At 37.7% G+C, this 57,671-nt stretch carries 48 protein-coding genes and 1 pseudogene (2 of these 49 only partly in view); 6 read left to right on the top strand and 43 right to left on the bottom strand.

Annotated elements, in window-relative coordinates; all coding sequences use genetic code 11:
• The 8 genes from sprA to GSB9_02324 all read right to left on the bottom strand — a co-directional run.
• Positions 1-3,635: the start of a cell surface protein SprA gene (sprA, locus tag GSB9_02331; GenBank protein UKM65760.1), read on the bottom strand. The gene continues 3,697 nt to the left of window position 1, outside the view; the window shows 3,635 of its 7,332 coding nt (coding positions 1-3,635); its start codon is at positions 3,633-3,635; its stop codon lies beyond the left edge, outside the window.
• A gap of 5 nt (positions 3,636-3,640) precedes the next feature.
• Positions 3,641-4,222, bottom strand: a complete 582-nt coding sequence (gene ruvA / locus GSB9_02330) for a Holliday junction branch migration protein RuvA (protein ID UKM65759.1) — start codon at positions 4,220-4,222, stop codon at positions 3,641-3,643.
• Between the two features lie 51 nt (positions 4,223-4,273).
• On the bottom strand, positions 4,274-6,574 hold the full coding sequence (locus GSB9_02329) for an NADP-dependent malic enzyme (GenBank protein UKM65758.1): 2,301 nt from the start codon (positions 6,572-6,574) through the stop codon (positions 4,274-4,276).
• A gap of 192 nt (positions 6,575-6,766) precedes the next feature.
• Positions 6,767-8,350, bottom strand: coding sequence for a sucrose phosphorylase (gene gtfA / locus GSB9_02328; GenBank protein ID UKM65757.1), 1,584 nt, complete (start codon positions 8,348-8,350; stop codon positions 6,767-6,769).
• Complete coding sequence (locus tag GSB9_02327; protein UKM65756.1) at positions 8,347-9,285, bottom strand: carbohydrate kinase; 939 nt, start codon at positions 9,283-9,285, stop codon at positions 8,347-8,349. Before GSB9_02327 ends, gtfA begins: the two co-directional genes overlap by 4 nt.
• Positions 9,286-9,299: 14 nt before the next feature.
• Positions 9,300-10,652, bottom strand: a complete 1,353-nt coding sequence (locus tag GSB9_02326) for an MFS transporter (protein ID UKM65755.1) — start codon at positions 10,650-10,652, stop codon at positions 9,300-9,302.
• Positions 10,653-10,656: 4 nt separating this feature from the next.
• Positions 10,657-11,028: a glutaredoxin family protein gene (locus tag GSB9_02325; GenBank protein ID UKM65754.2), complete on the bottom strand. Its 372-nt coding sequence runs from the start codon at positions 11,026-11,028 to the stop codon at positions 10,657-10,659.
• Positions 11,029-11,117: 89 nt separating this feature from the next.
• A complete protein-coding gene (locus GSB9_02324; GenBank protein ID UKM65753.1) occupies positions 11,118-13,742 on the bottom strand; it encodes a TonB-dependent receptor in 2,625 nt (874 codons plus the stop codon).
• Between the two features lie 232 nt (positions 13,743-13,974).
• Here GSB9_02324 and GSB9_02323 point away from each other — a divergent pair, with 232 nt between their 5' ends.
• Positions 13,975-15,015 (top strand): LacI family transcriptional regulator, encoded by a 1,041-nt coding sequence (locus GSB9_02323; protein ID UKM65752.1) that lies wholly within the window; start codon positions 13,975-13,977, stop codon positions 15,013-15,015.
• Here GSB9_02323 and queG read toward each other — a convergent pair.
• From queG to GSB9_02313, 10 genes are all read right to left on the bottom strand, one after another.
• Positions 15,012-15,938, bottom strand: coding sequence for a tRNA epoxyqueuosine(34) reductase QueG (queG, locus tag GSB9_02322; GenBank protein ID UKM65751.1), 927 nt, complete (start codon positions 15,936-15,938; stop codon positions 15,012-15,014). The genes GSB9_02323 and queG overlap by 4 nt on opposite strands.
• A gap of 42 nt (positions 15,939-15,980) precedes the next feature.
• On the bottom strand, positions 15,981-17,003 hold the full coding sequence (gene ruvB / locus GSB9_02321) for a Holliday junction branch migration DNA helicase RuvB (GenBank protein ID UKM65750.1): 1,023 nt from the start codon (positions 17,001-17,003) through the stop codon (positions 15,981-15,983).
• A 176-nt stretch (positions 17,004-17,179) separates the two neighbouring features.
• Positions 17,180-18,970 carry a cbb3-type cytochrome c oxidase subunit I gene (locus GSB9_02320; protein ID UKM65749.1) on the bottom strand — a complete coding sequence of 597 codons (1,791 nt, stop codon included), beginning with the start codon at positions 18,968-18,970 and terminating at the stop codon, positions 17,180-17,182.
• A 26-nt stretch (positions 18,971-18,996) separates the two neighbouring features.
• Positions 18,997-20,070: a cytochrome c oxidase subunit II gene (locus GSB9_02319; protein ID UKM65748.1), complete on the bottom strand. Its 1,074-nt coding sequence runs from the start codon at positions 20,068-20,070 to the stop codon at positions 18,997-18,999.
• Positions 20,071-20,100: 30 nt separating this feature from the next.
• Positions 20,101-21,453: a quinol:cytochrome C oxidoreductase gene (locus GSB9_02318; protein UKM65747.1), complete on the bottom strand. Its 1,353-nt coding sequence runs from the start codon at positions 21,451-21,453 to the stop codon at positions 20,101-20,103.
• A gap of 22 nt (positions 21,454-21,475) precedes the next feature.
• Entirely contained in the window at positions 21,476-22,027 is a 552-nt protein-coding gene (locus GSB9_02317) for a cytochrome c (protein ID UKM65746.1), read from the bottom strand.
• A gap of 7 nt (positions 22,028-22,034) precedes the next feature.
• On the bottom strand, positions 22,035-22,565 hold the full coding sequence (locus GSB9_02316) for a DUF3341 domain-containing protein (GenBank protein ID UKM65745.1): 531 nt from the start codon (positions 22,563-22,565) through the stop codon (positions 22,035-22,037).
• A gap of 9 nt (positions 22,566-22,574) precedes the next feature.
• The gene (gene nrfD, locus GSB9_02315) at positions 22,575-24,311 is read right to left on the bottom strand and encodes a polysulfide reductase NrfD (protein ID UKM65744.1); all 1,737 of its coding nucleotides are present in this window, start codon (positions 24,309-24,311) and stop codon (positions 22,575-22,577) included.
• Between the two features lie 28 nt (positions 24,312-24,339).
• Complete coding sequence (locus GSB9_02314; protein ID UKM65743.1) at positions 24,340-27,441, bottom strand: TAT-variant-translocated molybdopterin oxidoreductase; 3,102 nt, start codon at positions 27,439-27,441, stop codon at positions 24,340-24,342.
• Positions 27,442-27,472: 31 nt separating this feature from the next.
• Entirely contained in the window at positions 27,473-28,771 is a 1,299-nt protein-coding gene (locus GSB9_02313; GenBank protein UKM65742.2) for a c-type cytochrome, read from the bottom strand.
• A 214-nt stretch (positions 28,772-28,985) separates the two neighbouring features.
• Between GSB9_02313 and GSB9_02312 the strand changes: the two genes are divergently transcribed.
• Complete coding sequence (locus GSB9_02312) at positions 28,986-29,375, top strand: SPOR domain-containing protein (GenBank protein ID UKM65741.1); 390 nt, start codon at positions 28,986-28,988, stop codon at positions 29,373-29,375.
• Between the two features lie 59 nt (positions 29,376-29,434).
• Here the strand turns inward: GSB9_02312 and GSB9_02311 are convergent, their stop codons facing one another.
• The 6 genes from GSB9_02311 to rimP form a co-directional block, all read right to left on the bottom strand.
• The gene (locus tag GSB9_02311) at positions 29,435-30,076 is read right to left on the bottom strand and encodes a T9SS type A sorting domain-containing protein (GenBank protein ID UKM65740.1); all 642 of its coding nucleotides are present in this window, start codon (positions 30,074-30,076) and stop codon (positions 29,435-29,437) included.
• 44 nt (positions 30,077-30,120) lie between these two features.
• Positions 30,121-30,999 (bottom strand): IS982 family transposase, encoded by an 879-nt coding sequence (locus GSB9_02310; GenBank protein ID UKM65739.1) that lies wholly within the window; start codon positions 30,997-30,999, stop codon positions 30,121-30,123.
• Between the two features lie 100 nt (positions 31,000-31,099).
• On the bottom strand, positions 31,100-31,684 hold the full coding sequence (locus GSB9_02309; protein ID UKM65738.1) for a tail fiber protein: 585 nt from the start codon (positions 31,682-31,684) through the stop codon (positions 31,100-31,102).
• A 110-nt stretch (positions 31,685-31,794) separates the two neighbouring features.
• Entirely contained in the window at positions 31,795-34,539 is a 2,745-nt protein-coding gene (gene infB, locus GSB9_02308; protein UKM65737.1) for a translation initiation factor IF-2, read from the bottom strand.
• A gap of 79 nt (positions 34,540-34,618) precedes the next feature.
• Entirely contained in the window at positions 34,619-35,851 is a 1,233-nt protein-coding gene (nusA, locus tag GSB9_02307) for a transcription termination factor NusA (protein UKM65736.1), read from the bottom strand.
• A gap of 12 nt (positions 35,852-35,863) precedes the next feature.
• Complete coding sequence (gene rimP, locus GSB9_02306) at positions 35,864-36,325, bottom strand: ribosome assembly cofactor RimP (GenBank protein UKM65735.1); 462 nt, start codon at positions 36,323-36,325, stop codon at positions 35,864-35,866.
• Between the two features lie 159 nt (positions 36,326-36,484).
• Between rimP and GSB9_02305 the strand changes: the two genes are divergently transcribed.
• On the top strand, positions 36,485-37,309 hold the full coding sequence (locus GSB9_02305) for a universal stress protein (GenBank protein ID UKM65734.1): 825 nt from the start codon (positions 36,485-36,487) through the stop codon (positions 37,307-37,309).
• A 9-nt stretch (positions 37,310-37,318) separates the two neighbouring features.
• On the opposite strand, the gene GSB9_02304 is transcribed toward GSB9_02305, so the two are convergent.
• The gene (locus GSB9_02304) at positions 37,319-37,576 is read right to left on the bottom strand and encodes a hypothetical protein (GenBank protein ID UKM65733.1); all 258 of its coding nucleotides are present in this window, start codon (positions 37,574-37,576) and stop codon (positions 37,319-37,321) included.
• Positions 37,577-37,716: 140 nt separating this feature from the next.
• On the opposite strand from GSB9_02304, the gene GSB9_02303 reads away from it, so the two are divergent.
• Together GSB9_02303 and GSB9_02302 are read left to right on the top strand one after the other, a co-directional pair.
• Positions 37,717-38,937 (top strand): hypothetical protein, encoded by a 1,221-nt coding sequence (locus GSB9_02303; GenBank protein UKM65732.1) that lies wholly within the window; start codon positions 37,717-37,719, stop codon positions 38,935-38,937.
• A 5-nt stretch (positions 38,938-38,942) separates the two neighbouring features.
• The gene (locus tag GSB9_02302) at positions 38,943-40,169 is read left to right on the top strand and encodes a thrombospondin type 3 repeat-containing protein (GenBank protein ID UKM65731.1); all 1,227 of its coding nucleotides are present in this window, start codon (positions 38,943-38,945) and stop codon (positions 40,167-40,169) included.
• A 32-nt stretch (positions 40,170-40,201) separates the two neighbouring features.
• Here the strand turns inward: GSB9_02302 and GSB9_03335 are convergent.
• The 11 genes and pseudogenes from GSB9_03335 to GSB9_02292 all read right to left on the bottom strand — a co-directional run bounded on the left by GSB9_03335 (position 40,202) and on the right by GSB9_02292 (position 50,435).
• A pseudogene (locus GSB9_03335) lies at positions 40,202-40,514 on the bottom strand (phenylalanine--tRNA ligase subunit alpha).
• A 71-nt stretch (positions 40,515-40,585) separates the two neighbouring features.
• Entirely contained in the window at positions 40,586-40,981 is a 396-nt protein-coding gene (locus GSB9_02301) for a hypothetical protein (GenBank protein ID UKM65730.1), read from the bottom strand.
• 156 nt (positions 40,982-41,137) lie between these two features.
• Entirely contained in the window at positions 41,138-41,728 is a 591-nt protein-coding gene (locus GSB9_02300; protein UKM65729.1) for a TetR/AcrR family transcriptional regulator, read from the bottom strand.
• Between the two features lie 72 nt (positions 41,729-41,800).
• Positions 41,801-42,328, bottom strand: coding sequence for a universal stress protein (locus tag GSB9_02299; protein ID UKM65728.1), 528 nt, complete (start codon positions 42,326-42,328; stop codon positions 41,801-41,803).
• A gap of 15 nt (positions 42,329-42,343) precedes the next feature.
• The gene (locus GSB9_02298; GenBank protein ID UKM65727.1) at positions 42,344-42,616 is read right to left on the bottom strand and encodes a universal stress protein; all 273 of its coding nucleotides are present in this window, start codon (positions 42,614-42,616) and stop codon (positions 42,344-42,346) included.
• A gap of 35 nt (positions 42,617-42,651) precedes the next feature.
• Positions 42,652-44,052, bottom strand: a complete 1,401-nt coding sequence (locus GSB9_02297) for an efflux transporter outer membrane subunit (GenBank protein UKM65726.1) — start codon at positions 44,050-44,052, stop codon at positions 42,652-42,654.
• Between the two features lie 2 nt (positions 44,053-44,054).
• Entirely contained in the window at positions 44,055-47,192 is a 3,138-nt protein-coding gene (locus GSB9_02296; protein ID UKM65725.1) for an efflux RND transporter permease subunit, read from the bottom strand.
• A gap of 21 nt (positions 47,193-47,213) precedes the next feature.
• Positions 47,214-48,338 carry an efflux RND transporter periplasmic adaptor subunit gene (locus GSB9_02295; GenBank protein ID UKM65724.1) on the bottom strand — a complete coding sequence of 375 codons (1,125 nt, stop codon included), beginning with the start codon at positions 48,336-48,338 and terminating at the stop codon, positions 47,214-47,216.
• Positions 48,339-48,349: 11 nt separating this feature from the next.
• On the bottom strand, positions 48,350-48,838 hold the full coding sequence (locus GSB9_02294) for a transcriptional regulator (GenBank protein UKM65723.1): 489 nt from the start codon (positions 48,836-48,838) through the stop codon (positions 48,350-48,352).
• A 132-nt stretch (positions 48,839-48,970) separates the two neighbouring features.
• Positions 48,971-49,990 (bottom strand): phenylalanine--tRNA ligase subunit alpha, encoded by a 1,020-nt coding sequence (gene pheS, locus GSB9_02293; GenBank protein ID UKM65722.1) that lies wholly within the window; start codon positions 49,988-49,990, stop codon positions 48,971-48,973.
• Between the two features lie 88 nt (positions 49,991-50,078).
• The gene (locus GSB9_02292; protein UKM65721.1) at positions 50,079-50,435 is read right to left on the bottom strand and encodes a hypothetical protein; all 357 of its coding nucleotides are present in this window, start codon (positions 50,433-50,435) and stop codon (positions 50,079-50,081) included.
• A gap of 67 nt (positions 50,436-50,502) precedes the next feature.
• Between GSB9_02292 and GSB9_02291 the strand changes: the two genes are divergently transcribed.
• Positions 50,503-51,021: a CvpA family protein gene (locus GSB9_02291; protein ID UKM65720.1), complete on the top strand. Its 519-nt coding sequence runs from the start codon at positions 50,503-50,505 to the stop codon at positions 51,019-51,021.
• 12 nt (positions 51,022-51,033) lie between these two features.
• Here GSB9_02291 and GSB9_02290 read toward each other — a convergent pair whose 3' ends face one another.
• The 7 genes from GSB9_02290 to GSB9_02283 all read right to left on the bottom strand — a co-directional run.
• Complete coding sequence (locus GSB9_02290) at positions 51,034-51,660, bottom strand: carbonic anhydrase (GenBank protein ID UKM65719.1); 627 nt, start codon at positions 51,658-51,660, stop codon at positions 51,034-51,036.
• Positions 51,661-51,669: 9 nt separating this feature from the next.
• Positions 51,670-53,532, bottom strand: coding sequence for a SulP family inorganic anion transporter (locus GSB9_02289; GenBank protein UKM65718.1), 1,863 nt, complete (start codon positions 53,530-53,532; stop codon positions 51,670-51,672).
• Positions 53,533-53,625: 93 nt separating this feature from the next.
• Positions 53,626-54,294 carry a DUF2490 domain-containing protein gene (locus GSB9_02288; protein ID UKM65717.2) on the bottom strand — a complete coding sequence of 223 codons (669 nt, stop codon included), beginning with the start codon at positions 54,292-54,294 and terminating at the stop codon, positions 53,626-53,628.
• A 23-nt stretch (positions 54,295-54,317) separates the two neighbouring features.
• Positions 54,318-54,947: a carbonic anhydrase family protein gene (locus GSB9_02287; protein UKM65716.1), complete on the bottom strand. Its 630-nt coding sequence runs from the start codon at positions 54,945-54,947 to the stop codon at positions 54,318-54,320.
• 22 nt (positions 54,948-54,969) lie between these two features.
• A complete protein-coding gene (locus GSB9_02286) occupies positions 54,970-55,773 on the bottom strand; it encodes a universal stress protein (GenBank protein UKM65715.1) in 804 nt (267 codons plus the stop codon).
• A 5-nt stretch (positions 55,774-55,778) separates the two neighbouring features.
• A complete protein-coding gene (locus GSB9_02285; protein UKM65714.1) occupies positions 55,779-57,371 on the bottom strand; it encodes a SulP family inorganic anion transporter in 1,593 nt (530 codons plus the stop codon).
• Positions 57,372-57,463: 92 nt separating this feature from the next.
• A protein-coding gene (locus GSB9_02283; GenBank protein ID UKM65712.1) for a hypothetical protein crosses the window boundary here: on the bottom strand, positions 57,464-57,671 show its 3' portion. 95 nt of this gene lie beyond the right edge of the window; 208 of the gene's 303 nt are visible here — the last part of the coding sequence; its start codon lies off the right edge, out of view; the stop codon is at positions 57,464-57,466.

Raw genomic sequence — 57,671 nt, 5'->3', positions numbered from 1 at the left:
GGAGCTAAGTCTAACTCATACTCATAATAGCTATCAATCGTGTTCATGGTGTTATCACGATTAATATCCTCTACATCTGGTTGTGTATTGGCACCACGATTTGTATTTGAAAAGGTATCTGGCGTGTTACCATCTACACCGTTAAATCGTTTATACCGTTCAAAAATATCGCCATCGGTATTTAAAAAATAAGTATAATTATCGTTTGACGGGTCTTCTAAGTTCCTAAAATTACTATAAATCGACTCTAAAACCGGATCTTCCGATAGTGGCGCCTCCTGACTGTCGCTATAACCATCATAACCTACATCTTGGTTGGTACGCTCTTGCCCTGTGGTATCGAAAGCATAAACCAAACTTTGGTTTTGAGGTGTAACCGTTCCCCATGTAGTTTTTTGCAGTAAGTCTACGTTGCCATCTTCTGGCAAACCGTTTTCGTATAGTTTTTTACCATCTCGAATAATATCTTCTGAAATATTACCAAGGTTAAACACCAATTTACCACCCGGGTTGTTAGGATTGCCTTGAAACGGATCTTGTAGCCAAAAATCGATATACTCTACATTTTGTTGCTCAAAATCGGTTGATGTGATTTGGCGCGTGATTCCCGCCCAAGCGTCACGCGGATTGTCAATTGTACCGTCAGCCGCATCTGGATCAAAATTATAAGGCCCCCTTTCGTCAGGATAATAGGCTAAATCTAAGGTATAAAGTACCGAATTCTGTCCTTGAACAATATCTCTATCGGGAAACAATTCGTTAATGAATACGCGACTGGTATACAAATCTGAAAGGTCATCATCTGTGACGCCATCCGGACGCCTGCTGGTGTAAAAAATAGGATCGATAACATACCAGTTTAACATGGCTCGGTTAAATCCATTATCAATAATTTCGGTATCCTCTGGGTCGGGATTCCCGTCGCCATTAAGGTCGATAGGCCTACTCGATAAAAACCACGATTGCTGCGAGGTTAAATCGATACCGTTTTGCGAGCCTTCAAAATCATCAATATATGAGGTGGCCTCGCCATTTAAATCGGTACCTTTTGGCGCTCCGGGAGCTAAATAGGCAAATTCGCCACGAAGTGATACGTTCGATTCTACATCGGTATCTATATTTGGTAATTTATTAGCCAAACGTGTTAAAAAAGGCACTTTGGTAGCGTAGTTTCCGTTAAAGCCAAAAATGGTATTATTAATGGACTCTGAACCGTAATTTGCCTTTTGCGTAATGGGGCGTTCGTTAAGGTTTAACAAGGTTCCGCCCAATACAAAGTTTTCGTTGAACTTATGCTCTACATTAAAACCAGTAAAACGGCGTGTTTGCTGACCGAAAACCGCATTATTCTCTGTTGAAACCTTAATTGGTGTGTTTGATGCTTTTAGGGCTTCGTCTAAAATCTGTACGCGGCCTAATTGATAATTTACCGTATAATCTACACCTTCAACCAACACACGTCCACCAGCCGTAACACGTACCGAACCTCGCGGCACATTAAACGACCCAATAGGAATACCATCACCACCCGTTGATTTGTAACGTCCTTTTATTTTAAATTTATTCTTTTCCGCTTCTTCTAAAGCAGCCGTTTTGGTACTGTTATACAGTGTTCTAAAAACGTATTTCTGTTGGTCTAAGTTGTAGGAGCTTTCATCATCATAATTTCCGTCACCTAAAATATTGTGAAGATATTTCCCAAAGGGTTCAGCACTGGTAAACACAATTTTTCCGTTTTGCGGAATCACGGTAATGCCCGGAACAAAATCGAAGAAACCATCGCCACGGGTTTGTGGGTCGTTATTAAAATTCAATTTATCCAAATTGAACACTCTTAAAAGTGGCGAGTTTTGAATTTTATCGTCTTCTTTTGTATTCTCGTCAACGAGATTCCCATTGATATCTAATTCAAAATCAGCTTGTTCTGGTGTTTCTCCTGCTTCAGGAATAGGGCTCACAAAGTTCAATGGCGACGCTTCATTATAAAAAATATTAAGTGTAAAGTCTTCCTGACTTAAATTATAGGCCCCTGTGTCGTAGATGTTTTTCATCATCAAATCCCAAATAGGTTGGCCTACATTTGTAATGCTACTTTTCAGCATTTTTAAGACCAAACTGGTATTTACCACAGAGGTAACCTGTCCTTGCTCGTTGGTTTCGACATCGGTAGCATCAACACCATCATTGGCAAATTCTCCTACTTGATACACCTTACCGCCAACGGTATATTGGAAAGCTACTGCCAGCACCTCGTCGTTATTTAAGCGTTGGTTTAATGAAATATAACCTAACTCTGTGTTTACAGTATACTCTTGACCTTGGTTTAGTTTTCTGGCATTCTCAAGTTTTGCATAATCAGACCCTTCATTAACCTGTGAGTTGAGGCTTCCAAAACCTTGCCCTGCCGTTGAGATATCTCGTATTTGTTCTGTTAAAATAGACCCCGAACCAATGGCCTTAGGATTAAGGTCGTTATTACCATTATCTGGAAACGGCCCTGCGCTGTTTATAAAACCGCTTGGAATTGGGTCGAGCAATATATCGTCGTTTTCTGGGTCTGCCTGATTGTAACCTATCTCTCCTAAATCTTGAAGCGCTACAATATTCCTTACATTTTCTGTGCGGTTACTTCGGTTGGTTACCCAAACTTCAATTCGGGTAATTTGCAACCCTCTGTTGTTTATAAACGGGTAGTTCGCCAATGAAGCGTCGTAAGTATCTCTAAAATACTGCGCTAAGAAGAAGTGCCGGTTTTCATCATAATCTCTTGCGAACAACTCAAATTCTTCAAGGGTTCCGCCGCCCTGAGCCACTACTGTATTTCCTTGCGATTTTTGTTCAGAAAACACACCCGTAACGGTCGTTTTACCAAATTGAAGTTGCGCTTTTACACCAAATAAACTTTGCGCTCCGGTAATTAGCGAACTGTTTAGTGGCATGCTTACGTTACCAACTTCTATTTTTTGGATGATATCATCTTCCGTTGGCGTATATTCCAACTTGATTAAATTTTGAAAATCGAAGGTGGATTGCGTATCGTAATTGGCAGTTACCTGAAGGCGCGTACCCACTTTACCCATTAAGCTTAAACTAATACGTTGGTCGAAATCGAAAGTAAAGTTGTTTCTGTTTCGTGGGGAAAACGACGGATTATCCTGTTTAGAAAACAGAATACCTAAGTCCATCTCCACCGAACCTTGAGGCACTACTTCAATTACATTGCTTCCAAAAATAGTTTCAAAAAAATCAGATTTCACATAAAACTCGGGCAGTAAATTTTTGCGTTCTTCTTCTGAACCTTCTTTTTTTCCATCAAAAGCATCAATTTTTTCTTTGTAATAGCCTTTTAAACTTTCTCGCGCCACTAAGGCATAATACTCATCGGGGGTTAAAATTATAGGGTAATTGATATTGAATTCGCCTACTTTTTCGGTATAGATATACCTGTCGGTTACAGGATCGTATGTGTATTTAGACTCTATACTGTTGGGGTCTGGTACTTTTAATGTTCCAACATTATATCCCGTTTGCACAGAATCTTGCACTGGCTCTTGCCCCCAAGACCAGATGGAAAAACATAAAACACAAGCAAATAAAGTATAGTGTTTATAAGGTTTCAGGTTAGTTCTGTTCAAAATGATTACAAATTTTTTAAAGCTTGTTTTATAATAGTTTCAACGTTGGCATCGGGCTGGGCAGCCACAATTTTATCCACTGCACGTTCGGCTTGTTTTTTAGCAAAACCAAGCACTTCTAAAGCAGATAACGCTTCATCTTTGTTGGTATTGTCTTTTGAAACGGAAACTTCATCTATATCGTAAATCTTTAAAATTTTATCCTTTAAGTCAATAATAACACGCTGTGCCGTTTTTGCCCCAATACCCTTAATGGACTGTATAAGTACCACATCTTCGTTTGCTATACCTTCCCTAACCTGTTTTGGTGTTAAAGACGATAGCATGGTACGTGCTGTACTGGCGCCAATGCCACTAACAGATATTAATAACCTGAAGATTTCGCGTTCGGCAAGTGATGAAAACCCATAAAGCGTATGCGAGTCTTCCTTAACTTGAAGGTGTGTAAAAAGTTTTAGATTTTCGGCATCTGGAATTTGTGAAAACGTGTGCAACGACACATGAAGCATATATCCCACTCCATTACAATCAATAACCACATGCGTTGGATTTTTTTCAGTAAGTTTCCCTTGAATATGTGTTATCATCTACAGCATTTCGTTAACCGACCAAATGTAATAAATTTATTTTCAATCGAATTACTCCGCATTTGCCTTTTCCTTTTCCAGTTGCTCTTTGTGTTGGGCATCAATAACCGCAATGGCCGTCATGTTTACAATTTCATCAACACTGGCTCCCAACTGGAGAATATGCACGGGTTTTCGCATGCCCATCATGATTGGACCAATCGATTCGGCTTCATTTAGTGTTTTTAACAGCTTGTAGGTGATATTTGCCGAATCAAGATTTGGAAAAATAAGTGTGTTTACTTTTTTACCAACTAATTTAGAAAATGGGAAACGCTCTTTTAGCATCTCGTCATTCAGAGCAAAATCGGTTTGCAACTCTCCATCAACAATCATATCAGGATAATAACGGTGAAGGTTGGCCACAGCATCACGTACTTTTGAAGCCTTTTCGTTAATTGAAGACCCAAAGTTTGAATATGAAATCATGGCCATTACTGGCGTCATTCCAAACATTTTAACCACCTGTGAGGTCATTTGGGCAATCTTGGTCAACACCTTAGCATCTGGATCGATATTGATAGAAGTGTCGCTTAAAAACAGCGGACCTCGTTTGGTCATCATTACGTTGGTTGTTGCCACACGGTTAACGCCATCGGCCATCCCGATTAACTCGAGCATAGGTTTTACAACACTAGGATAATTTCTGGAATAGCCTGAAATTAGTGCATCGGCATCACCCTCATTAACCATCATGGCTGCAAAATAATTACGTTCACGCATCAACCTTTGCGCCGAATAGTAGGTTACACCACGCCTCTTGCGTTGTTCCCAATATACTTTGGCATATTTATTTTTTCGGTCGTTTTCTTCATCAGTTTTTGGGTCGATAATTTCAACATCGTCTGCTTCAAATTCAATTTCCTTCATTAAGCTTTTAATGGTCTCTATTCTACCCAATAGAATTGGAATAGCTGCACCTTCTTCATAAACTATTTGAGCCGCTTTGATTACAGAGAGTTGATCGGCCTCAGCAAAAACCACACGTTTAGGGTTTAGCTTTGCACGATTCAACAATAGCCTCACTAATTTATTGTCTGAACCTAAGCGCTCTCTTAAAGTTTCTTTATAATCTTCCCAATCTGTAATTGGCGATTTGGCCACGCCACTATCCATAGCAGCTTTTGCAACGGCTGGCGGTACTTCGGCAATTAAACGTGGGTCGAAAGGTTTAGGAATAATATAATCTTTACCAAAAGCCAAGCGGGTTTCACCATAAGCAATGTTTACCTGCTCTGGCACGGGTTCTTTAGCTAAATTTGCTAAAGCCTCGACCGCAGCCATTTTCATTTCTTCATTAATTTTTGTAGCACGCACATCTAATGCGCCCCTGAAGATAAACGGAAACCCTAATACATTGTTTACTTGATTAGGATGGTCACTACGGCCCGTTGCCATAATAACATCTTTACGTGTTGCCGTAGCCAAATCGTATTTTATCTCCGGATTTGGGTTTGCCATAGCGAAAACGATAGGGTCGTTCGCCATAGATTTTAGCATCTCTGGAGACAATACATCGGCCATTGACAATCCTATAAAAACATCGGAATCGACCATAGCCTCCTCAAGGGTATCTATTTTTCTATGGGTAGCAAATTCGGCCTTTTCATCTGAAAGGCTTTCACGATCATCACGAATAACGCCTTTACTGTCGAGCATTACCATATTTTCACGCTTGGCACCAAAGGCTTGGTATAACCGTGAACAGGAGATCGCTGCCGCTCCAGCACCACTGATTACGATTTTAACCTTTTCAATTTTTTTATTCGTTAATTCCAATGCATTAAGCAATGCGGCCGCAGAAATGATGGCCGTACCATGTTGATCGTCGTGCATCACCGGAATATCGAGTTCTTCTTTAAGTCGACGCTCGATTTCAAAAGCACCTGGCGCTTTAATATCTTCTAAGTTTATGCCTCCAAAGGTTGGCGCAATGTTTTTTACCGTCTCTATAAATTCATCTACATTTTCGGTATCAACCTCTATATCAAAAACATCAATATCGGCAAAGATTTTAAAAAGTAACCCTTTACCTTCCATAACGGGCTTTGAGGCTTCCGGACCTATATTCCCCAAACCTAAAACTGCTGTTCCATTTGATATTACAGCAACCAAATTACCTTTGGCCGTATATTTATAGGCATTATTTTTATCCTTTTCAATTTCTAAACAAGGTTGTGCAACACCTGGTGAATAGGCTAACGACAAATCTCTTTGGGTAGCATATTTTTTTGTTGGAACTACTTTGATTTTCCCCGGAACGGGCTTGGCGTGGTATATAAGGGCTTCCCTACGTTTGCTTTCTTCGCTCATAATTTAAGGTTAATTAACTAAACCAACAAAGATAATAAACCTGTTGAATGAAGAGCTTAAACTTTTAGTTTTTTGAGCACATATTTTTAACCCATTCGCTATATCGACCAGAATAAGTGAACCAGTTAACCTTTATGTGCATGGCACTCCATTTTTTTAATTGCCCGAAGCACTTTTCATGAACCAAAAAACCTAATGGTGTAAAATCTGGTTTTCCACACCTGAATCTGTATAGTTAATTTGAAAACTGAATGATTTTAGATTTGCTTTTAATTGAGCTCGATCACCTTTGTTTTCCCAAGTGATATCGATTTCGTTTTCCGAAGTATCTTTAAAACTCATATTACCCATAAATGCTTTAGAGGTATTTCTTAACCTAATAATTTCCAATTGGTGGCGCACAACATCCTTTTTTAAACTTCTTTCAACATCTTGAAAAGTTAAGGTGGTTCTATTAATTTCTTTATGACCACCGCTACCAGCATTATCGGCTGCTTCATAATCATTTTTTCCAGCAAAAACATCTAGATACCATACTTGGGGAATACCTGGCATAAACATCTGAATTGCTCTAGCGAGCAACATTTTCTTAATGTCTTCACCCAAGGCACTGAAAAAGGTAGCATTGACTTGGTAGTACGATATTTTTTTTCCTGAGGGCCCATAAAGATTTTTAACCCGGCCGCCACGTTCCATTACCTTATTCATAATGGCTTCTATTTCATCATCATTCAACAAACCCTTGTGGTAATTGCCACCTACCGTTTTCCCTTTTAAGTCTAATACTGGGATACCATCATGGCACCCCAACATATTTACTGTTTTGTAGCCTTTGGTGTCTATCTCATTTATCCACTTAAACAAGGCTTTGTTATTGCCTGTCTCTAAAGTATGAATCATTAAACCTGGAAGAAAGAAATCATAAATGGGGTAACCCTCAGCAGCAACTTCTTCGTGTAGCTTTACTCCATATTCGGCATGTATTTCTGGCAGAAGAACCAAATTGTGTTTATCGGCAATTTGTTTTATGCGTTCTAAATACTGCCAAGTGCCCGGTTTATTGAAAAAATTGGTTTCTCCAACTTCTTTATGCAGATAGGCAAAAGCATCCAATCGCAAAATTTCGCAACCATACTGTTTTAATTTAGTCAGAGTTTCTTCGTAAAACTGCCAAACCAAATCGGATTTGGCATTAACATCCATTTGCCCCAAAAACGTTTTTTCTTTAGTGGTTTTATCTACCGTTACTTTTTGGTAAAACGTATTCCAATATGGCTTTTCTGTACCATCAGGGAAAGGGACTTTTAAAATGGGCAATCCTGCTTTTCGCATAAATAATTTATCCAAAAATTCTTTTTTGGGCACCACCACTCCATCTTCATTTTTTTCACCATTACCTTCCCAAAAGGTATTCCAATTGATGAAGAAATCTTTGTATTTTGATTGTTCACCGTTCTTCAACAAATCTTTAAACTGAGGCGAAGCTACCGACAAATGATTGAGAACAATGTCGAATTTCAATTTAATATTAAGTTTCTCCAAAGCCCGTAAATTGTCTTCTGAAACCAATGTTTTATTCAAATTGTAATCTATAATTGAAAAACCTCGATCTAAATCACTGTTGAAAAAAGTAGGCAAAATGTAAAAAAGCGAAAATACATCCTTAAACTCAGGCTTTTTTAGCATAGCAACTAAATCGCTTAGGTTTTCACCGATACTGTCGGGGTAAGCATTAAGCATTACCCCACTTGACATTATAGTTTGTTCCTCTTTCATAATAGTTTTGATAAAATATTGATGTTGTCTGGCAACCGTCCTACATTTTGAAGTTTGAGTGCTGCCAGTTTCAAAGCCACTTCTAGACATTCCTCAACAGACTTTTTATTAATATAAGCAAACAAAAAACCAGACCAAAAAGCATCGCCCGCACCAGTAGCATCCATAACCTTCTCTATTTTTACAGCTGGTTTTTCTATCACTTTTTTTCCTTTTTGCGATAATTTTACGCCTTTGCTCCCTAAGGTTAAACAAACGGCATCGACGCCTTGATTATGAAAAAAATGGAATATTTCTTCGTGAGGAAGCTCTCTTTTAAAAAACCGAAGCATATCATCTTCACTTATTTTCACTAAAGGGTTAAACTTACAATAGGCCTTTATCACCTTTAAAGCTTCATCTTGACTACCCCAAAGCTTTCTAGCATAATTAAGATCAATACTAAGGGTACAACCTAAATTGAAGGCTTCCTCTGCTTTTTTTAGAATTGTTTCTCGTGCTGGCTTTCGGCTCAATGCAAAACAAGTAGTATGGAAAACCTTAGTTTTCTTTAAAGTTTCTGTTGTTATTTGATTTTCATCAATCTGATAATCGGCTTCCCTATAAGGAATAAAATCTGGAGTGCCTTCAGACCTCGACACGAAAATAACGCTGGTGGCATTGTTTTCTATCTTATTGATATAATTGGTGTTTACACCAACTTCTTCCAGCCTTTTAAACACATACTCGCTAAAACCATCTTTACCTACCGTGGCCACCAATGCCGATTTTAAACCCAATCTAGCAGAGTTCATTGCTACGTTTGTTGGCGAGCCCCCCAAATACCTATGATAATCGCGCGTTTCGTTAATTAAAACTCCTGATTGATGGCCGATAAAATCGACCAAGACCTCACCCACACATAAAATATCTATCTCTTTATTATTTTGAATCATTTTTAATTCTTGTATTAATGTGCACTAACGTTAAAAACACCCTCATTATCTTCCTCTTTATTCATTTTAGGCTCCTTCAGTCTGAGTGCCAAAACACCAGCTATTAAGAAAAACACCCCTCCGAAAAGGATAGCATTAATAGCACTATTACTCAATAAATTTTTAACTATCGGACCAAAAGTTAATGTTTGTATTCCCATAGGAATTACTATCATCATATTTAAAATGCCCATATAAACACCCCGTCTTTCTTGTGGTACAATTTTAGAAACCATAGAGTAAGGGATACCCATCATTGCTGCCCAACCAATCCCGAATAGTATCATGGGTAAAATCACCAATAAAGGATCGTTTATGTAAGGGATGCAAAGCATGGCAAACCCAGTTATAAACAAACTAAAAACGTACACTTTTTTGCCACCAAATTTTAAAGCTAATGGCACCAAAGCCAAAGCAAAAACTATGGTAGAAATATTGTATGTAGTATTCATCTTTGCCGCTTGTGCTAATGCTTGAGAACTATCGAAGCCCATACTTTCCTTAAACATTGGAGCAATAAACTGCCAATACACAAACAAGGCATACCACTGAAACAAATAAACCGCTGAGAGCTTCCACATAAACTTAGGCATGTCTTTTATGGCACTTACAATTTCCAAAAACGGTGTTTTTATTCTTTCGGTAATCGGTAAAGTTTTGTGCTTTTTAATTTCTTCTAATTCTTCATCATTAGGCGGAATTTCCGGCGTTTTTAATACCGACCAAAGAATTGTTGAAATAGACAAAACAGCCCCTATAAAAAAGGAATAATACAGCCATTTCGGGATGGATTTTACATTTTCTGTAACTTCTTCCACACCACCAAACCAATCCTGAAAAATAAATATTGAAGCATTGGCCAAAACAATTCCTGCTCCTACAAACAAACTCTGCATTTGATAACCAAAACTAAGCTGTTCATTAGGCAACTTATCGCCTACAAACGCTCGGTAGGGCTCCATGGCCATGTTGTTTCCCACATCGAGTATCCACAAGAGTCCCACGGCAAACCATAATGCTGGACTAAATGGAAAAGCAAACAAACACAAACTACCAATTAAGGCGCCTATTAAAAAGAAAGGCTTTCGTCTTCCCCATCTTGGAGACCAGGTTTTATCTGAAATAGCCCCAATGATAGGCTGAATAATCAATCCAGTAACTGGGCCGGCCAAATTAAGCAAAGGCAATTGATCGTGCTCTGCGCCAAGAAATGAAAAAATGGGATTAACAGCCGTTTGCTGCAAACCAAAACTATACTGAATGCCTAAAAAACCTACATTCATGTTAAAGATTTGCCAGAAAGTCAGTTTTGGTTTATTTATTTTCATGGTTTTAGTCTTTTATGTTCAGTTGTTTTAAAAAGCCCTCAAAATCGGCAATATTATTCATAACTAACTTTCCTCCTAAATCTACAATGGGCAGTGATATTGCATCAAGCGGAATGCCTGCTTTTTTTAGTTTAGATATCATTTCGTTTTGTTTACTTATATCCAAATCAACATCAAAATAAACAAATTCAAGATTGTTATTTTTAAGATAGGTTTTGGTGTCCAGACAATAATGACAGGTATCGCTACCATAAACAATTAGTTTTTTCAACTCTTCTTTAGTAGGTTGATTTTTTAAACCTACCTTATGATCTTGCCCAAAGCATAAATTTATTGCTAGAGAAAAAAACAATATTGAAACAATTATTGACTTCATAATATAAACTGGGATTAAAAGAAACCGGTGGAACTTACCAAAATACCACCAGTTCCTTAATCAACAAAAAAATCAAACTAAATACCCTGTTAAAATTTATACTGTAATGAAACAGTTGATGAGCGACCACTAATAGACCTTGCTCTAACCAATCGGTTGTTGCCAAAAGCACCATCACCATTACCTTCAACTTCTGTAATCCCAACGGTATCGAATAGGTTATTAACACTTAGTACTAATGACAACCCTTTGGTTAGCCCCGCTCTACCTATTAAGTTAAAGTAGGCATATGCCGGCATAACTAAATCATTATCATCTTGAGCATAAGATTTCGTGGTGCCCAAAACGCTTAATGCGAAACCGTGCTGCTTATTTTCACCGAAGTTATAAGATGGCGATAAGTTGTAAACCAAATCGGCCTGTCTTCTTGGCGTATTTCCTTTGTTTTCTCCACCGTCAATTTCAGCTTTGGTCCAAGTAAAAGAACCATTAAATGTTAAGTTTTCTCCAAAAGCTAATGCCGTTTCGGCCTCTAAACCAAGTGCTTTAAATGGGTTTCCTACCGAACGATTCAACTCATTACTTAAACCTTCATCTGTATTACTCATAAATCCAGTAAGGTTAAGTACCCCGTTGTTCAATCTTTTCTTGAAACCAACTTCAAGTTGAGATACCTCATCGTATTGCACATCGGCTTTACCATCTGTTCCGTAGTTATTTCTATCGGCCGCTCTACCTGAAGCACCAGAACTATATCTTGCAAACACAGCCGAACCTTCATTTAATTTGTAATTAAGACCAGCAGAATACGATACAAAGTTGTATTTATCGTCAATAATTTGTCCGGCATTACCAATAATTACTGGTACGCTTTCTTCAATACCTTCAATAGTACCATTTCCATCGTAATCATAATTACCTTGGCTTGTTGGCCCAGCCTGAATGTTTCCGTTTACACGAACATTTTCAAAACGGACACTACCATCAAAGTTTAATTTTTCAGTAATATCGGCATCAATACCAACATATGGTGAATTTACATTGTGAACCGTGTTGTATTTACGTTGGCAGCAATTACCCCAAACCGGAGTTCCGTAAGAATACTGGCCATTTCTTGAGAATCCATCGAAATCTGCCAATCTTGCTTGTCCGTCACCTTTTACCTCAGAAATAAACGAACTCCATTGCCATCCAATTTTAGTATTTTGGGTTGCCGTAAACAAACCAGCAGTAAACCCAACATTGTCACTTATTTTCTTCGACACTTTAACATCTCCAAAGAAATTACTTAAATCATCAACCGTTACATCGAACATGTGTATAATTTGTGCCAAACCGTTTGAAGGATTGAAATCTTCTCTATCGCCATCTGAATATACTAAAGAACCAGTAGCATTTACAGCATCTCTGGCTGTAGTTTCAATTTCAGAAACAGATCCAACAGCCGCAGTAAACGGAGACACCCACTCTCCGCTATTGTTTGAATATCTTGCTTTACCAGTAACTTTCCAATCTTTTGGCAAGCTAAAAGAGAACTCCGCTCCCAAAGCTTTTGATATGGGATTGTTTCCATTTCTAACATCGTTTACATGGTTTTCTCCACTGAAGGGCGATGTTCCCGCACTTTGTTGTAAATAGGCTGAATGTACCGCATCTGAAGTAATGTCGAAACCTGGTAAGTTATCGAAAGTAGGGTCGTCATTGTTACCTTTTAGCAACATAGGCATAGGCAAATACATTACAGACCTGTCGTTGAGTAATTTTGTATAAACACGCACATAGCCATTATCAAATCTTTTGGTAAGGTTAGCTTTAAATTGCCCACCTTTGTTACCTTGGTAGCCAATTTCACGAGGGCCTTTACCTGTTCTGATAAATCCGCCCATGTGATAGGAAAAGCCGTTTTCTAAAGGCGTACCATATTCAAAATCCAATCGGCTAGTTTGGTAATCCAATCCAAACGTTGTACCCACAGAACCGCCCTCAGTTGAACCTGTTTTGCTAATCATGTTGATGATACCAGCAGGTCCATTTGAAGTTTGTGTTGAGGCCGAACCACCTCTAATAGCTTCAACTCTACCAATATTAGAATCGATTCTTAAAAAGTTATCGGCATTACCAAAAGAGGTATCTCCAAATAAATTTAAAGGCAAACCATCCTCTTGAATTTGAAAATATCTAGAACCGCCCGAAGAAATAGGCACACCACGTACATTAAAGTTGGCATTACCTTCACCACCCGATGATTCGGCACGAATACCCGGAATGTTTCTAAAAAGCTCACCCGAACTACGCGGAGCAGCCTGCTCAATCAGTTTTACGTCCATTGTTGAAACCGATACACTCGATTCGATTTTTGATTTTGGATTTACTACACCCGTTATCACAACTTGGTCTAGCGATTGGGTATCTTCCTTCATAGTAAGGTTAACCAAAACATCTGCTCCACTAACAGTTACACTTTGTGAAAACTTAGCATAACCCAAAAATGAAGCGACCAATGTATATGTTCCATTTTCAACATTATTGATAGAATAATTTCCATCAAAATCTGTCACCGAACCCTTGGAGGTTCCTTCTAAAATAACGTTAACACCAGGCAACGGCACCCCAGCTTCGTCTTTTACGTTTCCTGATATTGATTGTGCCATTACACTTCCTACCGAAAGGAGCATTACAATCAATAAAATCCCTTTGTTCTTTAATGTGTTCATTTTGTCTTTTTTAGTTATTCAAAATTTAATTGGTCTATTTTTAACAAATCTACACTTGAAATGTATGTTTTTTATCAATTAACCAAACTAAAACGATTTAGTTTAAACTAAATCGTTTTAGTAATTATAAAAATTAACTTTTATATTTACCATAACTAATGATCGGGATACCATTCCCAACACTCCAAAAAAACGGACAACTGAAAAATAAGCTATAACAAAATTCTATTAGATGAAAGAAGCGGTAACCCTAAAACAAATTGCGGAAAAATTGGGTATTTCAGTAACTGCTGTATCGAAAGCTCTTAAAGACTATCCAGACATTAGCAAAAAAACAAAAAAACTTGTAAGGAAAACTGCTAAAGAACTCAACTACAAACCCAATATTTTTGCGGTTAATTTAAGGACCAAAAAATCAATGATAATTGGTTTGATTATTCCCGAGGTAGTTCATCACTTTTTTTCGAACGTTATAAAAGGCATTGTTTCTCAAGCTAAAAAAAAGGGATATCTGGTTATTATTTTACAGTCAAACGAATCGTACGAATTAGAAAAGCAACAAATTGATTTATTGATGAGCCAACGGGTAGATGGCATTTTAATTTCCTTAGCCAATGAAACTTCTAATTTTAGTCATTTAAATGATATTATAGCCCAGGAAAAGCCTTTGGTTATGTTTGATAAAATAGCCAAAGTTGTAAAATGCTCTAAAGTTATTATAGATGATAGAAAGGCTGCTTATATGGCTACCCAGCATCTAATAAATACTGGCTGCAAACGAATTGCACATTTTAGGGGTTCACTTCTGCCACAAAATTCAATCGATAGGTTTTTGGGTTATAAAAAAGCTTTAGAAGACAACAATATGGTTTTCGACCCCTCTTTAGTATATTTATGCGAGTGTGGCGACATGAGTTTTGAAGAGGGACAAAACAATGCAAAAAGGCTATTGAAAGAACACGATGATGTTGATGGGATTTTTATCAACACCGATTTAGTAGCCATTGGTGCGATAACTGAATTTAATAAACAAGGTATCAAAATACCCGACGAAATAAGTATTGTTGGGTTTAGCAATTGGTTTATGTCTTCGGTTATTTCTCCTTCCCTGACCACTATAGACCAACCGGGATACCAAATGGGTAAGATTGCATTTAAACAATTATACAAAGAGATTAAAGCCGTTAAAAAAAATAAAACTATCGAACATGAGGTTATAAAATTAGAAACAGCTTTGATAAAAAGAAATTCTACTAAAAAAGAAACCATCTAATAATCCCTTAAAAATTCAATATTTCGCTTTAATCCTGCATATTTGGTTCGCTTTACAGCCGATTTTTTAAAAACTTTACTAAAAGTATCTTCGGTTATTTCTTCCCAGTCCTTTTTACTCATGCCCAATAACTCGGAATGCGGGTTGAATAATGGTTCGCTATGAGGTTTTGAAAAGCGGTTCCAAGGGCACACATCTTGACATATATCGCAGCCAAACATCCAATCGTCCATTTTTCCTTTAAATTCTGTAGGGATATTATCTTTTAACTCAATGGTAAGATAGGAAATACACTTACTCCCGTCAACAACATATGGCTCTAAGATAGCTTCCGTTGGACAAGCATCAATACAGGCTGTACAAGTTCCGCAATGGTCTGTTGTTGGGTTGTCATATTCCAATTCCAAATCAATAATGAGTTCGGCAATAAAATAAAACGAACCGACTTGCTGAGTTAACAAGTTACTGTGTTTACCTATCCAGCCCAAACCACTTTTGGCCGCCCAAGCTTTATCTAAAACCGGTGCAGAATCAACAAAAGCACGACCACTGACTTCACCAATTTCATCTTGAATAAACTGCAAGAGTGATTTCAATTTATCTTTAATAACAAAATGGTAATCGGTACCATAAGCATATTTTGAGAGTTTATAACTTTCAGAATTTTGCCTTTCAGATGGAAAGTAATTCAATAATAGCGACACCACACTTTTAGAGCCTTCTACCAGTTTTGTAGGGTCTAATCGTTTATCAAAATGGTTTTCCATGTACTGCATTTTGCCGTTCATGTTATTGTTTAGCCATTTTTCCAAACGTGGGGCTTCGTCTTCTAAAAATTGGGCTTTGCTGACACCACAGGACAAAAAACCGAGACGTTTAGCTTCGGATTTGATGAGTTGGGTATGTTTAGATTTTTGATTCATGTATGATGCGATTCTGAAACAAGTTCAGAATGACACAAAGTGTTAAAACAATCCACCTTGCGTAGGCCCTTTTATTTTTCCAAGATGTTTGTAAGCTTGCTCAGTCACTTCACGGCCACGTGGGGTTCGCATAATGAAACCTTGCTGGATTAAAAAAGGCTCATAAACCTCTTCAATAGTTTCTGGACTCTCACTAACGGCTGTGGCAATAGTCGTAATACCAACAGGGCCACCTTTAAATTTTTCAATAATGGTTGTCAGGATTTTATTGTCCATTTCATCCAGGCCATGGGCATCAACATTTAGGGCTTCCAGTGCGAATTTTGATATTTTTATATCAATACTTCCATTACCCTTTATCTGGGCAAAATCACGAACACGGCGCAATAATGCATTGGCAATTCGAGGTGTACCTCGACTTCTGCCGGCTATTTCAACTGCAGCTTCCATGGTAATAGGAACGTTTAAAATCCCTGCACTTCTTTGAATAATAGTAGTGAGCAACTCTGTGTTGTAATACTGAAGCCTACTTTGAATTCCGAAACGCGCGCGCATGGGCGAAGTTAATAGCCCCGATCGCGTTGTAGCACCAACCAAAGTAAACGGATTAAGATTTATTTGAACCGTACGGGCATTGGGTCCCGTTTCGATCATAATATCAATTTTGTAATCCTCCATAGCCGAGTAGAGATACTCTTCAACAATAGGGCTTAATCGATGTATTTCATCAATAAAAAGCACATCACGCTCTTCTAAGTTAGTTAACAAGCCCGCCAAATCGCCAGGTTTATCTAATACAGGCCCTGAGGTAACTTTTATACCTACATCGAGCTCATTGGCTAAAATATGTGCTAAAGTTGTTTTCCCAAGGCCAGGAGGACCGTGAAACAATGTGTGATCGAGTGCTTCGGTACGTAAATTTGCAGCCTGAACAAAAATCTGTAGGTTTTCCAATACCTGATTTTGACCTGTAAAATCTTCAAAAGACAAGGGTCTTAATTTTTTCTCTACATCGATTTCCTCTGGAGAAAAATTATTGTTTGTTGGATCAAGGTTTTCGTTCATACTAAACAAATATAATCAAAAAGCTCTTTACAATGGTGAGATAACATCTCAATGAATCTAAAGTTTATCACTTAATTTTTGTAGCAGAATAAGAGCAATTAATCTTCTTGATCTGTAACAAAAAAGCCTATCCAAAATGGAAAGGCTTTAAATTTATTTTTAGAACATTCTGTAAACTAATGATGCAACTCCTCTTCGCCGTCTTTTAACGGGATATTTTGAGGCACAAAGTCGACGTCATGACCTGGTTTGCTGTAATCGTAAGCCCAACGGTGTACGTGTGGTATTTCACCTGGCCAGTTCCCGTGCATATGTTCAACAGGCGTTGTCCATTCTAAAGTTGTAGATTTCCAAGGGTTTTGTGGTGCTTTTTTACCATAGAAAATGCTTGCAAAGAAATTGTACAAATAAACAATTTGCACAACACCTCCTACTAACGCAAATACGGTTATTACCACATTTACGTTCGCTAAATCATCAAATAAAGGGAAGTTACTGTTCGTGTAATAACGACGTGGTAGACCCGCCATTCCAATAAAATGCATAGGGAAGAACACACCATAAGCACATACGGCAGTAATCCAGAAGTGGATGTAACCCAAGTTTTTGTTTAACATACGTCCAAACATTTTAGGATACCAGTGATAAATACCGGCAAACATACCATACAATGCCGATATACCCATTACTAAGTGGAAGTGCGCCACAACAAAATACGTATCGTGAACGTTAATATCTAACGCAGAATCACCTAATATAATACCTGTTAACCCTCCGGTAATAAATGTTGACACAAAACCAATGGAGAATAACATGGCAGGATTCATTTGCAAGTTTCCTTTCCAAATGGTAGTAATCCAGTTAAAGGCTTTTACCGCCGATGGAATTGCAATTAATAACGTTGTGAAGGTAAACACAGATCCTAAGAATGGGTTCATTCCCGAAACAAACATGTGGTGTCCCCATACAATAGTTGAAAGGAAAGCAATAGCTAAAATTGAGGCAATCATCGCACGATAACCAAAAATAGGTTTACGTGAATTAGAAGCCATAATTTCAGAAACCAGTCCCATGGCTGGTAAGATTACAATGTATACTTCAGGATGCCCTAAGAACCAGAACAAGTGTTCAAAAAGTACAGGCGAACCGCCTTGATAATGTAATACTTCACCTTGAATAAATATATCCGATAAGAAGAATGATGTTCCAAAACTTCTATCCATGATTAATAATAGTGCGGCAGATAATAGTACTGGGAATGAGATTACACCGATAACCGCTGTAATGAAAAATGCCCAGATTGTTAGAGGGAGTCTTGTCATAGACATTCCTTTGGTACGCAAATTAAGCACGGTAACAATGTAGTTTAACGAACCTAGTAATGAAGAGGCTATAAAGATAGCCATGGCTACTAACCACAAGGTCATACCCATACCCGAACCACCTTGAGCCATTGGCAATGCACTTAACGGGGGATAAATGGTCCAACCTGCCGCTGCTGGTCCTGCTTCAACAAACAATGAAATAACCATGATTACACTCGATAAAAAGAATAACCAGTACGATACCATGTTCAAAAAGCCTGATGCCATATCGCGGGCACCAATTTGCAGTGGAATGAGTAAATTACTAAATGTACCACTTAAGCCAGCTGTAAGCACAAAGAACACCATTATGGTACCATGAATGGTAACCAATGCCAAATATATATCGGCATCCATAACACCATCTGGCGCCCATTTTCCCAGTAGAGCTTCAAACAATACGTTTGGCTCTTCTGGCCATGCAATTTGCATACGGAACATCATAGACATTAAAACACCTATAACGCCCATTATCGTACCTGTAATAAGGTACTGTTTGGCTATCATCTTATGGTCTTGGCTAAATATATATTTAGTTACAAACGTTTCTTTATGATGATGTCCGTGGTCGTCGTGAGCGTGAGTATCTGCGTGTGCTGACATAATCTTATTTCGTTTTTCTTTTTTTATTAATTAACTAGAGAGTTCTTAAATTCCTTTTGTTCTTTCATCCAAGCATCAAATTCTTCTTGCGTTTCCACTATTATCTTCATTTGCATGTTATAGTGTGATTTTCCACAGATTTTGTTACATAGTAAAAGGTAATCAAAGTCATAGCGCTCTAAGGCATCTTCGCCTTTGGCTATCAATTCTTTACTTTTTTCAACTCTAATATTATTAATGTTTTGAACTTTTTCTACTATTTCTGGTGTTTGGCGCATATCGGCTGTGGTTACCGTTGGTGTAAATCCAAATTGTGTAATCATACCTGGCACACAGTTCATCTGAGCTCTAAAGTGAGGCATATAGGCTGAGTGCAAAACATCTTGCGAACGCATTTTAAATAATACAGGTTTTCCAACTGGTAAATGCAATTCGGTCGTAATAACATCATCTTGAGCGTTAGGATCGGCTTCATCCAAACCTAAAATATTGGCACGGTCAATATCAATTAAACGCACGTTTGCTTTACCTAAAGTATTGTCTTCACCACCATACCTAGCTTTCCAGTTAAACTGTTGCGCATACAATTCTACCACCATAGGATCGTCTGTTTCATCAACTCCCATAATATTAACCCATGTGCTTAAACCGTAAATAATTAAACCGGCTAAAACTATTACAGGTATAATCGTCCAAATGGCTTCAAGTTTATTGTTATCGGCAAAGAACAAGGCCTTTTTACCTTTTTCGCCTTTGTATTTAAAAGCAAAGTAATGCAGTAAAAACTGTGTAATGGTTTGAACAAAGAAAATAATAACCAACGAAACAATCATTAAATTGTCTATGGTTGGGCCGTGCTCTGAAGCTGAATTGGATAATAATGGTAAATCGCCCCATTTAACAAAACAAACAATGGTGATGATATAGATGAAAGCCAAAAAGCCCATCATTAAATATCCATTAATTCTATTGTCTTTGTCGGTAGCAACACCAGAGGTAAGGTTCTCATTTCTGGCTTGCGCCAAATCGAAAATCTTTACCATTTGCCAAATGGCAACTAAAATAAATACTAAAACTATAATTGTTAATAAAGCAGTCATTGGTATCGTTCGTCTTTATTTATTTCTTAATTAATAATGAAATTCTTCACTTTCTTTTCTAAAAGGATAGCCTTTTACTAGTAATGGTGCTTTGGTTAAAGCTGTAAATACCACAAATATGAACAGTCCAGCAAAAAGCAACACCGAACTAATTTCTGGAATACCAATAAACCATCTGTCTCCAACTGTTGCAGGCATAATCATGTTGAATACATCAATGTAGTGCCCAAATAGTATAACTAAACCTGTCATAACAACAAACCAAGGTATTCTTTTGTAATCTGCATTCATCAACATTAAAATTGGGAACACAAAGTTTAAGACCACCATACCTAAGAACGGTAATTTGTAATCGTTAAAGCGGCTTATAAAGTAAGTAACCTCTTCCGGAATATTTGAATACCAAATAAGCATAAATTGTGAGAACCACAAGTATGTCCAGAATATACTCATAGCAAACATAAACTTAGCGACGTCGTGAATGTGGTTTTCATTTACGAACTCTAAATAGCCTCTTGATTTTAGGTAAATAGCCATTAATGCTATTACTGTAATGCCACTTACAAACATACTAGCGAACACGTACCACCCAAATAACGTAGAAAACCAATGCGGATCAGCACTCATTATCCAATCCCAAGACATCATTGATTCCGTGTAAATGAAGAATACTAGAAAACCTGCGGAAATTCTAAATAGCTTTTTAAAGTTTTTCTTATCGTTAGCTTCGTCTTGGGCCACCGAGAATTTACGAGCAAACTGACGGTATAATACCCAACCAGCGATAAAAATAGCACCACGGATAGCAAAACCAGTAATGTTCAACCAGCTGGACTTACCTTGTATTAATTTATCGTGTTCTACAACTTCGGGGTCCATCCAAACGAAAAGGTTGTAATGCCCAATAGTTCCTGATGCTAATGCTATTAGCAATACAATTACTGCTCCTGGCAACAAATATGCGGTAATACCTTCCATAACTCTAAATAGTACGGGCGACCAACCTGCTTGAGATGCAATTTGAATGGCATAAAAGGCCAAAACACCTAGTGCAATCATCATAAAGAAAAAAGCCGCAACATATAATGCAGACCATGGACGGTTAGCTATTTGGTGCTGAACATGCTCAACATGTTTAGCGTGGGCATCTACTTCTGCATGAGCTTCTTCACCGTGAGCTTCTGCAGCATGGGCGTCATGAGATGGTGCTGCATGTGCTGCTTCCTCTCCATGTCCACCACCATGATGTGTTTCTTCTGCGAGTATCTGCTCAACCTCCTCAAAAGTTTTGTGAGAGGTCATAAAACCATAGCCTACTCCTAATAGCCCCAATACCATTAGAATGATAGAAAATGTCTTTAATTTATTTGAAAATGTGTACATATCTATTATAATCTTATCAGTCTTACTTTTCTAAATCAGCTTTTAACTTTAACACATACGATACTACTTGCCAACGTTCTTCTTCGTTTAGTTGGTTAGCATAAGATCCCATCGCGTTTTTTCCGTAATAAATAGTGTGGTAAATACTTCCTTCAGTGATTGCTCTACCGGCATCGTCATAACTTGGAATACCTAATATCTTTTCGCGCTTTACCAAATTACCTTGGCCATCACCTTTGTTTCCATGGCAGATACCACAATAAATATCGTACAATTCTTTACCGCGCTCTAAATCAACACTTGTTGAATCTAATGGACTGGTTAAAGTGGTCTTAGCCAAAGTATAACCTTCGGTTGTGTTTTCAATATCAAAAGGCACAAACCCTCTTGGTATAGACCCCTCGGCTGGCAACTGTGCTTCCACCCCATTAGGAAATGCTGCTTCTCCGTATGTTTCATAACCAGCAGATTCATACATATTAGGCATAAACTGATAGTTTGGTGCTGTGCTTTTATTACATGATACAGCCACTAAAACGACTGCTATAGTTACTATTTTAATTAAGCTTTTCATACTATTATTAATGGGCTTTATCAACTAAATTAACTTCAACTGCACCGGTTTCTTTAAGCAAACCTGCTAGCTCTTCTTCGTTACCGCTAACTGCGATTTCCATTAAAAAATGGTCATCAGTAGTTCTTGGATCAGGGTTCTCCGCTTTTTTGAATGGCCACATTCTACTTCTTAGGTAAAATGTAATAACCATTAAGTGAGCAGCAAAAAAGACCGTAAGCTCGAACATGATAGGCACAAAGGCTGGCATGTTTTCTAAATAGCTAAAACTTGGCTTTCCGCCTATGTTTTGTGGCCAATCTTCAATCATGATAAAGTTCATCATGGTGATAGCAACGGTAAGACCTACCAAACCATATAAAAATGACGTGATGGCAATACGTGTTGGTGCTAAGCCCATAGCTTTATCTAGCCCGTGAACCGGAAACGGTGTATATATTTCTTCAATGTGATGCTTTGCTGACTTAACTTTTTTAACAGCCGACATTAAAACATCATCATCGGTATAAATAGCGTGAATAACTTTTGAAGCTTCCATTGACTATAATTAGTTTATTAATTTTTTAGCTTGACCTGCCCAATCATCACGTTCAGCCCTTCCTGGGAAAGAACCTGTAATGCTATCTAACAAGTCGTATTCTTTTTTGGTCATTTTACTAACTTGAAGGAAGGTATAAATACCTATGCTGTTAAGCACTTCCTCCATTTTAGGTCCTACACCACTTATTTTCTTTAAATCGTCAGGGGTTTGCGTTGCTGGATCGTAAGAACCTATGCTTCCAAGTAAACTACTTACCTTTTCTGATTTTTCTTCCTCTGAAACTTCATCAACCGTATTAGCAGTTACTTTAGCTGCAGGAGAAGATGTTCGTTCATCAGCACCTGTTCCTACCAAACTTTGCCCTGATTCTCTTAAGTTTTTGTATCGCTCACCAGAGGATTTCAAAATCGTCTTAACCTCAGCCTGCGCAATTACAGGGAATGTTCTTGAATAAAGTAGGAATAACACAAAGAAGAAGCCTATGGTTCCAATAAAAATTCCAATATCAACAAAGGTTGGTGAGAACATTGTCCATGATGATGGCAAATAATCTCTATGCAATGACGTTACGATAATTACAAAACGTTCAAACCACATTCCTATATTAACTACAATTGAAATAAAGAACGAGAACATAATGCTTGTTCTAAGCTTCTTGAACCACATAAACTGTGGAGAGAAAACGTTACAAGTCATCATTGCCCAGTATGCCCACCAGTAAGGACCAGTTGCTCTGTTCAAGAATGCATACTGCTCATATTCCACTCCAGAATACCAAGCAATAAATAACTCAGTAATATAAGCTACACCTACGATAGAACCCGTAATCATGATTACAATGTTCATCAATTCGATGTGCTGTACCGTAATATAGTCTTCAAGGTTACACACTTTTCTCATGATAATAAGAAGCGTGTTTACCATGGCAAATCCAGAGAATACCGCACCCGCAACGAAGTAAGGCGGGAAAATTGTGGTGTGCCATCCTGGAATCACCGATGTAGCAAAGTCGAATGATACAATGGTATGTACCGAAAGAACAAGTGGTGTTGCTAAGCCTGCAAGTACCAATGATACTTCCTCGAAACGTTGCCAATCTTTGGCACGTCCAGACCATCCAAAACTCAATAACGAATATATTTTCTTTTGGAATGGTTTAATAGCTCTGTCGCGTAACATAGCAAAATCTGGCAATAAACCGGTCCACCAGAATACCAATGATACCGATAAATATGTAGAAATCGCAAATACGTCCCATAATAACGGCGAGTTAAAGTTAACCCACAACGAACCAAATTGGTTTGGAATAGGCAATACCCAATATCCTAACCATGGACGACCCATGTGAATAATAGGGAACAACCCCGCTTGAACTACCGAGAAGATAGTCATCGCCTCTGCAGAACGGTTAATTGCCATTCTCCATTTTTGACGGAATAATAATAATACTGCAGAAATAAGTGTTCCCGCGTGACCAATACCTACCCACCAAACGAAGTTAGTAATATCCCAGGCCCAACCTACGGTTTTATTTAAACCCCAAGTACCAATACCCGTAGATATTGTATATAGTATGCATCCAATACCCCAAAGAAAAGCGGCTAGTGAAATACCAAAAACTATCCACCATTGTTTATTTGCTTTTCCCTCTACAGGCTTTGCTACATCCACAGTAACGTCGTGGTATGATTTTTCGCCTGTAACTAAAGGTCTTCTAATAGGTGCTTCGTAATGAGACGCCATAATTATATAATTGATTCTTTAATTAGATTTATGCTTCAGTTGTATTTCTCACTTTTGTTTGATATTGCACGTTTGGTTTTGTTCCAACATGCTCTAACAAGTGATACATACGGTTATCTTCTTTAAGTTTTGCAACTTTACTTTCCTTGTCGTTTATGTCTCCAAAAGTCATCGCTCCACTACTACAAGCCGCAGAACATGCTGTTTGGAATTCACCATCTTTGATTTCACGTCCATCTCGTTTCGCATCAAGAATGGTTTTTTGTGTCATTTGGATACACATAGAACATTTCTCCATAACACCACGAGAACGTACAACAACATCTGGATTCAATACCATACGACCTAAATCGTCGTTCATGTGGTAATCGAACTCATCGTTTCCGTTGTAAAGGAACCAGTTGAAACGACGCACTTTATATGGGCAGTTGTTAGCACAATACCTTGTACCTACACAACGGTTATATGCCATGTGGTTTTGACCTTGACGACCGTGAGACGTTGCCGCTACCGGACAAACCGTTTCACATGGCGCGTGATTACAGTGCTGACACATTACTGGCTGGAATGCTACTTGTGGATTTTCTGAAGCATGTTCCATTTCACCAAATTCACTTAACGAGCTCCCTAATCCAGAAATGTTATCCTTTTTCTCATCATCACCAGCAAAAGACTCTTCAGATGAATAATATCTATCAATACGTAACCAGTGCATATCACGGCTACGACGTACTTCAGACTTACCAACTACTGGCACGTTGTTTTCTGCATGACAAGCAATAACGCAAGCCCCACAACCTGTACAAGCGTTTAAGTCGATTGACAAGTTGAAATGATGACCAATTGAACGGTCGAACTCATCCCACAAATCAACTTCAGGTGAAGTTACTGGTGTTTCCTCATGGTTTAATGATACCGCAGGAACAGCATTCCAATATTTTTTATCTTTAGTATTGAATACTTCTAAAGTAGTTTCCTTAACAATATCGCCACGTCCCATTAAGGTATTGTGCAACTGAACACATGCAAATTCATGTTCTCCAGAAGCCGCCTCAACAGTAACGTTTTGTACATTGTTGAAATTTTGGTACAGTGGATAGGCATTTACACCTGTTTGCATTTCCTCTTTCAAGCCCAATGTTCTTCCGTATCCAAAAGAAAGTCCTACAGAACCTTTAGCCTGACCAGGTTGAATAATTACTGGTGCAGTAACGGTTACGCCATTAACTGTTACGTTGGCATAGCTACCATTTAAAGCTCCATTAGCCACATGGTTGTTAACCAAGCCCAACGCATCGGCATCAGCTTTTGAAACGGTTAAGTAATTATCCCAAGACGCTCTTGTAATAGGGTCCGGGAATTCCTGCAACCATGGGTTATTAGCCTGCTGGCCATCGCCCATTCCAGTTTTAGTATATAATGTTAACTCTAACCCTTCAGATTTAGCAGAAGCAGCTAGTGCTCTAGCAGCATTACCAAAAGTTGAAGTCGTTGTTTCCTCTTCTTCTACAACTTCAGCAGTTTCTTCAACCGCTGACTCTATCGAACCAACATACACTCCATCATGAAGCGCTTTATTGAAAGAACCTCCTCCTAAAATAGAAGAACCCCATGCATCTTTTATATAATCGTGGTAAGACATATCGTTATCTGTCCATTTCAACAATGCTTCTTGAAACTGTCTTGTATCAAATAACGGGCGAATTGTTGGCTGCGTTAAAGCATAATGCCCCTTTTTAAATTCAACATCACCCCAAGACTCTAAATAGTGAGGTGCTGCACCAATGTATTGTGCTAAAGACGACGTTTCGTCCACTTTCATTGAAAAAGCTACTGATAATTCAGTTTTTTTCAATCCTTCAACAAAATCAGCCGCATTTGGCAAAGAATATACAGGATTAACACCACTTGTGATGATAGCCCCTACTTTTCCAGATTTCATATCCGAAACCAGCTGAGCTACTGCTTTATCATTACCTTGTCTTGTTTTTACAGGTGTATTTGGGTCAAAGGCTTTACTACCTAAGGCTTCATTAATTTCAAAAACAACAGTTTGCGCATTAACATCTTGAATTCCTGTTACAACTACAGCATTACTTCCAGCCTTTTTGAGTTGCGAAGCAGCCTGCTTTACGGCTTCTTCAGCTTTTTCAGGTAGACTACCTGACACTGAACCTCCTACAATATAACTATGCAGCTTAGCTAATGCTATTTTTTGTTGCGATGGAGTTAATGGCACACGCTTGTCGGCATTAGCACCTGTTAACGACATATTTGCCTCAAATTGTACGTGGCGCGACATTTTACCATGATCGGGAACTCTATTTTTAGCATAACCAGAATCGAATCCGCCACCTTGCCAATCTCCAAGGAAATCGGCACCAACAGACACAATAGTCATAGCTTTAGCAAAATCGTAATTCGCTAATCCGCGTTCTCCATATTTTGCTTGGTAAGCATCAATTGCCACAGATTCTGAAACAGCATCATAAACGACATGACGAACATTACCATATTTTCCCTTAAATTCTGATATCAACTTACTTGTTGAAGGACTGGCAAAAGTCTGGGTCAATAATACGATATCTTTATTAGCAGCAGCTATACTTGTTAGCTTTTGCTTTGTTTCTGCATCAAAATTGCTCCAAGAAATAGACTCACCATCCTTTTTCGGCCCCTGTACCCTCAAGCTATCATACAAACCAAGCACCGATGCGTTAACTCTAGCATTGGCACTACCATTTGTAGCAGCCATCTCATTATTTTGAATTTTTATAGGACGACCTTCGCGTGTTTTCACTAAAACACTGGCAAAATCGAAACCATCAGCAATAGTAGTCGCATAATAGTTTGCAACACCAGGGATAATCTCGGTAGGTTGCACCACGTAAGGTATCGATTTTTTAACCGGCCCCTCACAAGCCGCCAAAGAGGCAGCAGCTGTAGTAAACCCTACATATTTTAAGAAATCGCGACGAGTAGTTGATGAAGATTCTAACGCATCCTTATCACCTAAAAATTCATCAGTTGGAATCTCATTAACAAACTCGTTTTGTTTTAGCGTCTCAACAATAGAGCTATTTTCATTTAGCTCTTCAACACTTTTCCAGTATTTCTTGTTTGATGACATATGATATAATTGAATTACTTCTTATTAATTATTAATAGTGACATTTACCACATTCAAGACCACCCATTTGAGCAGCAGTCAATTCGTCTACACCGTACTTTTTAGAAAGCTCTTCGTGTATTTTTTTGTAGTAAGCATTGTCTTTTACGGCCACATTGGTTTCTCTATGGCAATTGATACACCATCCCATTGTAAGTGGTGCATGCTGATAGAGCACTTCCATTTCCTCAACAGGACCGTGACACGTTTGACATTCAACACCAGCAACAGTTACGTGCTGTGAATGGTTAAAGTATGCAAAATCTGGTAAGTTATGAATTCTAACCCATTTAACTGGCTGGGATTCTCCAGTATATTTTTGATCGGCATCACTCCATCCTGCAGCAGCATATAATTTTTGGATTTCGCCGTCATAAAACTCTTTTGAGTATTCAGGTGACGTTTCTCCGTTGTATTCATAAATAGACTTGTGACAATTCATACACACATTTAACGAAGGAATACCTGAAGTTTTACTTACCCTTGCTGAAGAGTGACAATATTTACAATCGATACCGTTATCACCTGCATGTATTTTGTGCGAAAAATGAATAGGCTGCACAGGCTGATATCCTTGATCAACACCTACCTGCATTAAATACCCATATGCAAAATAAGCACTTGAAAGCAAAAAGAATATAGCCACCACAATCATTAAAAACTGATTTTGCACAAAAGCTTTCCATAATGGCGTTCTAGTAGTTGCTTCTGGCAACTCTATATTTTGAGCATCAGCAAAACGACGAAGCGTTTTATTAACCAAATAAAGCCCAGCGGCTAAAAGAATGAATAAAATAGCTAAAGCACCTAAAATAATTTCATTTGAAATCCCTCCACTTGAGGAAGCACCACCAGCTTGCGCACCCGAAGCAGCTGCTGCCGTTTCTGCTGGCACAGCTTTTTCCTCAGCCGTGTAGGCCAATATGTTATTTATGTCTTCATCTGACAATTGCGGAAACGCCGTCATGGCCGCCCCTCCAAATTCATTGTAAATCTTGTTGGCGTAAGCATCGCCAGATTTAATAACAGCCGAACTGTTTCTAATCCAAGCATGAATCCATTCCCTATCCAGACCCTGCTCGTCAGATAAGCGCGCTTCAACATGGCGCAGTGCCGGACCTGTCATTTTTTTATCCAATTTATGACATGCCGCACAGTTGGCATTAAATAAAGATTTTCCTTTTGCTGGATCTCCATCTTGAGCCGACAGAGAGGTTGTGAACGCTAATAAAAAAATTAAGCCTAATCGAAGTAAGTTTTCGCTCAATTTGCGGTGAATCACCTTTCTCATATTGTTGGTTATATTAACTTCTAAACTTTGGTATGATTTTTTCATTTACTAAAATAGTAAAAATACAGTTAAAAAAATCTGTCGCAAAAGTAATATTAAAAGTCCATTTTAGAAATGTTACAGAAGTGTTAATTGTTAATTTAGAGCAATTCTAAATAATAAAAACCAACACTTTTAAGTTTATTACTTATACATTTGCGAAAATTATTTGATAATGAAAGTATTGAACATAAAATTACGTTTTGCACCCCTTTTGGTATGCCTTTTAGTTAGTGTTTATAGTTTTTCCCAAGAAGGAAAGGTTGAAGTAAACCACGATAAAAAGATTGATGTTTTGTTAAACCTGAAAAAGGAAATGAACAAAAGTGACAACGATTCTGATCGCTATAAAATACAGGTTTACTCTGGCAACCGTTCTGGAGCACAAAACGCACAGAATGAATTCAGCAACACTTTTAGCGACTGGAGTTCTTCAATGCAATACGAAACACCAAACTTTAAGGTTTGGGCTGGTAATTTTAGAACAAGACTAGAAGCAGACCGCGCTTTACAACGCATAAAAAAAGAATTTCCAGCGGCTTTTATTTTTAAACCAAAAAAATAAACTTTAGGAATTTTCAAAAACAAAAAAAGCGACTATATAGTCGCTTTTTTATCTTTATTTTATTTAACTATTACCTTTTTCAGCAATCTCCCCTGCCCAGTTTCGATGAGAAAAAAATAAATTCCCGAGGGCAATGATGTCACGTCAACCCTTTCAAAACGGGTATCTTGACTAACAATCTCATGTCCACTTATGTCGAGGACGCTTATATTTTTTACAATTAATGTCGTCTGGATGTTTACCGAATGTTTTGCAGGTATAGGGTATAAATATATATCGCTTTCTAGATATGTATTTAAGAAAGACAACAACTCATCCTGCACATCGCCCATTAAGGTTGCATTCGAGGCATTTAAGTCACCACCACATTCACCTAAAGTTACACCATTGTTCTCTACCCAAGTTCCTAAGGTCAAACTGGGTGGATTGGGTTTGGAATCTGAAACATTAGTATAAATAACATAGGTTGATGTAAAATTACCATTACCATCATCAGCAAGAAACTCCCACACATTATTGGCTTGGCTCCATGCTATTTTAAACTCGCAAGTGCCTATACCTCCACAAGCTTGTTCTCCATCTAATGGCGCGGTAATATATATGTTTCTGCCAGTATCATCAACATCTGCAAGATTAAAAACGTAGTCTTGGTCTTCAAATAACGGATGACAACCGTTGAAAGTAATTTGGGAAAAAGCCACAAATGAGACACCAAATAAAAAGATTAGAATAACCCGTTGTGCATTTAGGCAATATTGATTTTTAGGTTATTGATATTTCTGTTGAATTCAAACATGTTTATATATTGAATGACCGTCATAGCTGTAATCTTAGACAATATTCGGTTTTTGAACCCCTCAAAAGATTTAGCATAATTCCTTCGAATCATAAATTGGTCACAAAGTTGGGAGAACAAAGTTTCAATACGTTTTCTGGATTTCTTGAAGATATACGGCTGCTCCCTATAGTTATGTTGATTTTTTCTCATAGGGGTTTCTAGCCTAATATTATGGGATTCAAACAAATTTAATTGATGTTCCGCTGACAAATAACCTCTGTCGCCAAGCAATACACAATCACTTAATTGGTGCCTTATATCCTTTAAATAGTTGATATCGTGTACAGAAGCAGGACTAATGTCCATGCTTTCTATAACACCCTGCGCAGAACAGACAGCATGCAGCTTATACCCATAATAATGGCTTGATTGACTCGCACAGTATCCTTTTTCGGGCAGACTGTATCCCTGTTCTTTACATATCTTGCTCCTAGAGCTTCTTGATAATTTACAGACCTCTAAAGGCATGCTGTCAACGATATAACAATACTCGGATGTATTCAGCTTCTTTACCAATGCTTTTCGAAGTGATTCTCTAAATGGAAACAACTTACGCTTTCTTCTGTTGTAGACACTGCGCTCTATTTTTCTGGATAAACCAGCAGGTAGAATTCGAAAAAGTTGGCATTCACTATCAACACCCATATACTCTGATGTTAAATCTACAGCAATGAGTTCTTTATCTCTCAATTTAGGTTTGCGTATTTGACGTAAATAATCCATTTTACAATCTAATTCTTTTAAAACCTTGAGTATTTTGTCGTAATTTGTTTGAAAGTTGTGCATATAAATTATAGTGTGGTTACTACAATTTACTGCCTTTTAGCAGTTTGCACAACTTTTTCTAAATGCACAACGGGTTAGAATAGTAAATTTTTTCATGGCTTTAAGATCTAGATGGAAAAATACCTTGCAAACAGATAATGTAGTTTACTGTTCCATACGGCTGAATATTGTTTATGGGCTGCCCGTCCCCTTCAGGTTCTATCATTTCAGAATTCATTGTTGTATTTGGCGTGTCTTGTGAATACTCTTTGTCCAAAACTTTAGTTCCAGCTGGCAAATTACTTGTTGGTGTAGACTCTGTACCGTCTTCGGCAACAGCGTTTACCTGGTGACTATGCGAAGGCATTTGGGACACCGAAATGGTGTTTGTTTCAGTCCCTCCTTTCTGTCCTTGCACATATGTACTCAGCCCTGTGCCAGCACCAGGATGAATGGCGACTCTTCCTCTCAAATCGGGCAAGGCAAAGGTTGTTCTACCGTCGCCTCCATAGGTAGTCCCCAAAATTGAAAACAATGCTTGATTTTGACTGATTGGCAACAATTGCCCATCACAAAAAGCCCAATTTCTTGGTGCAAAATTTCCAGCAAACATCCTAATTTCACCTATAAAGCCTTCTTGAGCATTTGAGGTATTAATGAAACTCAATAAAAATAAAAAGATTAATACAGAAAGTGTTTTTTTCATAATAAAATGATTTAAAATTAATAGCTCCAATAAATATACACATAAAAAAAAGCACCTATCATTCAATAAGTGCTTTTCTCTATTGTTTGCCCTAAATAAAGGGTATTACATTACTTCAACTTCTTTTTAACTTCAACTTCATGGAAGGCCTCAATTATATCGCCTTCTTTAACATCGTTGTAATTTTTAATTTGCATACCACAGTCGTAGCCTTTGGAAACTTCCTTGACATCGTCTTTGAAACGTTTTAACGACGCCAACTCTCCAGTATGCACCACAACACCGTCACGAATCAATCGTACACCAGAGTTTCTTAGCACCTTACCATTGGTAACCATACATCCGGCAATAGTACCCACTTTAGAAACCTTAAAGGTCTCTCTTACTTCTGCAGTACCAGTAATTTCCTCTTTAAGCTCTGGAGATAACATACCTTCCATAGCATCTTTAAGGTCGTTAATGGCATCATAAATAATCGAGTAGGTTCTGATATCGATTTCTTCTTTATCAGCTATAGCTCGTGCATTTCCAACAGGGCGCACATTAAACCCTACAATAATGGCATCTGAAGCCGACGCTAATAGCACATCGCTTTCTGTGATGGCACCAACGCCTTTATGTAAAATATTTACCTGAATTTCTTCAGTCGATAATTTTTGGAACGAATCTGTGAGGGCTTCCACCGATCCATCAACATCACCTTTAAGGATAATGTTCAGCTCTTGGAAATCGCCTAGTGCAATTCTACGACCAATTTCGTCTAGCGTAATATGGCGCTGTGTTCTTACCGATTGCTCGCGTTGCAACTGTGCTCGCTTGGCTGCTATTTGCTTGGCTTCACGTTCATCTTCGAAAACGTTAAACTTGTCACCAGCCTGAGGTGCACCATCAAGACCCAAAATAGACACTGGAGTTGATGGTCCGGCAGCGTTAACATCATGACCTCTTTCATCGTGCATAGCTTTTACTTTTCCGCTATGCTGACCGGCCAAGACATAATCTCCAACTTTTAAAGTTCCAGCTTGAACCAATATCGTAGACACATAACCTCTACCTTTATCTAAATATGCCTCAACCACTGTACCTACAGCAGGTTTCTTAGGGTTTGCCTTAAGCTCTAACAACTCAGCTTCTAGCAATACTTTTTCTAAAAGATCCTGAACACCCGTACCAAATTTTGCAGAGATATCGTGAGACTGGATTTTACCCCCCCAATCCTCAACCAAAAGGTTCATGTTTGCCAATCCCTCTTTAATTTTATCGGGGTTAGCATCGGGTTTATCAATTTTATTGATTGCAAAAACAATTGGAACCCCTGCTGCCTGAGCATGCGAAATGGCCTCTTTGGTTTGAGGCATAATATCATCATCTGCAGCCGCTACAATAATTGCAATATCCGTTACTTGAGCACCACGAGCACGCATCGCGGTAAAGGCTTCGTGACCAGGTGTATCCAGGAAAGCTATTTTTTGTCCGTTTTCTAAAGTTACACCGTAAGCACCGATATGCTGGGTAATACCACCTGACTCTCCTGCAATTACATTTTCTTCACGGATATAGTCCAAAAGTGAGGTTTTACCATGGTCAACATGTCCCATTACGGTAACTATTGGCGCTCTTGGCTCTAGATCTTCTGGTTTGTCTTCAACTTCTTCAATAGATTCTTCAATATCGGCCGTTATAAATTCAACCTTATATCCAAATTCTTCTGCAACAATAGACAAGGTTTCGGCATCTAACCTTTGGTTCATGGTTACCATCATACCAAGCGACATACATGCCGATATAATTTCGGTGACACTAACATCCATCATAGTTGCAACTTCGCTCGCCGTTACAAATTCGGTAACTTTAAGTGTTTTGCTATCAGCAGCTTCCATTTGCTGATCAAGCTCAGTTTGCTCTCTGTGCTGATCTCTTTTATCTCTTCTGTATTTAGCGCCTTTACCTTTACTTGATTTACCTTGAAGTTTTTCAAGTGTTTCACGCACTTGTTTTTTTACATCTTCTTCGCTAGGCTCTTCTTTTACAGTATTTCTACGACCTTTTCCTTTAAAGCGATCGTTTCCTCTTCCGCCTCTATTGTCGTTTGGACCTCCTGCCTTACTGATTCTGCGACGCTTTCTTTTTCCAGATTTCCCAGCGTCTCCAGATTTAGAGTCCGGCTTTTTATCTTCCTTTTTCTTTTTAGGCTTATTAAACTGTGATAAATCAATTTTATCACCAGCTATTTTTGGCCCAGACAATTTTTGATATTTGGTTTTTACCTTTTCATCGGGTTGAACCAATTCACCATCAACCAAAACCTTTTTAGGAGCAGCCTTAGGTGCTTCTTCTTTTTTCTCCTCTTTAGGCTTTTCTTCCTTTTTAGGTTTTTCTTCCTGTTTTGGAGCTTCTTTCTTCGCTTCTTCTTTTTTAGCAGCAGCTTTTGGCTCAGGCTTTTCTTCTGGCTTGTCTTCTTTCGGACTTGGCTTTTCGGCAGATTTTTTTGAATCTAAATCAATTTTACCAACTGTTTTAGGTCCAGAAAGAGGTTTTGACGCCTTAACAATTTCCTCTTGTTTGGCTTTTTCTTTGGCTTCTTCTTCCTTCTGCTTGGCCTCAAATTCTTGTTCGCGCTTAATACGCAAATCTTCCTTTTCCTTTTGCTTAGCCTCACTTACTTTTTGCGACCTTATTTTCTTGTTGGCATCCGTCTCAAACTCATCGGAAAGGACATTGTAAGTTTCCTCCGAAATTTTGGTCGTTGGACGCTTCTCTATTTCGATGCCCTTCGAATCTAAAAATTCGACAGCACGATCTAGCGAAATGTTCAGTTCGCGTAATACTTTATTTAATCTAATTGTTTCAGCCATAAATTGCCTTTAAAATACTCAAATATATATATTATGCCCATACAAAGGCACGAAGTTGTGCAAATCTGCACTATTTTTATTATTCTTCAAATTCTTCCCTAAGAATTCTGATAACATCGTTAATGGTTTCTTCTTCTAAGTCGGTTCTTTTTACCAAATCATTAACTTCTTGTTCCAATACACTTTTGGCTGTATCTAACCCAGCTTTACTGAACTCTTCGATGATCCATTCTTCAATTTCGTCAGAGAATTCCCTTAATTCTACATCTTCTTCGGCGCCTTCTCTAAACACGTCAATCTCATAACCGGTTAACTGACCAGCTAAACGGATGTTGTGCCCGCCACGACCAATGGCCTTGCTTACCTCTTCTGGTTTTAAAATAACCTCTGCACGCTTGGCTTCTTCGTCGATTTTTATTGAAGTAACCCTTGCAGGACTCAGCGCACGAGTGATGTACAACTGTAAGTTATTGGTATAATTAATTACATCAATATTTTCGTTACCCAACTCGCGCACGATACCATGGATTCTTGAACCTTTCATACCTACACAGGCCCCAACAGGATCAATTCTGTCGTCGTATGAATCTACAGCTACTTTAGCCTTTTCACCCGGTATTCTTACTACATTCTTTATGGTAATTAACCCATCGAACACCTCTGGTATTTCTTGTTCGAACAGTTTTTCTAAGAAAACGGGCGAACTTCTGGACATGATAATGGTTGGCTTGGCACCTTTTAATTCTACACTATCAATTACGCCACGAACATTGTCTCCTTTTCTAAAGAAATCTGAAGGTATTTGTCTGTCTTTTGGCAAAACAATTTCGTTGCCTTCGTCATCCAAAAGAATTACGGCTCTGTGACGAATGTGGTGCACCTCGGCGGTATAAATTTCGCCAACTAAATCTTTAAATTGTTTGTAGATTATGGTATTGTCGTGCTCGTGTATTTTTGAGATTAGGTTTTGACGCAATGCTAAAATGGCACGTCTTCCTAAATCTACCAACTTGACTTCTTCAGATACATCTTCGCCTACTTCAAAGTCGGGCTCAATCTTTCGCGCTTCAGAAAGTGAAATTTCTTGGTTGGGCTCTTCAACCTCACCATCGGCAACCACAATTCTATTTCTCCATATTTCTAAATCCCCCTTGTCTGGATTAACAATAATATCAAAATTATCGTCATCTCCAAATTTCTTTTTAAGGGCACTTCTAAATACATCTTCCAAAATAGCCATTAACGTTACCCTGTCAATTAGCTTATCGTCTTTGAATTCTGAAAAAGATTCAATTAACGCGACATTTTCCATATCTCTTTTAAATTAAAATTTAATCATAACTTTAGCTTCTACAATATTTTCATAAGGAATTCTGGCTTCCTTTTTTACGGTTACTTTGCCTTTACCTACCGGTTTGGGCTCTCTAACCTTCCATTCTAGTTTTATAGTTTCATCGTTGGCCTCGGTAAGCACGCCCTCAAACTTTTCTGAATTTGTTTTTACCTCAAGCGTTCGTTCTATATTTTTCTTGTATTGGCGTTTGTGCACCAAGGGCGAGGCAGCTCCTGCCGACATAACTTCCAATGCGAAGTCTTCTTCCTCTCGATCTAAATTATGCTCAATGGCCCGGCTCACAAAAATGCAGTCGTCAACCAAAACCCCATTATCGCCATCAATTATCACTTTAATTTGATTGGCTGAGGATATGGTAAAATCTATTAAAAACAGATCTGGCCTTTCAACTAGCGCACTTTCAAGTAATTCTGTAACCTTGGTCTTAAACATTTTTTAGTATAAAAAGAGGGGACTTTTCGTCCCCTCGCAATCTTTAATTTCGTCTTACAATGGTGCAAATATATAATATTTTATTGATTTTTAAAGGAATATTTCATAAATTTAAGTACACCTTAACCTTTAAGAGACTTCTAAATAAACCTTGAACTGATGAAAAAATTACTTGTTCCTACCGATTTTTCCAATCAAGCTGAAAATGCACTAAAAGTGGCAGCCCAAATTGCCAAAAAGCACGATTGTGAAATTTATTTATTGCACATGCTTGAAATCCCTTTACAGGAAGTAGACCCGATGGGAGCACAAAGTAGTTTGCCAGAGGCCATGTTTTTTATGAAATTGGCCCACAAAAAATTTGAAACCCTTAAACAAAAAGATTACCTAAACGACCTTGTTGTACATGAAACTGTAGATTTTCAAGAGATTTTTAAAGGTATTTTTCATGTGTGCAAAAAACATGAAATTGATTTAATCGTTATGGGGTCTAATGGCGCTAGTGGCTTGCGTGAAATGCTAATTGGGAGCAACACCGAAAAAGTAGTAAGAACATCTGACACTCCTGTTTTAGTTGTAAAACAAGAGCATCCTATTTTTAATATCGCTCAATTTGTTTTTGCATCAGATTTTGAAAATGAAAATATCGATACTTTTAAAAAGGCCATCACCTTTGCCAAAACCTTTGGAGCAAAGATGCACTTACTTTTAGTAAACACACCTAACATGTTTATTACTACCGAAGAGGCCAACAAACGCTTCAAGCCATACACCAATATCCTCGACTCGGTAAACCACACAAAAACTATTTATAACGACTTAAGCGTTGAAAAGGGCATCATGAATTTTTCTGAATCTATTGGGGCCGATTTAATAGGCATGAGCACACATGGGCGCCAGGGGATATCACATTTTTTTAACGGTAGCATTAGCGAAGATTTAGTAAACCACGCCAAACGCCCAGTGATTACCTTTAAAATTTAACAAAGTTGATTATTTAACCAACACTCCCTTTAACTGCATTAAAGGCAAGGCCTGCAAGGCTTTAAGGTTTATTGTGTTTTTCCTGAACGTAGAAGTTATTTTATTGCCAGAGTACCCGTTGGTTACGATTAAAAGAACATCTAAATCAACTCCCCAATCATTAGTAATATAGGCATTCCAATCTTGTGTTTTGTAAACATCATTGTACTCGTTTATAACAGCGATGTAAACACCTTCTACTCTTGTAATTTCTATGTCCTTTTTCATAGGCTCAACAATAGCAAACTATTCTAAATACAAATTGATGAAATACAAAAGTATTTTATTTCATGTTATTTTAACCAAACAGATTTGATTTGGTATAAAATAATTTTAGATTCGTTCTAATAATAAAAATTACATATCTAATGTTTAAACACCTTTACCTCTTACTATTGTGCCTATTCTACTTTTCTATAGCATGTACAGAAGATGAAAAAACAATTGAAGAGTATACTTTAACAACAACTATTATTCCTACAAACGGAGGGAGTCTATCTGATGTTTTAGATACATATAAAGAAGGAGACCTCATAACATTAGAAGCAACACCTTCAACAAATTATGAGTTTTTACGCTGGACAAACCATGGCTCAGGAAATAGAAACCCGCTAAAATTTACAATTAATGGAAATACAACAATAACTGCCGTTTTTGGAATAGTAGATAAGGATCAAGACGGAGTTCCAGATAATTTAGATGATTGTCTTTTAACACCTACGAATGAATTTGCAGACGAAAATGGGTGTTCAATCTCACAAAGAGATTCAGATGGGGATGGTGTTAATGACAACAAGGATATATGTCCTAATACTAATCCAAATAGAGACGTTGATGCTAATGGATGCTCTATTTATCAAAGAGATAGTGATGGAGATAATGTATTTGATATTAATGATAAATGTTTAAATACACCAATTAATGAAATTGCTGATGATCAAGGTTGTTCTTCAACTCAAATACGTTTCAATCTAAATCTAACTTACGGATATGTTTTTGATAGTGATGGTAATCAATATAAAACCATACAAATAGGCACTCAAACTTGGATGGCTGAAAACTTAAAAACTACTAAATTTAGTAATGGAGAACTAATTGATAAAATAGAGAATCAAGTAGATTGGTTTAATATTATTAAACCTGCATATTGTAATTACATGAATGATGAAACTAATGTTATAAAATACGGTAATTTATACAACTGGTATGTCATAAAAGACACAAGAGGCATTTGTCCTAAAGGGTGGCATATCCCAAGTAAAGCAGAATATACCATTTTAATAAACTATGTTGACGATTTAGGTTTTGTTAACAATGCAGGTACATATTTGAAGGAAAGTGGACATAAAAACTGGGAAGACTATTTGCAAATTTATATTGGATCAATTAATTCTTCTGGGTTCACGGCATTACCCGGTGGTTATAGAACGAGTGTGCAAGGATTCAATAGCTTGCGCCGTGGTGGTTACTGGTGGACATCTGATACAGATATGTCAGTATTTAGGTTGGTATATGATTCCCATACTGCCTCTTTCAGTTCCTTTGCTAACAAACAAGATGGTCTATGTATAAGATGTTTAAAAGATTAAAATAAATGAAGCACAAACTAAAACCACTATATTTTTATTTGATAGTATATTTGTTTATTATGGGATGTTCGAATGATTCAGACCCTGTTAAATTTAATTTAACCACTAAAGTTGTTCCACCTGAAGCAGGTTCAATATTTCCTGAATCTTCCAATTATAATAGTGGTGAAACCGTACAAATAACTATTGAGGCGTCAAAACATTATAAATTCTCTAATTGGATTGGGGATGCTACAGGAACAATTTCAATAATAAACACAGTTATGGATAATGACAAATCTATAACGGCAGTTTTTGTAAAGAAAGACGATGATAACGATGGTATTCCAAATGATATTGATACTTGTCCAAATACAGAAAGCAACGCAACAGTTAATAAAAATGGCTGTTCTGCAATGCAAATAGATAGTGATGGAGATAACATTTGGGATGCCATAGACTTATGTCCTTTTACAGCAACTGGTTTTGAGGTCGACACTAATGGTTGTGCTCTTTATCAAAAAGATAGTGACCAAGATGGTGTGTTTGACAATTACGATTTATGCCCAAATACCCCTATTGGTGAAGAGGTGAATTTATATGGCTGTGCGTTTAGTCAAATTATGTTTAACCCAAAATTAAATTACTCACAGGTAATTGATATAGATGGAAACACATACAAAACCACACAAATAGGCACTCAAACTTGGATGGCAGAAAACTTAAGAACAACAAGATACAATAATGGCAATCCTATTGTAACCCTTTCAAAACCGGTTAATTCGAAACAAACTATAGGTGCATCTATTGTCTATGAGTTAAAAAATGAAAACTTAAAGCCATATGGCAGACTTTATAATTATTTTACAGTGAAAGATGTAAATGAAATATGCCCTCAAGGCTGGCATTTACCTAATAAAGATGAATGGACTACTTTAGTAAATTATTTAGGGGGAGGCCATAAAGCAGCAATAAAGTTAAGCGAAAGAGGTAACATGCATTGGAAAGTAAACCCTAATGTATCAGGTATTATCAATTTTGCAGATAATGAAAGTGGTTTTTCTGCAGTGCCATCTGGAATATATGGAACAGCATCTGATGATTTTGGAGGTCTTGGTTGGATATCGAGTTTATGGTTTGTTGATAAATCTAACGATATCACAGGTTATTTTTCAATTGCTTATCACGAAGCTTCAATTGTAATTAGTAATCAAGATCAATTATACCGCTGTATTCGATGTATTAAAAATTAAAAAGGTTATAAATACTAAAAGGTACTCTTAAACTACTCTAAGAACCGCAAATCGTTTTCACTCAACAAACGGATATCGCCAATTTAATGCAATAACATAGCTATTCTATCAATACCCTTCCTGAAGGCAAATCCAGAATATTCTTTAGAGTATATTCCACAATTTTCTAAAACATTAGGATCTACCAAACCGCAGCCATAATTTCTAGCCAACCAGTACCTTTGTTAATTCGGTAATCAATTTTGGTTTCTAAGCCCCAATACACACCTTTACCAAACTGGTGTGTGTACGCAATAAAATATCAGGATTGGTTTGAATAAAAAACGTATCCTGCATATTGCGCGCTAGGCAGGATTAGCGAAGATTTAGTAAACCATACCAAAGGCCCGTAATTACTTTTAAGATTTAAAAGCTGACTATTTAACCAACACTCCCTTTAACTGCATTAAAGGTAAGACCTGCAAGGCTTTAAGGTTTATTGTGTTTTTCCTGAACAAATAGGTTTTATCGAACATTTGGCTACCTTCAAAAAAAGTAACCTTAAATGTGTTGTTCAGTTCTAAAACCTTTTCTTGCATGTATTCTATTTTGGCATAACTGCGGGCGGGCAATTTTGCAATGGTATGTCGCATAGGCGGCGTCATTTTGGCATCGTTATAACCCTGAGACACGATAAGGACCGTTTCTAAATCTTTATCGGAATTATTGATAATATAGGCATTCCAATCTAAGGTTTTATATTCTAAATGTTTTTCTTGCACAACGGCAACATGAACATCTTTAACTTTTGGTATTTCGATATCTTTTTTCACACGTTTAAATTTTTGTAATTGCCCTACAATAAATTAATTAAAAAATTGAGAACGTGTGTAACCACTTCGTTCTCTCATTAAAAAATTTAAACATTTCCTTTTGTGAAGCGGTGTTTAAATTTCTTAATGCTCGTTTCATGGCACAAAAATAGAAAACTATCTAAAATAAGGATTGTTATAATCTGTCTTGGTTATGCCCCGCAAACTATAAACTATAAAATGGTTAAGTAAAACTTTGTTGGAATAGACCTCAAAAAGATTGTTGTGCATAAAAGCAATTTCTTCAAACCTATTGAAAAACAAATCGCAGAACAATTTTAAATTCACATCATCTACCAAAACTCTATTTTCTTGAGCAGTTTTTAAAAGGTTGAACACCCTAACTTTTACAAAGTTGTTCCTAAAATCGTCAAATACTTTATTCGCTGCAGGGTAGTATTTTTTGAGTCCAAAAATAAAAGAAGGCTTAAAATACTTAAGACGTTCAAAAGCCTCTTTGTACATTAAAATAATACAGGTTATCGCGTCGTTTTCGGGCTCAACTAAGAGCTCTAAGGTTTGGTTGTACTCGTCAATTAAATACTGAATACTTGCCGTTACCAAATCTTCTTTACTGGAAAAATACTTGTAGATTGTTTTTTTAGAAACACCCAATAAGGCAGCCAGTTCATCTACTGTAAACCGCTTGCTGCCAAATTGGGTGAATTTCTCGGCTGCGAAAGCAATTATTTGTTCTTTGCCAATCATAAAAAACTAACTAAACTACTAACACTAAACTTTTATTTACAATACCGTTTACAACTTATTGCTATACTTTTCTTAATGCATTGGAATGGACAACAACGGAATATTCAACCCCGATGCCATAACCCTGGTTTTGCTCTTATGTAATATAGATTCCCAGAAACCATATTTCTTGGGAATCATTACCAGCAAATCTGAATTAGATGCCACTACTTCCTGCTCGATGGCCTTTATAACCGCATCGGAATTTACTTTTTTATAGAAATGGGTTACATTTTCGAGACCTTCATCGATAGGCTTGTAAAAACTACCTTTTTCGATGAGTTCATCTACAGTTTTCTCAACATAAAATACGATAACTTCAGACTTTAGCCTTAAAGCCAATTGTTTTAATTTAACAAGTGCCCTTAACGATACACTTTGCAACAAATCGCAAGCAAAAAGAATTTTATCTATACCCGAAAATTTTGCGTTTAACGGAACAGCCAACACCGGAAACTTTTTCATGCTAATTAATGTGGTTGTTGGGTTTCCTAGCAGATTTTGCTCCATAGACTTTGCCGACATCCCTATAACTAAAAACCTTGAGTTATGAACCTGCATTAACGTTTCAATTTCTCACTCTAAGTCCACATATCGGCATTCGTACTCCACGCTTATACCAAATTCTTCCGACAGCTTTAAAGCCTGCTTCCTTAATCTGTTGTTGGTTTTTTCAATCATCTTCTCCATGGCTTCAACCGTTAGCCAAGTATTCGATGCATGCAAGGGCAACCTGAAAGCGTTGAAAAGCACTAACTTCGCATTAAATAACCGTGCTAATGCGGCCGAGTACATTACTGCATTATTAGATGTTTTTGAAAAATTCGTGGCTACTAATAGAGCTTCCATATTTAAACTTAAATTATGCTTTTTATACTTGAATTTTATTTCCAACCACCGCCAAGAGCTTCATATAAATTCACGACACTTAACAGTTGATTTAGCTTATTGTCAATCATATTCAACTCGGCGCTTAATGCGCTTTGTCTGGCCGTTAACAAATCTAAGTAGTTGGCATATCCGTTTTTAAGCAACTCTTCTGAATTAGCCTCTGCATTTCGCAAGGCTTCAACTTCTTTTTCACGGTACTCAAACTTTTCGGTTTCGGCATTATAATCGAACAAGGCATTGCTCACCTCATTACCAGCCGTTAACAAGGTTTTCTTAAAATTTAAAAGCGCCTGTTCTTGTTGTGCTATAGCTACTTCGTGTTGCGTTTTTACAGCACGTTTGTTAAAAATAGGCTGTGCCAAACCACCTACTAAATTTGCAAACAATGAATTGGCATTAAACAATTTATCAAATTCCAAACTCTGAAAACCGCCAGTAGCCGTTAAGGTTAACGACGGATAAAATTGACTTCGTGCTACGTTGGTCATTTCAAAGGCACTGATTAATACATATTCGGCAGCTATAATATCAGGACGGTTACGTAATAAGGTTGCAGGAACACCCGTTTTTATGTCGGCTCCCATATTTTGGTCACCCAAAGTGCTTCGCTCTATTACAACAGCAGGCCTACCCAATAGCAAACTCATGGTATTTTCGGTTTTAAAAATAGCAGCTTCTAATTCCACCTTTAAGGCTTTGGCATTGTAAAACTGCGCTATATTTTGATCGACCGCCACCTGCGTAACCTGACCTGCATTTTTCAATTCTTTTATAGTATAAACACTACTATCTCTAGTCGCAATGGTTTTTTTAGTGATTTCCAATTGCGCATCTAAAGCCACCAACTGATAATAAGTTGAAGCAATAGCTGAAACCAATTGTGTTTTCACTGCTTGATGTGCGGCTACACTCTGTAAATAACTGGCTTCGCCGGCGCGTTTGTTACTTCGTATTTTACCCCAAATATCGGCTTCCCAAGACAGGTTTCCTGTAAGCTCGTATTGTTGTAAGCTTCCGCTGAAAAACGCCCCAAACTGACTGTTTTTAGACAACTCTTGATGTGTCATTTGGGCATTTGCGCCCAGACTTGGCAAGTAGCCTGCCTTTCCTTGTTTCATATACGATTCGGCCGCAGCCATTTGCTGTAATGCCACACGGATATCGATATTATTTTGAAGGCCTTCCGCTATGTATTGCTTCAAATAATTATCGGTAAACAGATCTTTCCACGACACATCGGCCAATGACAAACTATCCTGTGGCAAATTATCGGTACGATATAAATGTGCTGTTTCTTTTAATTCGGGACGAGTATATTCCTTGGCCACAAAACAGCTTTGCAAAGTGGTAGCCATTACCACAACTATTAATGTTTTATTTATAATTGAATTCATAATTAAGCGTCTTTAGTTTCAACAACAACGGGTTTACTCGTTACTTTTTCCTGTAACCATTGGAAAAGAATAAACAGTATAGGAATGACGAACACCCCTAGAAGGGTTCCAATCAACATGCCTCCGGCAGCTCCCGTACCAATGGAATTATTTCCTTCGGCACCAACACCTTTAGCCAAAACCAAGGGCATTAACCCTAAAATAAAGGCGAAAGAGGTCATTAAAATAGGTCGTAAACGTGCCTTGGCACCGTGGATAGCAGCATCAACCAGTCCTTCTCCACGTCGTCGTCTTTGAATGGCAAATTCCACAATAAGAATGGCATTTTTAGCCAATAGTCCCACCAACATAATTAGAGCGATTTGGAAATATATATTATTCTCTAAGCCCATTATTTTGGTAGAAAAGAATGCACCAAACACGCCTAACGGCAATGAAAATATCACGGCCAAGGGCAACAAATAACTCTCGTATTGCGCTGCCAACAAGAAATACACAAATACAATTACCAATAAGAAAATTACAACCGTTTGGTTTCCGGCGTTAACCTCTTCTCGCGATAGCCCCGAATAGGCCACATCGTAGTTGCTGGGTAGGTTTTTAATTTCTTCCTGAACAATGGCAATAGCATCTCCCGTACTAAACCCTGGGTTGGATGCACCACTTATTTTTGCTGAATTATACAAGTTGAAGCGCGTAACCGATTGGGGACCATAAACACGTTTTAAATCTACAAACTGTGTGATTGGTGCCATGTCGCCGCTACCTGTTTTTATGTATAATTGGTTTAATGAATTGGCATCACTTCTATCTTCTGGTTGCGCTTGAACGTAAACACGATACTGTTTTCCGAAGCGCGCAAAATCTGCAGCATAAACGCCACCAATGTAACCCTGTAAGGTTGAAAAAATACTGCTCACCGAAACCCCGTATTTCTTGGCTAACGGCACATCAATGTCTAACTCGTACTGTGGGTATTTAGTGTTGAATGACGACTGCCCATACTGAATTTCAGGATGTTTCATCAAATTGCCAATAAACTGTTGGGTGGTGGCATCTAAATCTTCAAAGCTTCCGCCAGATTTATCCATCAAATTCACCTCAAAACCTCCTGAAAGTCCAAACCCTGGAATACTTGGCGGCGCGAAGAAAATAATATTGGCATCGGGGATTGTAGCCGCAATACCAAAAAGTTTGCCGACAATCGCATTTGATGACAAATCATCGGTTTCCCTTTCACTCCAGTCATCCAGCTTCACAAAACCTAATCCGTAATTGGTTCCCGCTCCACTAATCAAACTTCTACCATTAATAACGGTTACACCTCTAACCCCTGGAATTTGACTTGCTTTTTCATATAATTCTTGGGTTACCAAATTGGTTCTGTCCATAGAAGCACCAGCGGGTAATTCCACGTTCATAAAAATGATTCCACGATCCTCGTTAGGCACAAATCCTGTTGGCGTAGTACTAGCTGCCCACCAAATACCAACACCGGAAAGCACCAATAAAACACCGGTTATCCATTTGTTTTTGTACAGAAAGGCTAATGATTTTCCGTAACGCTCTGTCGTAGCATTAAAACCAGCGTTGAATTTATCGTAAAATTTCTGCAAGAAATTTTTATTACTGTGTTCGTGCTCATCATGACCTTTTAAAAACAATGCACAAAGTGCCGGACTCAAAGTTAAGGCGTTAACCGCCGAAATTAAAATGGCAACAATTAGTGTTACACCAAATTGCTCGTAAAATACTCCCGTTGGCCCTTGAACAAACGTAACAGGAATAAAAACGGCTGCCATTACCAAGGTAATCGAGATAATAGCTCCCGAAATTTCGTGCATGGCATCCATAGTAGCAGTTTTAGCACTTTTAGCACCTTCGTCGATTTTGGCATGCACCGCTTCTACCACTACAATAGCATCATCAACTACAATACCAATGGCCAATACTAGGGCAAAAAGCGTTAATAGGTTAACCGAATACCCAAATAAATTCAAGAAGAAAAAGGTACCCACAATGGCTACCGGAACCGCAATGGCCGGAATTAAAGTGGATCGGAAATCTTGAAGGAAAATGAAAACCACTAAAAACACCAACAAGAAGGCTTCTACTAATGTGTTTCGCACTTTGTTCATTGACGCCGTAAGGAAATTGTTGGTATCGTAATTGATTTCGTATTCAATGCCCTCTGGAAAATCTTGCGATAAACGGTTTAATTCCGATTTAATATTCTTTATAATTTCCTGTGCATTGGAACCTGCCGTTTGGTAGATACCCATATTTACACTGGGGTGACCTTCTGTAAACCCATACGAATCGTAACCTTGGGCATCCAATTCAATTTTAGCCACATCTTTTAAACGCAAATATTCTCCGTTATCCAAGGCTTTTATAATGATATCCTCGTATTGTTTTTCGGTTTTAAAACGTCCGCTATATTTTATGTTATACGAAAAAGCTTGTCCGTCGTTTTGTCCCAAAGAACCCGCAGAGGCCTCTAAACTTTGCTCTCTTAATGCTGCTGTCACCTCTGAAGGCACCAATTTATAAGCCGCTAATTTTTCAGGTTTTAACCAAATACGCATCGCATAATCTTGGTTGGAAAACACATTAACATTACCCACGCCATTAACCCTTTGAAGAGCAGGAATCACGTTGATTTTTAAATAGTTCTGAACAAATGTAGCATCATAATCTTCACTTTCAGAATACACCGATAAGAACATCAACGCCGACGTTTGCTGCTTTTGCGTAGTAACTCCTGTTTGGACTACCTCTTGAGGCAACAATGGATTGGCACGAGCCACGCGATTTTGTACGTTCACCGCAGCAATATCCGGATCCATTTCTTGATTAAAAAATACGGTAATGTTTGCCGTGCCGTTATTGGCTGCAGAAGACGTCATATAGGTCATTCCCTCAACACCGTTAATCTGCTCCTCAATAGGAATGATAACACTTTCTAAAATGGTTTCGGCACTCGCCCCAGGATAAGCGGCATTTACTTGAATGGTTGGCGGCGCAATATCTGGGTACTGCTCAACAGGCAACGCTGAATACCCCAAAATACCCAAAATGACTATAATAATGGAAATAACGGTAGATAGTACCGGTCTTTCTATAAATGTTTTTAACATAGTTTTATTGCTCTAAAAATATTATTGAAATAGCGACTTTATAGGCTTAGCAACACTATCGAAGGCCACTTTTTGTGGTTGAATTAGTGTTCCATTTCTTAACTTTCCAATACCCTTTACTACTATTAAATCGCCAGCTTTTACACCAGAATCTAAGATATAAAGCACATCATTTTTATCTTTTACGGATATTAAGGTTGATGTTGCTTTGTTTCCCTCGCCAACGGTATAAACATAGGTTTGGCCTTGCTGCTCATAAGTGGCCGATTGCGGCACCACCAATGCATTTTCGTAGGTTTTCGGAATTTTTACCGTTCCGCTATTCCCATTGGTCAATAACATATTGGGGTTATCAAAAACCGCTCTGAAACTCACCGTTCCTGTGTTTGGATCAATTTGTCCGGTAACGGTTTTAATAGTTCCTTTTTGTTCATAGGGCTGTCCGTTGGCCAAAGTCAATGCTACCTTTGGGAAGTTTTCAATTTTTTCCTGTAGTGTTTTACCTCCTGTTTGTTGAAGGAAATCTAAATATTCGGTTTCGTTCATCGAGAAATAAGCAAACACCCGCTCAATACTTGCAACAGTAGTTAACGGTTTTACACTTGTAGCACTCACCAACGAGCCTTCGCGGTATGGAATAGCACCAACAAAACCATCTACCGGACTCGTTACAGTAGCATAACCAATATTTGCAACCACACTTTTGTATGTACTTTTAGCCTGTGCTAAATTGGCTTTGGCTGTCTCTAACTGTACTTCGCTGATAATATTTTTTTCAACCAAGGGTTTAAGTTTATTGACCTCAACCTGAGCCACATTAACACGTGCTTTTGCCGCTTCTGCATCTTGACTTAGCGATTGTGTTTCGAGTTTGAATAAAGGCTGGCCTTTTCGCACTTTCTCACCTTCATCTACCAGTACTTTTTGAATGTAACCCGAAACTTTGGAACGAACTTCACTGTTTATCGTGCCTTCAATAGTAGTTGGGTAAGTGGTATAAGCCGATACTGTTTTCTGCGGAACAGCCGATACCGCTAAGGGCAATGCCTGTTGCTGTTGTTGTGTCTGTTTATCTTGTTTACAACTTGTAAATATTACAGCAAGCAAAACAAGTACCGCAGAACTATATAAGTTTGATAGTTTCATTTTAAAATTGGTTAGTGTTTATTATTTATTATAGTTTCTTTCAATTTGTTTATTGATGTAATAGCCCCATCCAAGAAATCAATGAAACTATCATGAAAATCGAGTTCAAATTTATTTTCTTCTTCTAAGGTTTTATTTGCTTCTTCTTTGAATGATTTTATTTCTAAATGAAGTTCTTTTTCACTTTCCCACTCTTCTACCATGCCACTAATACCCTGAAGCATCGTATCGCTATTGATGATGAAATACTTTTTTCTATCGCCTGTTTTAGTAAAATAGCTCAGTTTTTTTAAATCCTGTAAATGATTTAAGTGCGTTGAAATAGTGCTTTTACTGGCGCAAAGGTTAGACACCAAATCCTCAAAGGTAGTCCCTTGTTTTCCTGTTAGGATGATGTAAGAAAAAATTCGAGCGGCAACAGGTGCCATTTGTTCTTTTTTCTCCAAGAAAATCCCCAGTTTTTCAACAAGTTCGCACTTTCTTTTTTCTGCTTGATTCATCTTCTATTAATTTTACGGTGCAAAAATATATTTTGGTTCGGAACAAACCGAACTAATCGAAGTTAAAAAATTGTTAAATAAAAAAAGCCGATGTTTCCATCGGCTTTAAACTAAGTTTGTTTTATTTATTTTCTACAAAGCACTTTTAAACTGCTCTAAAAATCTAGTATCGTTTTCACTAAGCAATCGGATATCTCCAATTTGATGCAATAGCATAGCAATTCTATCGATTCCCATACCGAAGGCAAACCCAGAATATTCTTTAGAATCTATTCCACAATTTTCCAAAACATTAGGATCTACCATACCACAGCCCATAATTTCCAACCAGCCGGTACCTTTGGTGATGCGATAATCAATTTCGGTTTCTAAGCCCCAATACACATCAACCTCGGCACTAGGCTCTGTAAATGGGAAATATGAAGGACGTAAACGTATTTTACTCTTTCCGAACATTTCGGTGGTAAAATGCTGGAGTGTTTGTTTTAAATCAGCAAAGCTCACATCTTTATCAATATACAGTCCTTCTACCTGATGGAAAAAACAGTGAGAACGCGCTGAAATGGCTTCATTCCTGTAAACCCTTCCTGGTGAAATAGTACGGATGGGCGGTTTGTTGTTTTCCATATAACGCACCTGCACCGAACTGGTGTGCGTACGCAATAAAATATCAGGATTGGTTTGAATAAAAAACGTATCCTGCATGTCGCGTGCTGGGTGGTATTCAGGAAGATTTAGTGCCGTAAAGTTATGCCAATCATCTTCAATTTCAGGGCCTTCACTTACGTTAAAACCAATTCTAGAAAAGATATCGATAATTTGATTTTTAACGATTGAAATAGGGTGACGGGCACCTATTTGGATAGACTCACCAGGACGCGATAAATCGCCATAAACACCCTTAACCTCTTCTTTACTTTCGAGTTCTTCCTTTAGGGTATTGACTTTATCTTCGGCCGTTTTTTTAAGCTTATTAATTGTTTGGCCAAACTCTTTTTTTTGGTCGTTGGCCACATTTTTAAATTCTGCAAAATATTGCTTTAACAAGCCTTTTGAACCTAAATATTTAATACGGAAAGCTTCCACTTCCTCTTTAGATTGGGCTTTGAATGCTTCGGCTTCGTCAATGAGTTCTTTAATCTTATCTATCATAACATCTTAAAAAGGATGGCAAATTTAAGGATTTTATACTATTTGCATTTGAGATTAGCGCGGAATTATTGCCAATGGCGGTCAAAAATCAGGTGATATACTCCGTTTCCACAAAATAATTCACAATGGCTTCTTTCATCAATACACTTTGTTCCCCCGATTTTAAATGTGGTAGGGCTTCCAATACTTTGTAGTGTGGCCAACCGTCGTCATCTACATAGTCAAGTTCATAAAACCCATAGGGCGCCAATAATTTGCATATGGCAACATGCATTAGATCTAGTTTTTGGTCTTTTTTAAAACTTCTGTGCAGTTGGCCTAATTCCTGAACACCGATAAGATAAATTATGGCATCGAGCTCTAGGGTGTCGCCGTCTGCAAATTGTGCTGATAGCTTTTCTACTACCAAATCCCAACGCTCTTTTAATTGCTCGTCTCTTGCCATATTAATGTTTAACGGTATAAAGGTTAAAGTTGCAAAGTTAATTTATATTTGTTGAAATTATATAACTATGGACATAATTGATATTGTTTTAGGCGCTTTAATTTTATTTGGTTTAGTTCGGGGTTTTATGAAAGGACTTTTTGTTGAAGTCGCCTCTATAATCGCTCTCGTTGCCGGTGTATATGGTGCCATTCATTTTAGTGATTTTGCTGCTGAATTTTTACAATCGAAAACCGAATGGAGCGAAAACACCATTAAATATTCGGCTTTGGCAATCACTTTTTTAATTATTGTTTTAGCTATTGCTCTTGCTGGAAAAGCACTGACCAAATTGGCCGATTTTGCCGCATTAGGCATTATCAACCGCGTACTTGGTGGTGTTTTTGGTGCCTTGAAAATTGCTTTGATTTTAAGTGTAGTGTTAAATATTTTCGACAAACTAAATAACAGCATCACTTTTGTCGAAAAAGAAAATATCGATGAAACCGTACTCTATAAACCTGTAAAATCGTTGGTGCCACTTATTTTTCCAAACATTTTACAGCAAAAACACGAAGACGGTACATTAGTTGAAAAGGAAGCCTAACTCTAATGGCCATTAATCTAAATGATAAATTTCCATTATATCGCTTAGGTACTTCTCAAAATCAATTTTTAAATCGATAAGTTTTCCTGTATGTACATCAAAAACCCAACCGTGTACTTTTAATCCTCTATCGCGATAAGCCTTTTGTACGGCTGCGGTTTTTATAAGGTTGACACACTGCTCCTGTACATTTAACTCAACTAGCCTATCGTATTTTTTTTCTTCACATTCAATTTTATTGAGCTCAGCCCTATGTATTCTATAAACATCGCGAATATTACGTAGCCACGGATTTAAAATCCCCAGATCGGCCGATTGCATAGCCGCTTGTACACCACCACAGGCATAATGGCCACACACGATAATATGGTTAACCTTAAGGTGGTTTACAGCATAATTAACCACAGACATAACATTCAAATCTATACTGATTACCATATTGGCTATATTACGATGCACAAAAACCTCACCGGGCTTTGCTCCCATAAGCTCTTCGGCCGTTACACGGCTATCACTACATCCAATGTAGAGCAATTCAGGATTTTGACCTTTACCAAGTTCTTCAAAGTAATCGTTCTCGGTTTTCAGCTTACTTTTTATCCAAGCCCCGTTGTTATCAAATACTTTTTTTAAGTCCATCTTGTATCGTTAAAATTCATCTTTCACATTTCTTTTTACCCAATTCATACATTCCTTAAAGCTTTCAAATATATGTTCCCTAGGAATTAAATCGGGGATGATATCAATGCGTTCCATCATGTACTTTGGCTGCCTTAATAAGCCTACAAAAAGCACTTCAATGTTTTTCTTATTTAACTCTTGTAGTATGTCTTCCATGGCATACAAGCCCGATTGATCCATATACTGCATACGCCCAAGCCGAATTATAACGGTACTGGCAGTATCTGGTATTTGCTCTGACAACTGTTGGAAGTCGCTAGTTGAACCAAAAAACAACGGGCCTTTTATGTGTTTAATAAACACTTCTTCCTTTAAGCTTTTGGGGAAACCTAATTCGTCTTTCCAAGTTTCCTCTTTTAAGGGTTTAACATCACTGCGCTCGGCCATTAAATCGCCAATTTTTTTCATAAACATTAATGAAGCAATTATCAGTCCAATACCAACGGCATAAACTAAGTTCCAAAATGTTGACAGAAATAGCACCACAAGCATTATGAGTACCTCGGAGCTTAATTTTAAAGGCCCCATTTTAATGTCTTTTGGCAAGCTGGGTATGGCTTTTAACCCTTTATAGTCCATTACTCCAATACCAACCGTTATTAAAATACCTGCCAGTACAGCAGCTGGTATTTTTGATGCCACTGGGCCGAGTCCCAACAAAATAACAAACAACAAAACGCCGGCAATCATACCTGAAAGTTTCGTTTTTCCTCCCGATGTAATATTTACCACTGTTCTAATTGTGGCACCTGCTCCAGGAAGTCCACCAAAAACTGCTGCAATGCTGTTACCAATACCTTGCCCCACCAATTCTTTATTGGGTTTGTGCTTTGTTTTGGTCATGTTATCGGCAACCACACTCGTGAGCAGAGAGTCTATTGCGCCCAAAAGCGCCAAAGTAAGAGCTGTAAACACATAAGGGGTTACACTGCTCAATTTGAAATTAGTGAAGATTTCTAAATTAGGCATCGGCAATCCGCTGGGTATTTCTTCAATGGGCCTATATTCTAGACCAAAACCCACCGCTACACCAGACATGACCAGCAAGGCTACTAAGGTACTTGGAACAGCTTTTGTGATTCTTTTAAAACCATATATAATAAAAATGGTTCCCAAAGCCAGCATCAACTCTAGCCAATTGATATTTTGTACAGCCCTTGGAAATGCTTTTATAGCACCTAAAGCCCCCGAGGTCTCTTTAGCTGCCAAGGTTTGCGATTCTTTTAAAATATCGGCTTCTGTAGTTTGTTCTGCCCGTTTAATGGTTTCTTTAAAATCTTCTAAAACCAATATGCCCTCTTCGGCTTCTTCTTTTAAGATATTCTCTAAAATAACTTCTTCGGCTTGGGGCTTAAACGTATTTACAAAGGCCATATCTTCCTTTGGATAGTAACCGAGAGATGGCAATATTTGTGTAAGTAAAATGATAACTCCTATGGCCGTCATGAAACCAGATACCACTGGATAAGGGATATACCTAATGTATTTACCCAAGCCCATAATCCCTAATCCGATTTGAATCAATCCGGCTAATAAAAATACCGTTAAAATTACGGGAAGGGCCTTTGAAACATCGCCGTCGTTGGCTGCAATTATTCCTGCAATAACCACCATACTTACGGCTGTCATAGGGGCAGTTGGACCTGAAATTTGAGTGTTGGTGCCGCCAAAAAGTGCCGCAAAAAAACTAATGAAGATGGCACCATAAAGCCCGGCAGTTGGCCCTAAACCAGAAGACACACCAAAAGCAAGTGCCAATGGTAGTGCAACGATTCCTGCGGTAATTCCCCCAAAGGCATCGCCTTTTATATTTGAGAATAGATTTTTCATATCTTGAATATATAAATATTTACTAAATTAAAGTGAAAATATTCTCAAAAAAAACTTAGACGAAAACCAGTATAAAAAGCGCTTGTAATTTCCTTAGAAGTTTACAAAAGCTATGAGATTAAGCTGGTCTCTGCCCGACGTTTCGAAAAACTGGTTCATGTAACCAGCCTCTAACCTGAGATTAGAATTCACTCTAAAGCCAATACCGCCATAAACCCTGTTTCGGTCAAAAATTGAAGTTTCCGTGTTTAAGAAAATCTCGTTATACGCAGAGAAATAAAATTTCCTCGGCTCTTCTATCTGCTTACAAAATGGAATGTTGACCCCTAAGAAATAACGAAAACGCAATTTAAAATCCTCTTCCACGAAACGCTGTTCGAATCGGTATCGGTGATTAAGTTTAACACTTCCTATGCTTTGTTTTGAAATGAATTGCTGAAATATTCTATGCTCATTTACCGAAACTTTATCGTTTGTATTTCCCAAATAATTTTCAGATAAAATATAGCCGTATCCGAGCAAAACATTGCTTTTACCTTCATTAAAAGTATAACCCAAACCTGTTCTTAACAGCAGTTGCTCCAAATCGCCAACCGCATTGTAGTTTCTATACTGGACTTCATGATGGATGTTCCATTTTTGGTTGAGTTTTTTATTTCCAAAATAAATCATCCAATTCCCTAAAGTACTATCTTGGGCCTGACTAAAAAAAGGCAGCATTAACCCTAAGACTAATGCCGCCAAATTTATTTTCTTTTTCATACTATTTTTCCCCATAAAACATTTTACTCGAAAAAAGTAACCGCTCCTGTGTTTACATCGTACATAGCACCTACGATAGCGATTTCTTTAGCATCTTCCATGTCTTTTAAAACTGGGCTTTGCTTTCTAATGTTGTCTATAGTTAAGTGAACGTTTTTCTCTGCGACGTTATTAACAAAATCAATATTTGATGAATTTCTTTGACTTGCATCGGCTGGTTCGGTTACAGCACTAACGGCTGGCTTTATTTTTCCTAGCATGGCCGTTAAGTTACCTAGTTTAGCATCGTCGCAAGCACCTTTTACAGCACCACAGCTGGTATGTCCTAAAACTACAATAACCTTGGTTCCTGCCAGCTTACAGGCAAATTCCATACTCCCTAATATATCTTCGTTTACAAAGTTACCGGCTATCCTAACACTAAAAATATCGCCAAGACCTTGATCGAAAACCAACTCGGCCGATACCCTGGAATCTATACAGCTCAAAATGGTTGCAAACGGGAATTGCCCATCGCTGGTATCATTAACTTGTTCCAACAAATTCCTGTTGGCCTTTAAATTGTTTTGAAATCTTACGTTCCCTTCCTTTAAAAACTGTATAGATTTCTGTGGCGTCATTGTCGCCTGTGTTTCTTTGGTGTGTGCTTTCATAATATTTTATTTTAAGTGTTTTTTAAAGGTTTGGTTCTTCAGATAAGAGCACTGAAACGTCAACCTTTCCCATAATATCTTTTATATCTGAACTCTTTAAACCTGCTCTGTTATTATTTCTCCTATCTAAATAGAGTAAGTTAATTTTACTTTTCAATACGTATTTAGACAAATTACTTATTGTATTGCTATTACGCTCAAAAATAAATTCTACAGCATTATTATCTAAAATGGATTCATCGTTTTCTCCTTGGTTGGTTTGGTCTGTAAATCTAAAGGCTTTAAACGGTTTTTGCGAGTGCTCGGCCAATTGGCTTACAAAGGCGTCCATGTTGCCTATATCACCATTATTTAAAAACCCCAGAGAATATAATTCTCCAGGCTCTAATGTATTTTGGTCACCAACTACCATTACACGGCCTTTAAAATTTTTTAAAACAAAATTTATTGTGCTATCTACAGGTATACCAAACTTTGTTTTTCGCTTTCCAAGAACAACAATATCCGGATTTTGTTTGGTAAGATAATCCTTTATTTCGTTTTTCACATTTCCGAAGGCATAGCTGTAATCGATCGCGATATTATAGGCTTTTGATACAGACTGTATTAAATTATCTATACTCTTCTTGGTTAAGCTATGCTGCTCATTGATGGTTCTGAATGTAGACAGTTGACTATCACGATCTACCACATCTGTCGCTTTTTTAACATGGAAAAACTTTATATCGGCCCCAAAGGTTTTAGCCAAGCTAATACTGCTTTTAAGAATGTTTTCTGTTGCATCTTTCAAATCTGAAAGTACCACAATACTATACTGCTTTTCCATGATGCTTAGCTTAAACTTAAACTCGATTTTGGCCTTTCGTTAAAGAACTTGATAAAACTTTCGGGGTTTTCTTCAATACCTCTTTTCGACACCAATTTGATATCAATATTTCGCTCTTTGGCCTTAAATAGAAAATCTTCAAGAATCTCTATAATATCATTGTCCAAATACCTTGTTTTTAAAAGGTTAAGCTCCAGATAAGTGTCTTTAGGCAAGCTATCCAACTCCTTTAAAATAGCACCTTTGTTAAAGAATGTCACCTCTTCTGCAAGGGTCATTTTAATTTTATGCTTACCGTTACTTTTGTCTTCAATATGAAGGAAATGGGAATTTTGGTAACTCTTTAAAAGGATTACTACGATGCCAACCAAAAGCCCAAGACCAATACCGTACAACAAGTCTATAAAAACGATACCCAAAATCGTTACAATAAAGGGCACCCATTGTTTCCACCCTAATTTATACATGGTTTTAAACAGTGATGGTTTCGCTAATTTATACCCTACTACCAATAAAATAGCGGCTAATACCGATAATGGAATCATATTTAGTAAGGTCGGAATTAAAATCACTGATATCAATAAGAAAAAACCATGAATAATTGCCGACATCTTAGATTCGCCACCCGATTGGATATTGGCAGAACTTCTAACAATTACCTGTGTTATTGGCAAGCCTCCAATCATTCCTGAGATAATATTACCTGTTCCTTGAGCCAACAGTTCTCGGTTTGTTGGTGTAACATTTTTATGAGGATCTAGTTTGTCTGTTGCTTCAACACATAATAATGTTTCTAAACTCGCAACCAATGCAATTGTAAATGCTACTATCCAAACATCTGGATTGGTGATAACAGCAAAATTGGGAAAACTAAACTGCGCTAAAAACGAAGCTGTATCATCTGGTACAGGCACGCTAACCAAGTGTGATGATGAAATGGCTAAAGTATCGTGGGATTTTGTAATTGAATAAAATATAATACCCAAAACAACAGCTACCAAAGGCCCTTGAATGAGCTGAAAAATCTTTGCTTTTTTGGTTAACACCCTATCCCATAAAATTAAAATGGCCAAACCTATCGCTCCAATTAAAAGTGACCCCAAAGTAATATTATCTACCATATTCAAAATTGCAGAAAAGGTGTTTTCTCCAGAGGTTTCAAAAAAGCTATCGGCACCTTCTGGCTCTGCATCATAGCCAAAAAAATGAGGTATTTGCTTTAAAATAATGATGATACCAATACCGGTAAGCATTCCTTTAATTACAGAAGAAGGAAAGTAATAGCCTATAATACCAGCTTTAAGCACTCCAAAAAGCAACTGAATGGCACCACCCAATACAACAGCGACCAAAAAATTTTGATAGCCCCCTAACGACCCAATGGCCGTTAAAACAATGGCTGCCAATCCAGCGGCCGGTCCACTAACACCAACTTTAGACCCACTTAAGGCTCCAACAACAATTCCTCCAATAATACCAGCTATTAAACCCGAAAACAAAGGAGCGCCACTGGCAAGAGCAATTCCTAAACATAATGGTAGGGCAACGAAAAATACGACTATACTCGCAGGTAAGTCTTTTTTAATAGTTTTAAACATATTATAATAAATTTTTGCATGGTCTGTTTAAACCTAGCGTATAAACAATTCATTTTGATTAAGGCTATCTTATTAAGCCTTTGGGCAGAATTTTACAATATGTTTACCTTGGGAGGTGGAGATGTTAGTTTTAAGTGCGGATTAGGATATTTTTTTTGGTAATATTCCAAGTTATGCTCATTATCACCAAAAGCAAATTCAAGTTCTGTTGCATCCATCTCGTAATACAACAGTTCTTTTTCGGTATTTTTTTTACCGCCTTTTTCTTCTTCTTCTGAAGTGGTAAAGAAGACAGAAACA

Source organism: Flavobacteriaceae bacterium GSB9, assembly GCA_022749295.1.
Taxonomy (GTDB): domain Bacteria; phylum Bacteroidota; class Bacteroidia; order Flavobacteriales; family Flavobacteriaceae; genus Flavisericum.
The sequence above is the reverse complement of the archived record's forward strand: the minus strand, read 5'-3'. Positions and strand labels throughout refer to the sequence as shown.

Coding starts and splice junctions, on each gene's coding strand:
- nrfD (UKM65744.1), bottom strand. CDS start 24,311: ATGGCGTCTCATTACGAAGCACCTATTAGAAGACCTTTAGTTACAGGC.
- nusA (UKM65736.1), bottom strand. CDS start 35,851: ATGGAAAATGTCGCGTTAATTGAATCTTTTTCAGAATTCAAAGACGAT.
- GSB9_02329 (UKM65758.1), bottom strand. CDS start 6,574: ATGAGCGAAGAAAGCAAACGTAGGGAAGCCCTTATATACCACGCCAAG.
- GSB9_02290 (UKM65719.1), bottom strand. CDS start 51,660: ATGGACTTAAAAAAAGTATTTGATAACAACGGGGCTTGGATAAAAAGT.
- GSB9_02292 (UKM65721.1), bottom strand. CDS start 50,435: ATGGCAAGAGACGAGCAATTAAAAGAGCGTTGGGATTTGGTAGTAGAA.
- GSB9_02309 (UKM65738.1), bottom strand. CDS start 31,684: ATGAAAAAAACACTTTCTGTATTAATCTTTTTATTTTTATTGAGTTTC.
- GSB9_02291 (UKM65720.1), top strand. CDS start 50,503: ATGGACATAATTGATATTGTTTTAGGCGCTTTAATTTTATTTGGTTTA.
- GSB9_02297 (UKM65726.1), bottom strand. CDS start 44,052: ATGAATTCAATTATAAATAAAACATTAATAGTTGTGGTAATGGCTACC.
- rimP (UKM65735.1), bottom strand. CDS start 36,325: ATGTTTAAGACCAAGGTTACAGAATTACTTGAAAGTGCGCTAGTTGAA.
- GSB9_02296 (UKM65725.1), bottom strand. CDS start 47,192: ATGTTAAAAACATTTATAGAAAGACCGGTACTATCTACCGTTATTTCC.
- GSB9_02314 (UKM65743.1), bottom strand. CDS start 27,441: ATGTCATCAAACAAGAAATACTGGAAAAGTGTTGAAGAGCTAAATGAA.
- ruvA (UKM65759.1), bottom strand. CDS start 4,222: ATGATAACACATATTCAAGGGAAACTTACTGAAAAAAATCCAACGCAT.
- GSB9_02285 (UKM65714.1), bottom strand. CDS start 57,371: ATGTTTAAAACTATTAAAAAAGACTTACCTGCGAGTATAGTCGTATTT.
- GSB9_02324 (UKM65753.1), bottom strand. CDS start 13,742: ATGAACACATTAAAGAACAAAGGGATTTTATTGATTGTAATGCTCCTT.
- GSB9_02288 (UKM65717.2), bottom strand. CDS start 54,294: ATGAAAAAGAAAATAAATTTGGCGGCATTAGTCTTAGGGTTAATGCTG.
- GSB9_02312 (UKM65741.1), top strand. CDS start 28,986: ATGAAAGTATTGAACATAAAATTACGTTTTGCACCCCTTTTGGTATGC.
- GSB9_02303 (UKM65732.1), top strand. CDS start 37,717: ATGTTTAAACACCTTTACCTCTTACTATTGTGCCTATTCTACTTTTCT.
- GSB9_02286 (UKM65715.1), bottom strand. CDS start 55,773: ATGGAAAAGCAGTATAGTATTGTGGTACTTTCAGATTTGAAAGATGCA.
- GSB9_02294 (UKM65723.1), bottom strand. CDS start 48,838: ATGAATCAAGCAGAAAAAAGAAAGTGCGAACTTGTTGAAAAACTGGGG.
- GSB9_02295 (UKM65724.1), bottom strand. CDS start 48,338: ATGAAACTATCAAACTTATATAGTTCTGCGGTACTTGTTTTGCTTGCT.
- GSB9_02323 (UKM65752.1), top strand. CDS start 13,975: ATGAAAGAAGCGGTAACCCTAAAACAAATTGCGGAAAAATTGGGTATT.
- GSB9_02318 (UKM65747.1), bottom strand. CDS start 21,453: ATGTACACATTTTCAAATAAATTAAAGACATTTTCTATCATTCTAATG.
- GSB9_02304 (UKM65733.1), bottom strand. CDS start 37,576: ATGAAAAAGGACATAGAAATTACAAGAGTAGAAGGTGTTTACATCGCT.
- GSB9_02300 (UKM65729.1), bottom strand. CDS start 41,728: ATGATTGGCAAAGAACAAATAATTGCTTTCGCAGCCGAGAAATTCACC.
- GSB9_02326 (UKM65755.1), bottom strand. CDS start 10,652: ATGAAAATAAATAAACCAAAACTGACTTTCTGGCAAATCTTTAACATG.
- GSB9_02302 (UKM65731.1), top strand. CDS start 38,943: ATGAAGCACAAACTAAAACCACTATATTTTTATTTGATAGTATATTTG.
- GSB9_02287 (UKM65716.1), bottom strand. CDS start 54,947: ATGAAAGCACACACCAAAGAAACACAGGCGACAATGACGCCACAGAAA.
- GSB9_02319 (UKM65748.1), bottom strand. CDS start 20,070: ATGACTGCTTTATTAACAATTATAGTTTTAGTATTTATTTTAGTTGCC.
- GSB9_02298 (UKM65727.1), bottom strand. CDS start 42,616: ATGGAAGCTCTATTAGTAGCCACGAATTTTTCAAAAACATCTAATAAT.
- GSB9_02327 (UKM65756.1), bottom strand. CDS start 9,285: ATGATTCAAAATAATAAAGAGATAGATATTTTATGTGTGGGTGAGGTC.
- infB (UKM65737.1), bottom strand. CDS start 34,539: ATGGCTGAAACAATTAGATTAAATAAAGTATTACGCGAACTGAACATT.
- GSB9_02316 (UKM65745.1), bottom strand. CDS start 22,565: ATGGAAGCTTCAAAAGTTATTCACGCTATTTATACCGATGATGATGTT.
- GSB9_02317 (UKM65746.1), bottom strand. CDS start 22,027: ATGAAAAGCTTAATTAAAATAGTAACTATAGCAGTCGTTTTAGTGGCT.
- GSB9_02310 (UKM65739.1), bottom strand. CDS start 30,999: ATGCACAACTTTCAAACAAATTACGACAAAATACTCAAGGTTTTAAAA.
- ruvB (UKM65750.1), bottom strand. CDS start 17,003: ATGAACGAAAACCTTGATCCAACAAACAATAATTTTTCTCCAGAGGAA.
- GSB9_02313 (UKM65742.2), bottom strand. CDS start 28,771: ATGAGAAAGGTGATTCACCGCAAATTGAGCGAAAACTTACTTCGATTA.
- GSB9_02325 (UKM65754.2), bottom strand. CDS start 11,028: ATGAAGTCAATAATTGTTTCAATATTGTTTTTTTCTCTAGCAATAAAT.
- pheS (UKM65722.1), bottom strand. CDS start 49,990: ATGATAGATAAGATTAAAGAACTCATTGACGAAGCCGAAGCATTCAAA.
- GSB9_02305 (UKM65734.1), top strand. CDS start 36,485: ATGAAAAAATTACTTGTTCCTACCGATTTTTCCAATCAAGCTGAAAAT.
- GSB9_02289 (UKM65718.1), bottom strand. CDS start 53,532: ATGAAAAATCTATTCTCAAATATAAAAGGCGATGCCTTTGGGGGAATT.
- GSB9_02299 (UKM65728.1), bottom strand. CDS start 42,328: ATGCAGGTTCATAACTCAAGGTTTTTAGTTATAGGGATGTCGGCAAAG.
- queG (UKM65751.1), bottom strand. CDS start 15,938: ATGAATCAAAAATCTAAACATACCCAACTCATCAAATCCGAAGCTAAA.
- GSB9_02320 (UKM65749.1), bottom strand. CDS start 18,970: ATGTCAGCACACGCAGATACTCACGCTCACGACGACCACGGACATCAT.
- gtfA (UKM65757.1), bottom strand. CDS start 8,350: ATGAAAGAGGAACAAACTATAATGTCAAGTGGGGTAATGCTTAATGCT.